Genomic DNA, 57,671 nt, shown 5'->3' with positions numbered 1-57,671 from the left:
AACTTCCTTGTTCGACAACCAAGCAAAAAAAGTACAAATTATTTAAATCAGGCAACAATTCATTAAAACGCATAAGAGCAATTGAAAAAGTTTATTGTATCCAATTATAGAACAATATTTTCCAAAAACGCTATTCAATCAATTATTGTTTTATACATATGCTTAATTGGAATATACATTTTGGGAGAATTCAATGAAATTGTTAGCGATTGATGCCAGCATCCTTGGTGAACACTCTGTCTCACGCCAATTAATGCAACATTTTCTTAAACACTGGCAACAAAAGTATCCGAAATCAGAAACGGTTTATCGTGACTTAGATGCACAACCTATCTCTCATTTGTCTCAAGAAATTTTAAATGCCAAACAAAAATCAACTCAGGAATTACCTTTAACATTACAACAGGAATTAACATTATCTGAAACTTTAATCAATGAACTCTTGGCTGCCGAGGAAATTGTTATTGGGGCGCCCATGTATAATTTCAGTATACCTACGTCCTTGAAAGCCTGGATTGATCGGGTTGTCGCTGCAGGGCGTACCTTTAGATACACTGACCAAGGAGTATTTGGTCTTGCTACAGGCAAAAAATTAAACATTATTTCCACACGTGGTAACCACTATACCAATAGCGCCTCCATGCAAGCGATGGATCATCAGGAAAGTTACCTAAAAACAATCTTTAATTTTATAGGGATTACTGAAATAAAAATCATTCGTGCTGAAGGATTGCATCTTGGAGAATCCATAAGAAAAAAAGCAATAGCTGCGGCTGAACAAAAAGTCAGAGAATTATTACTTAAAGATTCTAAAAAATGGGAAACAGAAAGTCACATGCAACCTAGTTACAGTTAAAACTAAACCTCTTGTCATTAAATAATACAGCTAAAAATAGGTATATACTCTAAATACAACTCATGTAAATTCGGGGTTGACTATGTATAAGCTCATTGAAATTGAAGGGATTGGTGAGAGGTATGCTGCGATGCTTCTAGAAAAAGCTGGCATCGAAAATCTAAAGCAATTATTAGAAGCCTGTGGCCATCGCCATGACCGGGAATCCCTAGCGTTAGAAACGGGAATTAGCTCCACGCTGCTCTTAAAATGGACTAACCGCGCCGATCTGGCTCGTATCAAAGGAGTAGCCGAAGAATACGCTGATTTACTGGAGTGCTGTGGGGTAGATTCCGTTCCTGAACTAGCCCAGCGTAAAGCAAGTCATCTATATCATTCATTGCAGGAAAAAAATGAACAACGCAAGTTAGTGCGAAAATTGCCCGGTTTGACACAAATAGAATCCTGGATAAAACAGGCCAAAAATTTACCTCGAGCAGTATTTCATTAGGCTCATCCGATATAAGTCTTAAGCATGCAGACTTATATCGGCTCGTTTCTTCACTATATAACCCTTGATTTTGCTATGGCTGATATGTCTGTTAGCTCTCTCTTGGGTAATATTGGTTCAGCCGGGGTTGGAGGAGCTATCTTAACTGCCATCGTCGGAATGATAAAAAAATCCGTATCCAAAGCATAGAGCATCTCGAATCCTTTGTTGATAACGCCCTTTATATGCTAAAGGGCAATTTCTTCTTTGAATATCTAATTTGTAGATTTTCACCCATTAAGCGTTGCTTTATCGGTTAAAAGATAATACTTAAATAATTTAACGACACGGAAAACCCCGCTGGTGTTACGGGCAATGTTAATGACTTTAGTCGCTTGATCGGTTGGAACATCCCCCATTAAATAAACAATACGATCGGAAGTTACAATCTTAAATACATTCGGATCAATGGTCGAGTCTGCAAAGATTTTGCTTCGTATTTTGGCGGTAATCCAACTATCTTGCATTGTATTACCCGGACGATTATCGACATCCAGTTGATTAAACAAACGACGATAGCCCTCTATTTTCGAAACACGCTGTATTGCCGCCTCTCGTAACTCAATTGTCGGGACATGACCTGCAAGTAAAATATCACCATTAAAAACAGCCACATCAATAGCACAGTTTTTTTGCTCAAGCAGCCTGTCTGCATAATATAGCTCATGGTGCACATTTGCAGAAAGCTCATAGTCATTTACTTTTTTGTAAACATTATGTCTATCATACACAAGCATTGCACCAGTCCATACGTTACTGATGCAACCTGTTAAAAGACCACTACTTAAGAGAAGAGCAAATACAACATTCCTTTGCTTTTTCATACTACCTTATGTCGCCTAAACGATATATTGAAAAACTTTTACAACTTTTTGCACGCCGTTAACCTGCCTTGCGACGCTCACGGCTAAATTTGCTTGTTCATGTGTAACGATACCCATTAAGTAGACTACGCCATTTTCCGTAACAATACGAATCGAACCGGATTCCAAACCTTTTTTCGTGAGCATCAAACTCCTTACTTGACTTGTAATCCAGGTATCTTTCGTCCGTTGCGACAGCGGAATAGGAAAATCAACGGTTACTTCGTCATAAACACGGCGGACATTGGGAGTATTCTGTGCAATTTTTTCCGCCATGACTCGTAAAGAAGCAGTTGGTGTTTGTCCGACCAACAAGACAACCTGATTAAAGCTGCTGACCAAAATACGGGAATCTTGAAACCCTGGATCGGTGACTATAGCTTTATGAATCAGATGAAATATGCGTGTATCACTTTCAATCATGGTGAAGCTTCGCCTGTCATAAACAACAAGACCTGCAGCAGCCCCTGCCACTACAGCGGCAACACAACCAGTCAATAACGCACTGATAAGCAAAAAAATAATTGCACGAATTTTCATGGTTACCCCAACATTTGACCAAATAAAGATTGATCTATTAAATCGCAAAAACAATGTAAAATGAATAAATGCATTTCGCGAATGCGCGCAGCTGTATCGGCTTGAACTCTGAGCTCAATATCCTCAGGACCCAAATGGTTGGCTAACAATCCACCGTCCCGACCGCTCAAAGCAATAGTATCCATCCCTCTATCATTGGCAGCATTGACCGCGTGTAGAAGATTATCGGCATTACCGGAGGTAGACAGAATAATGAGTACATCCCCCTCTTGCCCAAGGGCATGAATCTGACGAGCAAAAACCTGGTCATAGCGACTATCATTGGCAACAGACGTTAAACAGGAAACGTCTGTGGTTAAAGCAATGACCGGTAAAGAAGGGCGCTCAACTTCATAATGATTAATCATTGCTGAAGAAAAATGCAAACAATTCGCGGCGGACCCTCCATTGCCACATAAGAGAATTTTGCCATCATTTAGCAGGCAATTAACCAGACGCACCCCTGCTTTAGCAATTAATGCAGATAAGCCATCGGCAACTGCAATTTGTGCCTCAATGCTTATGCCAAATAGCTGTCTGATTCTATCTTCCATTTGTATCATCTTTTTTCCAACTTAATTTAGGGTCCATTTACAATCTACTATCTTGGCCAAAAAGCTAGCAGATTGTAAAAAGACCCTAGTAGTAACTTTTCACTAACCATCTGAAATTGCAGTGACTAGCTACTTTGCGTTTTAAAAATCAAGTCCAAATGCATTCTTCATCCAATTGACTTGTAGAGCATCTCCTTCGAAACTTAAAACATCAAAGCGAACAGGCTGTTTTTCTGTTAATTTATTGACTAACAAATAATGAGAGGCCGTCTTGATTATTTTTTGCTGCTTTCTATAAGTAACGCTTGCAGCTGCTCCGCCAAATGAGTTTGAAGAACGCGCTCGTACCTCCACAAATATCAAATAACTTCCTTCGCGCATAATTAAATCAATTTCGCCAAAACGACAATGATAATTACTCGCAACCCAGCTTAATCCCTGGGCGATTAAATAAGCTTGTGCTCGCAGCTCAGCCGCTAATCCTATACTTTTGGACATTATCTCCTTCCTTTACTGCGAGCTGTCTTCGACGACATAATTTTGCCATTCCTAGCCTATCTAGGAATGGCAAAATTATTTTTTACGTATTTGCAGTCATTGCTACGGCAACACCACCTTTAAATTGTCCCCAAACTGGAATGCGAGCAACTTGCTGGGAACGATTCAAATAAAGGACGCCACTTTTATCGTGAATACCCATCGCAGGGAATAGCATTAATTGATTTAATTGTGTCGCCAAAGCATAGCTATCCATACCTAAGGCATAAAGCCGGTTATAACTATTTAGTTGCTCCGGCCAATTTCTGCTTCCCATTTGATGCTCAAAAATCCAGGGCATATCGCAGAAAATAATGCCATCTAAATCTTTATCTTTCATTGCATTGGTGCTGCCGCTATACACCGTCGAGGTTGCATAAACTGGAACATTGCCAGCAAAATAATATTTAAGTAAGGGCATGATTTGGCGAGCCTTCGAAGGATAGGCTAACAAAAATATCATATCAAAATCCTGACGACGGCTAGGCGTGGCCTGAATATTTTGTCCTAACAACTGCTTGATTTGCTTCTCTCGTCCCTGACTTTCAGTAACACGCAATAAAGCACGGATGGCAATATTGAGATCGCTATTATTGGCATAACTAAGTTTATCTGCCACCGAACCACCTGCAGAACGCCACTGTGCTGTGAACGCAGAGACAATCTCATCTCCCCAAGGTCCTGCAGGAGCAATAATTAAAGCACGTTTATGACCACTTTTACTTGCCTTGACAGCAACTTGTCTTGCTTCATTACTAGGAGATAAACCAAATCGATACGCATTGGAACTTAACTCCGTTTCCATATCATTCAACAATAATGTCGGTACGGGATGCTCCATTGCCGCCACACTAGCAACCTCCGTTTTACTTAGAGGGCCAACGACATAATCTGCACCATCATTTAAAGCTTGTTGATATAGTTCTGAAACATTCCCTTTGGCGGTGTCATAAAGACGAATATCTGCACGACCGCCAGAATTATTAGCAGCTGCCATAAATCCATCACGGACAGCCCCTCCAGGACCGGCCAAGGGGCCACTTAGTGGTAGCAATAAAGCCATTTGTCGCGGAGAACGGTTTAAGTAAGGCTTAACCGCGGAAAGCGGCGAAGGCAAAATGCGATTAGCAGGATGCGAAGGATATTGGCCTTGCCATTCTTCAACTTGAGTCAAAACGGCAGCACTATTACCTGAACTCTGTCTGGCGATTAATGCTAACTTCATCCACCCCTGCATATCTGAACCCTCTTTAGCTTCAACAGCAAGTGTATTAAGCTCAGCGACCGGTAGTTTAGTTAATGTTAGCCACAAAATTTTACTATTATTGCCTCGGCCCGCCTCATCAGGAATTAATCGTTCTAATTTAATACGCTCAGTTACTGATTCGGTAGCATTTCCAACTGACTCATAGGCGCCAGCTAAAATCTCGTGATATTGAACTTGATAAAAAACAGGCAAGCTGTTAATGTCACGCACTCCCGAAAGTTTGGCAATCGCGGCTTTTGGCTGCTCGCGAATGACATCAGTTTTGGCAAGCAAGATATTTTTTTCAGAAGATTGTACAGGAGATAAGTCATTGCTAGTCTGCGACAGGGTATCAAGCCCTTCTCGCCATTGACCATCGTAAATTTGTCGCCCAGCAGCCATGATTAACAGATTCTGCTGCTCTTCGCCACCCTGATTTTTTGCCAAGGCAAGATAAGCTGATGCCGGCATACTATAAGGGTTAGTGACTTGCTGATTCACTCGCGGGGGTTGTGCTTGATTTTCAGCAACTTTCGTACATTGTGAAAGCAATAATGCTGCAACAAACAATGAAATTATTTTTAGTGACTTTGCTAACATGAGGATAGGTCCTAAACGCAGGAACGCAATAGGATAAACTATGGTAAAAAGTTCAGCAACCATTCATGGTACTCTTTATGTCGTTGCCACCCCCATTGGTAATCGCGATGATATTAGTTTAAGAGCACTTAACACCTTAAAAGCTGTGGATACTATCTTGGCAGAAGATACTCGCCACTCCCTGCAATTACTCAATACCTTAGGCATTCAAAAGCCTCTACACTCCCTACACGCCCACAATGAAGCCGAAAAAAGTCAACAAATCATTGATGCTTTAAAAGAGGGGCGTTCATTTGCTTTAATCAGTGATGCAGGCACACCATTAATTAGCGACCCAGGCTTTCCTTTAGTCCGGTTAGCACGTGAAGAAGAAATCCCAGTAGTGCCAATTCCTGGTCCTTGTGCCCTCATTACAGCACTCAGTGCAGCCGGTGTTCCTTGTGACAGTTTTACCTTTGGCGGCTTCTTACCTGCCAAACAGATGGCAAGAAAAAATAAACTGACTGCACTTTCCCATAGCGAACATACCTTGATCTTCTACGAATCAACACACCGTATAAATGAATGTATCGATGACATTATTGCTGTTTATGGTGCACATTATGAATTTGTTCTTGCTAAAGAGCTGACAAAAGCCTTCGAGCGTTTTCTAAATGGTTCCGGTAGTACCATAAGAGCATGGTTACAAGAGGATGCTGCCCACAGCAAAGGAGAATTTGTTCTCATTCTGCCACCTAAGCCACAAGAAACCAGTCATTTGCAGGAAGAAGAGGTCTTAACTATTTTATTGAAGGAACTACCTCTTAAGCAGGCAGTAAAATTGACTGCCTTATTAACTAAAGGCCATAAAAATGAACTTTATAAACTTGCTTTAGCGCTACAAGGAAAAAATTAAGCTTTTAGTCAAGCTCACCCATCCGGCCTTGAAATACAACCATATTTCTTTACCTTATTTTTATTGGCCAGACTGCATTGCTCTTTTTAACAGAGCAATGGTTAAAAATTTCTCAAAGCCACTCTTGCACTAAGCCTCCTCTCGCGCTTATGCTCTTAGTCAACTATATTGTATATAGAGATGGGGAATAGCATGTCTTTCTTTAAGAAGTTAAGTTTTTTATTCCTTTATTTGATAGCTCCATTACCACTAATCGGTTTTTGGGCAGGTGGATTTTACAATTTCATGACGGTGGCGATTCTCTTTGCCGGAATACCCTTAGTAGATTATTTAATCACTGACTCCCACAATCCCACACCGGCTCAAGAAAATAAATTACTACAAGATCGCTTTTTTACAGCGCTCACCCTATTTTATGTTCCTGTGCAAATGCTCTTGTTGTTAAGTAGTATCATTATCATTACTCATTACTCCTTAGCCTGGTATGAATGGCTAGGTCTTACTCTTTCAGTTGGCTTAATTACAGGTGGAGGCGGCATTAACCTGGCTCATGAATTAATGCATAAAAATACTTCTTTGCAACAAACTATGAGCAAACTTCTTTTGGCGACTGTTTGCTATGGGCATTTTTTTATCGAACATGTCCGAGGACATCACGTCAAAGTAGCAACGCCTGAAGACCCAGCCTCTGCCCGTTTTGGAGAAAACCTTTATCAGTTTTTACCACGCAGCATCGTTGGTTCCTTTAAATCAGCCTGTCGTTTAGAAAAAAAGCGTTTAGTCCAAAAAGACTATTCACTTTGGAGTTATCATAATCAATTTTGGTGGATCATTGGGATCCCCATTCTTATCGCCTTAGCCTGTTTTTTTTATGGCGGACTACCAGCGACTTTATTCTTTCTGGGGCAATCTATTGTCGCGTTCATTCTTTTAGAGATTGTTAATTACATTGAACACTATGGGCTTGAACGCAACCTATTGTCTAATGGCCATTATGAGCGCGTATCACCCCGCCATGCCTGGAATGCCCATCATTGGCTAAGTAATATTTTGCTTTTCCATCTACAACGACATTCTGACCATCATGCCCATGGCGCCCGTCCTTATCAGATTTTAAGACATCTGGAAGAAAGCCCCCAGCTACCTTCTGGTTATCTTGGCATGATGCTTTTAGCATTGATACCTCCACTTTGGTATGCAGTAATGAATAAAAGGGTCATGGCTTATAGAAAACAAAATTTAGTAAGTTCTACATAGCAAATTTCTTATTCCCTTGCACAAGTAGAATTTTGTCATATGTAGCCCTATTTTCTAATTTTGACTACATACAGAAAATTAATATTTTCAATTTATTAGTGGACTATCAGTGTAGACGCAGAACATTAGCCCCAATGTTCATCAAAATAACATAAAGCAGAAACAAATTACTTGTTTTATTTTTTTGAACATATCCCATGATATTATATTTATCATGCCTTCTCAGGAATTTAAAAACATGCCCAAGATATTAATTTATACTGATTTTGATGGTACCGTGACTGCAAAACGAGGAGGAATCCTTGTCAAAAGCCCATTTTATCAATCTTTGCTTCAGGGCTACGTAAAAGACAATCAGCAAAATTATAAGTACACCCCCTTGAAGGGACATCCCACACAAGAAGAATTAGAACGTGGAGCCGCTCAGCCAGTAAGCACAGATGAAATCCAAAATATATTTAAAGAAACATTTGGTGACCCTAAACCCGATTATACACGCCCTGGGGCAGAGATTCTAATGACGCCACAAGCGGTGACTTTCTTCAAAGAAGTACTAAATAACCCAGACATCACTATTAAAATTGTGACTAGAAACCGTGGCGACTATATTCGTGAATTATTTACTTATCAAGGATTTACTCCTGAAGAAATTAGCAGACTGACCATCTTTGACTCCAAAGCCAAATATTTTGCCATTACAGATGATCTTAAAGATAAACCAAACGATATATCTCATTTCTACGTTCTTGATGATGATGAGAGTGATTACAATGCAATGCTTAAGGCACTCAGAGACAGTGGGTATCAACCAACACAAATCAGTGGTAAACGCGAAGAGCCAGGAAATTTTAAATGGCTCGATTATCTAAAAGATATCCTTCTCAAATTGACCTCTTCTAATGAAGAAAAAAAATCCACAGAAGATCTATCCCAATCACAAACTTTCGAAGCTTCATCTAAGGTAAAAGAGGGGGAACCTTCGTCTCAAAATGCCGAGGCCTTGTTTGATATAATCAAGGAACAAATAGATCGTGTTAAAGCCTACAAAACTAGCCGAGCTCTATATAAGGCGGAGAAACTTGAAACATCACTCGCTGATGCACAAAATTATTTGCAGAAAAACCCTACCTGCACGATAAAAGAATTCCTAAATTATAGAAAAGATAATGATCCTGAAACTTTTTCTATCTCACAAGCCTTAGCCTATAAACGTAATCCCTGGGATTTCATTCATACTCCCAAGGCATTTGTGAATGTCATGAACTTGTTTAAAGGGCGTCTGAGCGAACTAGTTGGCCTCCAAGAAGAAGGAACTCGAAACAATTATAACCAAAAAACCATCCCATAAAATTCAACCGTCTTAACAAGTCAGGGAGTCCTTGCTTCCTGACCTAAGCGCTCAACCATGCAGCCTCGTTGATTTAAGTTATGATCAATTTAACCTTGACATCCCACCTACTGATTCTGGCATTATATCTTCCGCTGGAAAGAAGCAGTAATAGTCTCATACAATAAAAAAGGGAGTTGAGTAGTATGTTGAAAAAAGCCTCTTTAGTAATCTTTGCCTTAGGCTCTAATGTTGCATTTTCAGGTGCAATGGGCCCTGTGTGCACTCCAAGCAGTGTTAATGTACCCTGTCCCACTACCGCCTGGGATGTAGGAATTCAAGCACTCTATTTGGAATCACTTTATAACAATAACACCCTAAGCACCGTGAACATTGGTAGCGGCAGTGGGGTAAGAATTTTTGGCGAAATCGATAATGATTTCGAGTGGGGATTCAGGCTTGAAGGCTCCTATCATTTTAGTACAGGGAATGATTTGAATCTTAACTGGACCTACTGGCGAGATGACAATAAATTAAGATTAGGGCCGAATGTTGGAAGATTAGCTAGACAAATAACTGCCACTCTAACTGATAGGTATTATGGCAGTGCAGGACTGGATGCAGTTAATCTTGAATTTGGACAACACGTCGATTTTGGTGAATACAAAAATATTCGTTTTCATGCAGGTGTTCAGTATGCTGATCTTGATAACAAGAGACGCCAGGACTCAGTGATTGCCGGTGCAGTAGGGGATCTTGCTTTTCTAAATGGCTTGACTTCAGTCACCTCAAAATATACTTTTGAAGGAGCAGGCCCACGTGTAGGTGCCGATATGTCCTATGATATAGGCAGGGGTTTTGCTATTTACGGTAATGGTGCCGCTGCTCTATTAATCGGTGATAGTAAATACTCAAACAATGCACCGTTTAATGATGAAACTCGTCCTGTTCACTCTACTTATACTACTCTTGTACCGGAGCTAGAGGCAAAACTGGGTGGGAAATATACTTACATGACGAGTAAGGGTAGTTTGACATTTGATGTAGGTTATATGGTAGTCAATTATTTTGATCCCCTTCACCGCAGCGACTTAGATCTACTTTCTGTCGTTGAATATCGCGATAATATTAACTTTGGCCTGCAAGGCGCTTATGCAGGTGTAAAATGGGTAGGTAATGTCTATAGTTAGTTACAACTTATTCAACCAGCCAACGTTAAATCTTAATGTTGGCTGATTGCCCCTCTTCAAAAATTCATAGCTTGAATATCGTTAGCGGCCGTTCTAAGGATAACATATTCGACTAATTCCTAATCCCATTGTTTTTATTTTCTGAATTAATGCTGGTAAAGCCTTTACTGTTGACGAGCGGTCCTCAGATTCACTGGTTCCATCGTGCATGGTAATTTCACTCTGAGGTTCAATAAGACTGAGCGTATTATTGATAATCGTATTGCCATCGAGGTACTGCCAATCAGTGGAATCAATTTCTACTTTTATAATTGCCATGCCTTGTGATTCAATGTATTTTTGTACAGCTGGTGTAATTTTATTATATGCAGGTCGATAACAAATCGGGGATTTACCAATAATTTGCTTGATAATTTTTTTACAGCCAAGAACCTCTGTTTTTACCTGCTCCATCGTAGCTTTCGTTAAGTCAAGATGATTTAAGCCATGACAAGCAATCGCATTACCCTCTTGATAAGCTTGACGTACTAATTCTGGATATTGCTCAGCGTTTTTTCCTAATACGAAAAAGGTGGCCTTAACATCATTGTCCTTCAATATTTTAATAATTTCCAAGGTATAGGGTGGAGTGGGGCCATCGTCAAAAGTTAGAGCCACCGTATCTGGTTTAATTGTATAAGTGGCAATATCAGGCGGGGAAGACGAATCAGGACTATCGTCAAAGGATAGTGCGACTACATCAGGATTACTTGTACTCAGATTTTTGATTCTATCGTTCCAAATAAAATACATCGCTATGGCCCATAGAAGGAGAATAAAAAAAATAATCAGAAACATCCGACCTAACATTTTTGCCTCCTAAACTTATTCCTTTTTCGTACCCCATTTTTTTCTTCCGAGAAAAAAAGAAAAATAACCATGAATTGCTGCAGGCACCATAATAAAGGGCTGGTAGAGAAATAAAAAAATTATATAGCCCAGCATATTTCTTCTAACTGACAACTTTCTTTTGAGAAATTCTTTTCTATTTCTCCAAAAGAAAACAAAGTTATTTAGTAATATTAGCGGAATGACACTTACTGTCATTGGCCCAGCAATAAAATAATAGCCAAAAAATGCGGCAACAACGCCTGGCATAAATATAAAACCATAGCCTAAATCAACAATTGGAATCAGCAAGTTCCACCAAATGAATAATGTCGAAAATTTTTTTCGAAACAATAATTCAGGATGAGCAGAAAGGGCCTCTAACATACCCTGCGACCAACGACTCCTTTGTAAAAATAATTTTTTGTAGCTTGCTGGAACAAAGGTAAATGAAAATGCCGCTTCACAAAAACCCGTTCGATATCCTTTTTTAAGAATAGCCCATGTAAGAACAATATCCTCACCAACGCTTGTTGGCCATCCCCCCGCTTCAACGACTATATCTTTACGGTAAACAGAGAAGGCTCCCTGAGCAACTAAGGTTGCTTGGAACAAGCTTTGTATCCTTTTTTGTGAAATGAATTCGTTAAAATAATTCCATTCTTGAACTTTGGTCAGGATATTAGTGCGCGAGTTTCTTACACAAACGCTACCTGCTACTGCCGCAGTGTCAGGCAAACTCGACATCAAATGCGCTACGATGCATTTTATCGCATCAGGCAAGAGATAGGTATCGGCATCAATTGTGACAAGCAAGTTATTCTTTGCCCTATTTAAACCAGCATTCAATGCAGCTGCTTTTCCTTGATGTGGCACTTCTAAAACCACTAAATTCGGCAGTCGAATGCCGTTTAAAAGCGCCATCGTATTATCGGTAGAGCCATCATCAATGATGATAATTTCAATTTCACCCGGATATTCTTGCTTTGTTAAAGAAAATACCGTATCAACAATGCAATCTTCTTCATTATATGCCGCTACTAAAATAGATACTCCAGGGTATTCGGACTCCTTGAATTTGTTGGGCTCCGGGCGTGTATCAATGAGAAATCCTACTAACGTGAAGGCATACCAAAAACTTGGGATAATCGCAATAATAGTAATGGCAATCGCAGCAAACACCAACGCAATATGATTTGATAGTTGGATTATCCATGGCACATTGATTAAGGTAACGACAACAAGCCAACTTACTCCCAAAAAACAAGTGAGTATAAATTTTTGCTTTACTGTCAGAAGTCTTTTTTTTCTCTCGGGTTCTTGTTCTGACATATCCTCAATTTCCTGCATATTCTTCACTGCCCCTAGTCAAAGGAGAATGTCAGTGAAGCTAAAATGTCATGAAAGCGATAATCTTCTGCATCTATGAAGGCAGATGCTTGTTGATAATTACCATACTGTATATCAAAAAATACACAACGACGAATCGGCCCTCTTAATCCAAATCGATAAAACCACGATGGCGCCGTACCTGTTTCTGCCTCTGGATTAGGTTTGATTGACTGTGAGCCATATCCGCCTTCGGCAAAATATCGCCAAGTCTCACCAATCTGATTACTGATACCTAAAATATAGAGCTTATCATTATATTTATCCGGACTAAAATAAAAGGGGGATTGAAATGCGCTTGTATACCCCCTTATTCGATATCCCGCATAAACGCCCTGCGTAGGCCAAAAAGTAACGGAGCCATATACATAATAGCCATCGCGAGTATTCTGATCATTAAAATTAAATTGGTATTGGTTAGCAATTATGTTGACATAGGGCAAGGGCTGTAAAACACCACCAAGGTTATAGGAATGGAAGAAAATATCATTCTCCAACGCCGTAAAACTTTCAATTAACTCCTCTCGAGCTGATATATTAATAGTAAGAATATCGTCAGGAATATAAGAGCCGGAAAATCCCCATAACACGGGACTCCAATGATTAAGTGTGGTTGGCGCAACTTCGCCATCCAAAATAAGATGGCGTGATGGACGCCATGTTTGATTAAAAAGCAATGTTTTAGCATCAATCTTCACACCACTTTGAGCATATCTTATATAGGTTGGCGCTATCTTGGACTGCCAAGACTGAGACCAATATCGCCGAGCACGTAATGTCTCCCGTTGAATGGTAAAATCTTCTGAATCTTTAAAAGAATAAATTTCCGGCTTAAGTTGATAAGGGGCAGTTTCTAGGCATAATAGCCATTCGATATTTTTTAAATCGCGGTATAAATGCTCCCCCGGCTTAATTTGATTGAGAATCGGTCGATATTTAAGATACAGTTGATTAGCGACATCTCCTTGCCCCGTCCAAAGTGTAGCTTGTAATGCGGCAATAACCATATGAGGGGATGTAAATTGAATATCCCATGGAATTTCATCAAGGGCCGTATAGACCCTCCCACGATAAGCATAACTTTTTACCAAGCCGGCTTTTGCTAACTCATACTCCTGTAGATTTAGAGGATAGGTTAATAGAAGCCGATAAGTTATCGTTGCGCGTACATACTGGTCTAACCACATTTGCATGGTTGCAATACCCGTTAAGGCTTCACGCTGATCATCACGATTGCTATTTTGCAGTGCTAACTGGTAGGCATTTTTATAATAATTTAATGCTTGATAAGGTTGATCCATTACAATCATACTTTTTGCTGCAAGCATATAGTATAGAGGCTGGTTGAATTGCTTAATAAGTGGCAGAATTAATTGATAGGCTTTTAATCCTTCCTCACTATCAAGATGGCCATAGATTCTCTGCAATAATTTTTCATAAGCTACCTGTTTCTGTAGCTCATAGGCTTTATTTAATCCTTGTTGGGCAAGAGCTCTATCTTGTTTATTTAATTTCAAATGCAAAATTTGTAAATACGTTTTGATAGCCGCCTCAGGTTGTCGTAATACAAGCTCCATGCGAGCAATTCCAAACAAGGAAATCTGTTGCAATACCTCAATTTTCTCGTTTTTTGCTAAAGAGTAGGCTTGTTGATAATAACTCAATGCGGAATTCGGTTGCTCCGTGAGTGCCTTAGCATGGGCAGTCATAAGATAAACGATAGCTTTTTTGTGGGTCGTCAAAAGTGGCGCCAATAATTTTAACGCTTTTTGTCCCTCTTCTCTCTCAATAAGAGATTGGATACGCTCTATTTCTTGGTCAAAAGCAGTTTCGTGAGTAGATTCAGTTTGTTTTAGCCCCTCCTCTGCAACTTTTCGATCAATTTCACTTAAATTCATCAAAAGTAGTTGCTGATACATTTTTCGCGCTTCATTCGTGTCATGCAATGCTAAACGCATACGCGCAATAGCAAATAAGGCAATTCGCTGGAAGGTATTGTTGTTTTCCAATTTTGCATACTGAAAAGTTTGTTGATAATAATCAATCGCTTTTTGTGGCTGCTCCAAACTTGCCTGTATATCACCAGCAACCAGGTATACAGAGGACGAATGGTATTTCAACAAGGGCTCGATAAGTTGAGCCGCCTCTCTGTTTTTATTTTTTAGTAAAAGACCTCGAATTTCTTGTAATTTTGATTCAATTTGCAATTGCTTAATTTGCTGTAGCTCTTGGAATACTATTTGCTGATCAGCCGAATTAAGAGACATGCTCAATAGTTCTGTATAGGTTTTGTTAGCCTCATCAAACTCCCTTAACTCCCGTTGCATCCTGGCAATTGCAAATAATGCAACTCTCTCATCGGTGCTATTTTTTTCTGACCTTGCCAATTGGAGCGCTTGTTGATAATTCTGTAGTGCTTCTTTAGGTTTTCCTAATAACGCTAAACTATCACCCGCTGCTATATGAACGATCGATGACTGTTGATTTAAAAGCGGCTCTATCAGCTGATAAGCTTGCGCGCCATCACCTTGAGCGATATATCCCTGGGCTTTTGGGATTAATTCATTCAACCCTTCTTTTTTTAGTAATTGATTACTTTTGTTTAAGCCATCTTCAACAGTTTTTTGCTCACTTGCCGATAAATTAAATATTAACAAGTCTTGATAGTAGTCATGTGCAGCTTGCGCATTTTTTAAGGCTAGCTCTGCTTTCGCAAGCCCAAATAAAACCCGCTTATTGTAGTCTGCGGGAGCCCTATCTTTGGAAAGAGCATAGGCTTTTTTATAATAAGATAATGCAAGCTCCGGTTTTTGTTGGCCAAAATAAGACTCCGCAATAAGCATATAAACATTAAAATTTGGCTGTTCATTTGCTAAAGGAATAAGAATATCTAGAGCTTGTAGATAATTTTGTTGCTGTAGCAATTCCTCAGCTTTTTTATACTGCTTCCAGTAAGGCGCAGCAAGAGGTTGTGCATGAGAGCATTGCAATGTTGATAATGTCTCTAATATAACAATTAACATTATTATCAATAATTTACTTTGTTTGCTCATTCTTGTCTTTAAAATTCCGTTTAACTTAATAGGATAACTCTCTCAATTACTATAGCTATTTTCCCATAATTTACCTATAGAATTGGTAATTAAACTGAGAATCGATTTTTACAATTAGAGCGCTTTTTATCGATTGACTCATAACAAAACTGTTTAATTACCAACTCAACTTCCTGGTGATTAGTAGGTGACTTTCCACCTACCAACCAAAGATTAATATGTATCGGGAGAGGCTTTTGAGGGATACGTTCGTTAGAATCGGGAAGTGAGAATAGCCAGTTAAATATTGGGTAACGATAATCCTCATAATGCCCCAAACCACTCTGATAAAAAACTTTATCTTTCTCCCACACGAAACCATGAGTTGAATAATCCCCATTTAATTTTATGGAGGATCCTAAAACAGTTTTATTTGGAGTAAGTATTGCAGGCCAAACTGTATAAGAAATATTGGAGTCTGTCGGGTTTGTTGAAGCCCATTTCGAAAACTCGATGTCAATTTCATTTGTACCATCAGGTCCAACATCTGTAGTCGGATAATTAAATAAACCTAAAACGACATTAGGATCCAAATTATCCACCCTGCCAATGGTGTAAAACCAATATTGTCCAAAACCCAGTTTCGTGGTAGTAAAAATTTCAGCGCAATACCATTTTCCATTAACGTGAGTTACTTTTAAGTGTAACCAACCATTGGGATCCACCCATACATTCTTACTTGCCCAGTTATTTGCACCTGCACCGCCAAATCCTTCTCGAGTCTCCCAAGTTAAATTTGAAAACTTTATTGTTTTTGCATGAGTACATAAACATCCCAACAATAAAGTCAAACAAGCAAGGTATGCAGCAATACGTTTTATCATTATCAATTACCTCGGCAAGAGTAAGTAATGCGTCACTCATGCCTTATATAGCCATCCCCAATAAAGATTGTTAAAGGATAATCTAAATCACCCTTCGCTCAAAATTTTATTGAGCATGAGTTTGCGTAACTGGACTACCTCAGGAGGAATGACTAGTGCATCGTCCCTAGTAAAATGAAACTTACCTTCTTTAATGGTGACAAAATCATTAGTGGGGAGTGTGTTAAGGGCGTGGGTCGCCACCTGATGATATTCACCAGTCAGCACCTCCAGCATGGTGTCTAACTTATTAGGGATTTTAAGTTTTAAGTACTGCTGTTCCCGTTCTTGCTCACATGGTAGTTCGCCATAAACCGTATCCCAGAAATAGCGGTTATTGCAGTTTTTAGAAAGATAGAGGTCTCCCGCACTAATTTCTTTCTTAAGTGCATAGTATAAACCCATTTCCCAATGATGCGCTCTGACTTTTCCATTCTCATCAACGTCCTTCCACATTTTAGGTAGAAAGTCCGTTGGTATAGCCAACGCACAATAAAATGATTATTAGCAATGGGAGTGAAAAAGTTCATCAATGGAACAGTGATCTTGCCCCGGTAAATCCGACACATTACTAAGCGACCAATTTGACTTCAAAGTTTTCTGGTGATTGATAGCTCAACCTGGAATCAAGTCGCTTCCTATTATAATAAATTTCAATGTACTCGAATATATGATTTTTAGCAGCCGCCCTTGTTGCAAATTTTTCCCCATGAATTGCTTCAACTTTAAAGCTGTGGTTCCAGCTTTCCATAGCGGCACTATCGTAACAATCTCCTCGTTTACTCATGCTACAAACAAGCCCATGAAGGTTTAAACGCCTTTGATAATCATATGAGCAATACTGGCTGCCCCGATCGGAATGAATAATAAAGCCCCGAGAAGGCTTACGACTCCATACAGCCATCTGTAGCGCATCAATAACTAACTGTTTTGTCATGCGCTCAGACAGTGCCCATCCAACCACTTTGCGTGAGTACAAATCCATCACTACAGCAAGGTAAAGCCAACCTTTCTATGTCCAACAATAGGTAATATCACTTACCTACTTTTCATTAGCTTTATGAGCTAAGAAATTTTGCTGTAACAAATTAGGCGCAACCGGTAATTGATGATTACTATTAGTTGTTGCTTTAAACTTCTTAGCTACTTTCGCTCTCCAACCCTGTTCGCGCATGATTCGAGCAACACGATGCTTTGCCACTCGCTCTTTAAGCGTTTAGCGATTCTTGGGACTCCAGCTCGTGATTTCTCATCATCAAAATGGCTTTTATCTTTTTAGATAGCTCTTTATCTCTTTCCAAACGGGCGGAAGGTTTCCGATGAAGCCAGGCATAGTAACCACTAACAGAAACAGATAAGACACGGGACATAAGCCTTAATGAAAATTGATCCGAGCCTTCTTTTATCAGGACGTACTTTACTTGGATTCCTTCGCAAAGTACGCGGCGGCCGCCTTTTTTAAGAAAGCATTCTCTTCGGCAAGGTTTTCATTTTCTCGTTTTAAACGCGAAAGCTCTGCTTGTTGAAGTTTTTGATTTTCAAGCCTATCTCCACCACGTTGCTTCTGCGTTCTCCATGAGTACAACAATGATTCAGTTAAGCCAAGTTCTTTGGCAACCTGAGGAACGCCCTCTTTTACTACTCGCTCTGATACTTGATCTTTAAATTGAGGGCTATATCTTGTTTTGACTCTTTTTAGTACTGCTCTATTATTGTTTATTTCCTACCTCTGCTTTTGATTTTACTCTCTTAGTAGGGGGTCCGACAAATCAGGGTAGGATCACTTAATAACAAGCCATTATCTCACTGTATTAGTTATGGTTGGATAACCGGGGAATTTGCTACAGACAACCGAATTTCTTCTTCTAGCTCCTCTATTTTTTTGACGGCACTGGTTCTTCCCCATGCTCCACTAAAAACAGAGTTATTACGATGTTCTTTAAATAAGGGCATCTCTTTTGCTAATGCTAAATAATTAAGTTTCATACGATTATCAGTTATATCATTTAATTCCTGAAATAAATTTTCCAGGGCCACTGTTCTAAATTGCTCCAGAGTTTTTCGCCATGAGGTAGTATTTTTGATGCCAAAAAAACCATCTAGGTAAGGGTTTCTATGAGCATTTAAATCAGCTATTTTCTTCACCTTTTTATAGAGAGTGTTAAACTCCTCAACGGATAATTTATGACTATTGATCTCTTGAAGTAGTAATTCTTGTTTTTCATATTTGTGTTTCTTACTACCGGTTATTCTTTGGACAATCATCTCAACTTGATTGAACTTCTTTTGCTGCGTTACATTATCTTCAATTGGTGAATTAGACTGATAAGAAATATCTTCTTCTTTTTTCTCCTGGATTTCAGTTTTACTGCCCTCAACTGGTAAGTCAGACTTAAATGAAATATCTTCTTCTTTTTTCCCCTGGGTTTCAGTTTTACTGCCACCAACTGGTGAGTCAGACTTAAATGAAATATCTTCTTCTTTCTCCTGGGTTTCAGTTTTACTGCCGCCAACTGGTGAGTCAGACTTAAATGAAATATCTTCTTCTTTCTCCTGGGTTTGAGTTACACCTCCTAGAGGTATCATACCTTTAGTAGCTATTGTTAACTTAATGTCTTGTTCTACCAGTTTGTTATACAAAGTTGCCAATTCATAATTCCCTGCACTTGTAATAGGATCTTTAATTAATTCTTTCAAATAATCTGCTGCCGTTTTGCCTTTTTTATTCTGATGCGTTAAGGATAAATTCTTGCCTTTTAACTCCATCAAAAGAATTTCTAAAACAGCTAATCGTTCTTGAAATGCTTCTACCCCGTATAACACCTCCTCTTTAGTATTGAGATCCATTATCGTGAAAGGCATATGAATATGTCGAATACAAGCATGAAGTGGAGTTTCTCCCTCAATAAGCGCATTCTTTGACGTTTGAGCACATAATAATGCATCAATTGCACCGGTATTTGTCATTTGAGATAACAAGTATCTCACAATCTCTGGGCTTCCATACTTCACCATCTCATGCATCAATGTTGACTTACCCTGTTCAATAGGAGCATGAAGATTCAATTTTAAAGTCTCTACTAAATATTGGATGATATCCAGTGAGGCGCCCCGAACCAATGAATAAGCGATAGGGGATCTCTGGTGGAATAAACCCCTTGGAATTTCAATTTCATTCGCCTGTAATTCTTCACAAGCTTGTTTAAAAAGTGGAATGTTGTTTTCTTTAATACCCCGCCAAAAATTCCCTTCAATAGAATTAATTTTAGATTTTGCATTGATGGTTTCTCTTGCATGATTTATCTTTGCAGAGTCAAGTGTAGGGATGTGTTGTTGGGCGACAAAGAATTCATAAAGGTCATCGAAACCACTATTAACATAAGCTGGTTCAACCCCGTCGGCTCCCATTAAACCAGCCAACTCTTGTAATTGATCCTTAGCACCAGAAAACACTTTAGTCACTGTAGCGCCCAATTTCATATCTGGCTTATAATTCCCATAGAAGTCCATTGTAAAATGAACCCCTAATTCGACAGGCCTGTGTTCTTGCTTCTTTTTATTTGAAGCTTGTGCTTTTGTTTTAACTTCAGCTTGTACGTAAGGATAATTTTTTTTATTTTCAGGATCTGCATTCCAAACTGCGGCATATTCATAGCATCTTTTAAAATTCTCTAGCCATTTTTTTACCTTTTCTTGTTTAGGATCTAACTCGGCTATCCGCTGCATCAGTAGTTCCACATATTCTTTCTTTACCTGGACTGGAAAACGCAATTGGTCAGTTCGCTTTTTAAATATCTCCTCAAAACTCTTATCCAAAGTTTCCGTTTGCGCTTCTTTTCCTATCCCTTGAGCAAGAGGTGGTAATAGCTTCGCGTTATCAATAGGAATTATGGCTCCATGCTCTGCATTTGCTACCTGGTCTAAATATAATTGATTTAGATGTTCTGCTATGTAGTCTAACATGTCCTTATAAGCTCGTTGCTCCACATAAGGTAAATTATCCAACGTGGCAGCAAAGGTAATATCATTACCTTCACCCTTAGCCATTGTTTCTCGACCAATGACATAAACCGGATGATTATCCTGTGTAACGGTTGCATAAATCTCGATTTCACGTTTATTAGGATTAATGACCTGTAGCATGTCTCGTGAGAGACTAACAAAGGCTTGCGAAACATCAGATTGCATATCAATAGGAACCGGGTTATTCCGCTCGCCGATATCATACAAACTCTTCAAACTTGGATCAGATAAAACATCATAAATCTCTTTAATTGCTATAAAACACTCCTCTCTCTCCGCAACTTCCTCAGCCGAAGGACTTCCCTTGGCTTTGTCAGGATGATATACCAGCGCTAGTCTTTTATAAGCTTTTGTAATCTCTTCTTGTGAGGCATCGATTTTTATTTCAAAAATCTGATAATAATTTCCATTAAACGGAGCTTTTTTAAAACGATCCGGCAAATAGATAGCCATAGTAATTCTCTTCGTGATAAGAACAATAGTTTTGTTCTATAAATTTTCAATAATCCCTTATAATATACTATATGATCTATAAGGGAGCAACTATTATTTCTTCCAAAACTCATACCTCCTAGTATTTTTAAGTTTTAAAATAGAATTCAATTCTTATGAATATATTTTTAAGGCACCGTTCAATTTAACTTTTGTTGCAATCTGTTATTTATTTGCCAAGAGAAAAGAAGATTTAAGAGAAGCCGATACAATTGCAGTTTAGCGACTGGATAGATTAAGGCCTTTCTGAAGCATTTGATTGCGTTCATTAATGAGTTTGAATTTTAAAAGTTAGCTTTGAAGGTTAGCAATAATCTAAAAATACAATGAGGCTCCATCGCAAAAATATTTTTGCAACAGAACCTCTAAATCACCCTTCGCTCAAAATTTTATTGAGCAGTGCTATATAGTTTTCATCGCGCCGTTGTTTTTCTCCTAGATAAGATTCAACAAATAAGGACAGTGATGCCCTTTTTGCATCAGGTGGATTGCCTCTATGAAGTTCTAGTCCTAACGTCAAAGCCGCATTCAAGGTTGCCATATGCTCGATAATCTCCTTGATTTGCAGGCTTTGCTCATCCATGGTGAGTGTTTTCATCCGCCCAATTTTATCGGCTAAATTTTCGATATTCTCCTTAAACAACGATTTATAATGAAAATCTTGCGGTATTTCATTGAACAATTGCCAGAGATAGTGGAGAAAAATGTCATCTACATTAAACTTATGGATATCCTTTAATGTTTGCATCCACAGCGTGAAATGAGTACCTTCCCAATTCTCACAAACAATACAGTCACGTAATAAACGTGGCAGGGATGAGAAGCTTTCAATTGTGCCATTTCCTGCCAAAATATCGATGCAATGATGAATATTCTCTACTGAGCGTTTGGCTGTAAAATATTTATTTAAATTAGCCAGCGTCCGTAATAAAAGTTGTTGCTCTTTAGCTTGTTCTGCGGGCGGGGTTCTATCAAGTTGATCCTGACGATAAACCATATTAAAAATACTTGCCAGCATCGCGGTATTTTCCGCTTTAATCTGCGCCAAGGTTTCTTTTACCAATGGGTAATCAAAAATTGCATGCTGAAATGCTTGCCGGTTACGAGCATAATAATAAGCAATTTGACAAGCCCGTCTTGACATAGCAAGTACTGAAAAGGCATTAAACACTCGTGATAAATGCAACACATTTTCCATTACCAGATGAATCCCTTCATTCATCTCTCCCATGAGGTAAGCAAGTGCACCGTCAAAATCAATTTCGCCGGTTGCCATGGAGCGAGTGCCAATTTTTTGCTTTAAACGTCGCAACTTATAATTATTTTGCTGGCCATCCGCCAAGTGACTTGGGATTAAAAATAACCCTAGCCCCTTCGTTCCAGGTATTTGAGCATCATAACGTGCCGTCAGTAAAATCAAATCTGCATTGGCATTCGAACAAAACCATTTCTCTCCTACAATCCGCCATTGCTGGTACTCATCTTGATAAGCATGTGTTGCGTTAGCGCCTACGTCAGACCCTCCCTGGATTTCAGTTAAAAACTGCGCCCCTGTGTAGTTATTACTAAAAGAAGGCTCCACCAATTTCTTAAGATAATAAGGCGTTTCTTTCAATTGAGAGTAATTATTTAAAATGCGAATAATACCTGCTGAACAGGCAATAGGGCAGTTATGCCCTGCTTCACCAGCATGAGAGGACAGTAAAAATAAACTTAAGGTCTTACGCATTTGCCCGGGTCTAAGCAGATAATGCATTAAACCCGAGCCATAAATAATATCACCAGCCATTGTATAAGAAGGATGATGAACAACCCTGTCACGACGTTGCCCAATGGCATCATAGTTTTCCACTCGTGGCAGATTAGTATCCAAGTTATTTTCCATTACAATAGGCTCTAATTCATTGGCTACTTGTTTGGAAAAATTGCTTAGCTTCTGTAAAAATTCGGGCTCCGCTGAAAAATAGCTTTGATAGGTATGCATCAAACAGGAATTCGGCAATAAGATATTTTCTTGGAGCTGGTTTTGCCATGAGGTAAAATGTTCTCTGGTTTGTTGATAGGGATCTAACGCGCGCATCCTTGTCTTCCAATATTGGCTCTGTCCTTTCATGTTTTCATCATACATAATAGCGCCTTAAAAACACTAGTTTTATTTATCGAAGCAACCCCATCTAACAAAATAAATTTCATTCAGATAGAATAGTTTTGAACCTTTACCAAGGAGAGATCATGTATCGAACCATCTGTTTTTCTTTTTTGGCTTTGTCATTTACAAGTTCTGTAGCGGCAACATTGGGAAAAGTATTGATTAATGATCCACTTTTGGGTATTCGTCCCGTTATTTATGAAGAGATGAATGGTTTTGCGGTGAGCGAAGGAGACATTATTTTAGCAAAAACTGCAGATTTATCGCGTAAAAATGCCGTAATCACTTTGCAAATGGGAGGTAGCAGATGGTCAGATGGCATTATGCCTTATGAGATATCTGAAGATTTGCCTTTTAGAAACAAACTTTCTGTGATGCTGGCCATCGCTCATTGGCAAGAAAAAACAAATATCAAATTCGTTGAGTTAAACAGTAAGAACCGCTGGCAATATCGTGATTACGTTTCATTTATCCCCGCTGAAGGAACAACCTGTTCTTCTTATGTAGGAAAGCAGGGTGGTATCCAGCAAATTAATTTATCAACCCGCTGTACGACGATGAATACCGTCCATGAAATTGGTCATGCTTTAGGACTGTGGCATGAACAATCACGCGCTGATAGAGCAAGTTTTATTCGCATAATTTGGGAAAATATTGATGAAGATCATAGATATAATTTTGATCAGCACTTAACTGATGGTAAAGATTTTGGCGATTATGATTATCAGTCAATTATGCATTACGGCGCCTATGCTTTTTCCAAAAATGGTCAAAAAACTATTATCCCCTTGGTAGATGATATTGAAATTGGCCAACGCGAACGTCTGAGTGATAAGGATATTGCCGCGATTAATGACATGTATCCGCAAGCTTAGCATGCTCAATTAAGCTCTCCCCCTTGCTCTAAAAGTTAGCTGTAAGCAAGGGGAGACATTTCCAAGAAATTACACGGAGTTTTTCTTATGAATAGTCAATCATGCTATCGTTATCCTTTACTGATAACACTTGCCATTTGTTTATTAAGCCCTGCACCCTTTGTCATCGCTAAAGGAGCCACCTCATCAAAAGTTGTAGTCATGAAAGAGGATTACTTCTCACCCAAAACGCTTACCATTATCGCTGGACAAAAAGTTATTTGGGTCAATAAAGGTGAAGATGAGCATACCGTTAAAAGCAAAAGTGCAGGCTTTTTTTCAGGGGATATAGACCCTGGCGGAAGTTTTAGTTATACCTTTATCAAGCCAGGTCGATATAAATATATTTGCACGCATCACACATTATTTGGATTTGGCATGCGTGGAGAAATCATTGTTAAGTAATCCACTGAGTTCAATGAGAGCCCGTTCGCAAGAAAAAGAACTTATCGATCTCGGCTCTGACTTCTACAGTCCAGATGAATATAAAGATTGCCTCAAAAAGCTCTTTCGCATTAATCAATTTTTAGGGATTTTTCGTAGCACCCGTAAATTACTTAGCAATTACGCTAAAGAAGCAAGCTTGCTCGATATTGGCTGTGGCGGAGGTTTATTTTTATTAAATTTAAGTTGTTATTTTCCAGAGATGAAAATGCTGGGCATTGACACCAATAACGATGCCATTGTAGCAGCACAGCAGGCATTAAATGATTGGCGCAAAACAAGTGCTACACAAAATTTATCCTTTGAGGCGCAGCATCTTGATGTTACTTTAAGTAATAATAAGTTTGATATTATTCTTGCTACCTTGCTTTGTCATCATCTTAGTGATGAGGAATTGATTTGTTTCTTACATAAAGCATGTCGCCATGCCAATCAGGTGGTGATCATTAATGACTTGCATCGACATTCGCTAGCTTACTGGTTTTATGCATTAACAAGTCCATTATTCCGTAACCGCTTGATAACTCATGATGGATTGATTTCAATAAAACGTGGCTTTACGCGCAGTGAGTGGCGATCGCTGTTGGCCAAAGCCAATATCCCCAACTATCAAATCAAATGGCGTTGGCCCTTTCGCTGGCAAATCACCTTATGGAAGTAATTCTTTTGCTTTACCACTTAGATTAGCGCCTAAAGTAAGCAATCCAGGAAAGCGCTCTACTATGGGCAACAGAACTGCCATACCTTTCGGCCGCGTGGTTATTTGCGCAAAAAACGCCGCCGCATGAATGCGATTAGCAAATTGTTTTCGCCATTTCTTTGTATATTCATAACCAACACTTGCCAAATCATTTCTGCTTAATGAGGGCTGTTTCACTAAAGAAGAGGCTAATAACCAACCTGATTGCATCGCCATACTAATTCCTTCAGCAATGATTGGATGAGCCTCTCCCGCAATATTACCCACATAAAAAATGCCATTCTCATAGCATTTTCGAATGCCAGGACGTATGGGGCCTACCGAAAGCCATGATTCATCACGCTGCGCTGATGCAAGTACTTGTCGTGCACCAGCACAAGTCAACATAATATAATTTAATACGGCATCACCTGCTTGCAGCCCAGGATTTTGCAGTCTAACTTTTTGCAAAACATCACGCCGAATGCAACAAGATAAGGTCACTCGATTTGCATCGCTATGTACCAGTCCACCATAACCACCAGGAAAAGAAATTAAAGTCATTAAATCGCTATCCAATTCACTCGCACGAAAATGAGTTTTGAATGCTAATAGATCAGAGTTTTTATGCATAATATCTAATCTTTGAATAAAGGGTCTTTCCCAAGAACCTTGAGCCATCACTGCAACACGTGCCTTGATTACCGCAGTCTCTTCTTTCGCGGCCATTGTGCAGATAAAATGCGTTTCTTTATCCATCAAATGACGCACTGTCCATGGTTGCCATACTAGAACACCAGCCTGCTTTGCCTCTTGCAGTAATGCCGTATCAAGGTGTTCACGCCCTAATGCGCGCCCCCATTTACTCATCGATTTATCAACAGAAGGCATGGCTGCCATCAACATTTTCTCAGCCCCAAACCACCCAACCCTCGATACTTCAGGACCCGCATTTTTTTGGTAGAAATCCATAATACCTAGCTCACCCATAAGCGGCAAACTTGTTGCAGAGATAAATTCACCACATACTTTGGCACGGGGAAAATTTTTCTTTTCAATAAGCGCAACACGCCATCCCGAACGAGCTAATAATAAGGCTGTCGTTGCACCCGCCGGCCCCCCACCAATGACAATTGCATCAACATCATAATCCATCATGAGCTTCGAACAAGTTAAGATTCACTTAGCATACTCGCCAGCAACCCTGAATTAAATAATCCTCAGTAAAGTATTTATGCTGTAAAAATTTGCCAATGTAGTATAATTTCAAGACACATATGCTTTTTTGTTGTCATTTATGTCTGGATCTTACACTCAAATGATGCATCTATTGCCTCAGGAAAAACGCCTCAAAAGTCAGTGGTCTCAGGAAGATTTAGGACAAAAACAAGAAATTTTGCAGACATTATTTGTCAAATTAAATACGATTGCCGCTAAAGAACTCGAGCCTTTAATCGATTTTTTAGTGGATTGCTCCGAGAATAAGTCTTCCAAAAACGAGATCAGCCAATTATTTGAGTCCGCCTCAAAAAAATCAGTTTCCTCTGAAGGGTTCATCTCTTTCTTTTCATGGCTAAAACCTCTTGATGCCAAGATGATCCCTTTTAATATGCACTCCCTAGGCTTAAAACCTTGGCCAAACTTACCCACAGCACAGGTCCTGGCAACTAACAGTCAGGATTTACTCGAACAATACTTCAAAGATAGCGACATCCCTGCAGCAATCTCTTTGAGTGATAGAGAAAATAATACGATTCATATTACTTCAGACGATATTTATCCCATTCATTCTATTGCTAAAATATTTACTGGAATTGTCATTTTTAGGCTGATGGAAGAAAAACCCGATGGAGAAAATAGTATTCTTACAGAGAAAATGTTGAAAAAACCCATCAAAGAATTGCTCGCTCCAGATTCCTGGTCTCTTTTACCCCCTGTTTTGCGGCATTATTTAAAAAGCAACATGATCAATTTAACACAACTTATGACTCATCAGAGCGGTTTAGGGGATTATGGATATGATAGAGGGAAAGGCACCTATAGAGAAAGCCTTGAAAAAGGAACTGATGTAACAGTTAATGAAATAAAAGATTTTTTACAATTCGCAGAGCAAACTATTTATCCCTCACCCCATTACAGTAATTTAGGCTTTACCTTAGTTGGTCTAGCCGCGGAACACATCTACAACAGTTACCAAAAAAATCATCCTTCTCTTAAGCCATTAAATTTTTTTGGTATTTTAAAAAAATATATCCTTGATGAAGCCAAAATCGTCAATTTTTTTGCGAAAGCACCCACTAGTTCCAGTTACCATGTTCAAGTTAATCACGAGGATTCAGTTGCGCTGGCTTGGGTTGGTGGGCCTGCAGGTGGGTATTGGACCTCAACTGGCGAATTAGTAAAATTTGGAAAATGGCTCTATGAAAAATGCAAGTCTCCTGAATTTAAAGCATTAGTCGAGCAATTTGGTAAAGAATTTTATTATGAAGGCACAATTAGCCATCCAGGAACTTCCCTCTTCTCAAGCGCATTTTTCTCTGTGGACTTAACAACAGGAAAAATAGTTACTGTTGCGTCTACTCACCAAAGTGCAGTCCCTCTTGGACTAGAACTAGGTCTAGGCAATAGAATTTTCATGGGGAGCAAAATTAAGGAAGAATCAACAATAACCGCGTCAGAGAAACAGACACAACTCCAAACAACCTCTCCTAAAACGACTACCTATTGAGTGAATAGTTATTCCATTTTGGAATTTCTTTCTGACAAATTTTCGGTTGATATTATTTTTACCAAATATGACAATAAATACACACATATAACCAATAAAATCCAGCTTTTCCTTTATTATTTCTGTCATGGGACTTAAAAATGAAGATTCATCTCACACAATTTTCTCGCAAACCTGCCATTGCCTTGATAGATCCAGTAAGCAGTCTTGATAATAATATTACTTATTTAGACTTAAGCGATAATTATCTTGGATCTAAAATTACTGGAGAAATTGTTCAAGTTTTAGCGAACATTCCTCCTCAAATCTCTGGAATCAGTTTACGCTGGAACCGCCTTGCAAAAAAAAGCAGTGATGAATTAATCCAAATCCTGCAAGCTATACCGCAAACTGTGACCTCTCTTAATTTAAGAGGGAATTGTCTTCATTGCAGAACAAAGGGGTATCTTGCAGCAGTTTTGGCTTCTATTACTGAGAATATTACACATCTTGATATAAGCCTGCATGAGTTCAGTTCAAAAGACGTTGAGGAGCTCATTGAAGCGTTCTCTGCAATCCCTGCAACCGTATCATCCCTTAATTTAAGTTTAACCGGTTTAAACAAGCTCCCTGTGGATAGTATAAAAAAACTAAACAATACGTTGCCCAATGTACGTACCATCTATTTGGGATATGGTGAAATTTTATCCATGTCGCCTGCACAACGTGATGCTTTAAAAGATGTTTTTCCTAATGTGAAAAATGTGATTTTTGTTGATCCGAAAGGCAATGAAATAGGTGGTTCGGACTTACGAGCTAATGCCAATTTAGTCAGAGGCTTGGGGTTTAAAGCAAAGGAACCCTCTTTACTGAGTCTCTGTACTTTTTTTGTGAAGCATAGCCCTGATATGAACCTTGCTACCCTTCCGATAGAAGTACGAGAACGAGTTCTTGCCTGCTAATTCTCGATATAATTTGATGAAATAGAAGAATGAAGAGGATTTGAATTATTTAATGCAACTTACAATTTTATTTCGACCACTATCTTTAGCCTCATAAAGCGCTTTATCCGCTTCCTGAATCAGTAAAGATGCCTCTTCATTCTCTTTTAGATAAGAAATCCCTGCACTGAAAGTTGCATTAAACGTTCTGTTTTGCTCCTTAAAAAGGAATCTATTAAATTGCAAACGCAAATGGTTACAAATGCGCATCCCATGTGTTAGAGATGTGCCTGGTAGAATGATAAGAAACTCTTCACCACCATATCGCCCTATGATATCTTGGTTTCTTAAATTGACTAGAAAAAGATTAGCTAACTGTTTTAATACCTTATCACCCGCAGGATGCCCATAATTGTCATTGATTTTTTTAAAGTAATCGATATCAATCATGATAAGTAGTAAATCGCCTTTTTTTTGTTTTATTCGAGCGAGCTCGATATCTAATTGGGTTAAAACGCTGGAATGGTTAAGTAATCCGGTTAAACTATCTGTAATCATGTAATAGTTTAAAGCACTGGCGCGCCTCGCTCGAGAGCGTACTGCAGAGACAAGATGAGCTGGAGACACAGGTTTACATAGAAAATCATCCCCCCCTAGACTCATGGCAAATAAAATTTTGTTGCGATCGTCCTCCGTCGAAAGAAAGATGATTGGTAGCTTGGTGTAATTCTTTTCTTTACGAAGAACAGCAGCCAACTCTAATCCGGTACATTCCGGCATGTAAATGTCCATCAGTATTAAATCCGGTTGAAAGGATTTAAGCTCATTTAAAAGCTCCATAGGGTTAGTTAAAGCTCTCGTAATCATCCCTGCTTTAGTTAAAATTAACGTGTAATATTCAGCCAGTGATTCAGAATCATCAACCACCAAAATACGAAATGACTCTGTTGACGTATTGCATTTGCTTTGAAAGATTTGAGCAAAATAACTTTTATCAAAGGGTAATTGAAAAAATGCATCGCAATTTGCGCGAATGGCGAGTAACCGCGGATATAACTCACTATTAGGAATTAAACAAAACAGTGGGATAGACTGCTCCGTATGTTGTCGCTTCTTAAGAAAATCAATGACCTCATTATCTAAGTAAGAGCTATTAATTATAATAGCTATAGGAGGTTCTTCTCTGAGCGCTAACTCTAAACCCATGGTTGAATCTAAGGAGTAAGGATTATAGTCCATATTCAACAACATCTGACTCACTTCCTTGACCAAGGCTGTATTTTTTTCCAGTACGTAAACTAAATTATTACTAGCTTGATGGTGGGTTATTCCTGAGCTAATTATCGAATGAGTTTCTGTATGTATCGTTTTAAGCTGTAATAAATAAGTTGAAATTTGGTTTTTTTCAGCGTCACTTGCTTCTCCACCCTCAAGTAACTTTTTTAAAAGAATTTCCGCTTGTCGTGCTATTTGGCTCAATTGTTTATAACCATAGGTTGCAGAAGATCCACACAAACTATGAATGTCCCTATGGAGTGTAGTCAGTTTTTCAACGCTCCATTGATCAAGAAGTTCCTGCCACTGTGTCTGTATCTTATTAAGCTTCGTTGGTAAATTTTTATTGTACTTTATAAGTAAGCGATTAAGTTTTTCTTGAATATTATTCGTCATAAAACTTATTCCATATTTTTTTGATATCGTCCGCTAAAGTAATTGGATCAAAGGGTTTATGTATGACATCTATCGCGCCGATCGATTTATATTCTTCCACCTCCTTGGGTTGAATCTTAGCGGTCATGAATATAGCTGGGACATTTGCCATCTGGGGGATTTGTTTTAATTTCCGCAATGCTGATGGTCCATCCATTGTTGGCATCATGACATCAAGTAAAAAAAGGTCAGGCTGAAAATCTTTAACAGCCTCTAATACCTCATGGCCATTGAGACAATATTTAACAGTAAAAGAACCAATATCTTCGAGAGCAATCTGAGCAATAGCTCGGATGTCTTCCTCATCCTCTGCATATATAATCTTTTGTAATCCCTTACTATTCATATTTTTTTCCGATACTAATTTAGATCAAATCAATAATTGTATTTAAAAGTTTTTCATTGCTTGAATTCGATTTAACTAGAGCTTGACTGACATATTGGGCATATTGATTACTCAATTGCATATCTGAAAACACTAATACCGGAGTTTTGCATTCGGCTAACAACGGTAATATTTCAACACCATTCCCATCTGGCAGCATCAAATCCAATACAACTAAATCATAGCTCCTTTGAGTAAGCATTTCCCTGGCTTCTTGTAAATTGGCTGCTAAATAGAGTTTTGCATGCTTTTCAAGCAGTAGCCTAACCACATGTTGAGTATCTGGGTTATCTTCTATATGCAAAATAGAAGGTAATTGCGTTATTTCATGAGCTTTTATATCGTTGATGGCCTTTAACAATCGCCTCAAATCTATCGGTTTATCAAACCAATCGACTACCGAAACTGCGTCGCCATTTAGTAATGTTTTACCAGTTTGAGAAATAATCGATAAAACAACTATTGGGAGATTACTTGTTTTTTTATCAGCCCGGAGCTCTCTAATTAATGAAATACCATCTTGATCGGGAAGTATTAAATCAAGTAATAAAGCCTGATAATTATTATTATGAAGTTTTTCCTTAGCTTGCATCGCTGTAACAGCTATATCCACTTCAAAACCGGCACTTTCTAAAAGTGCCTCTAAATAATCGGCTTGCTCTTGATCGTCCTCACAAATTAATAAACGCTTTTTGGATGGCGAGGGCTGGTGTAGCCGGATAGTCTCACTTTCTTGTAAATTTCCCGAGAAAGGTAAGTCAAAATAAAAAGTAGTACCCTCGTTTGGCTTACTCATGAAATCGAGCTTTCCTCCCATTTTTTCAATAATACTTTTACTAATATTGAGTCCAAGCCCGGTTCCCCCTTTTCTTCGGCTATCCGAAGAATCTGCTTGCGAAAATTTTTGGAAAATTCTTGCTTGAAATTCCAGCGGTATACCAGGCCCTCTATCAATTACTGCGACACGCACCATGCCATTTATTTTAGTAACCTCAATAGTGACTACTTTATTTTGCGGCGAATACTTACAAGCATTCGATAAAAGATTGGCTAAGACTTGCATTAACCTACCAGTATCGACATTAACGATTAATTCTTCTGACGGCTGAATGACTTCCAAAGAAACGTTATATTTCTCGGCATACATTTTATTGGCATCTATAGCCTCATTAATGATTTGCGACAGATTGCTATTTTTAAACTGAAACTCCATCTTTCCTGCTTCGATTTTTTCAATATCTAAAATATCATTTATCAAGAGAAGTAAGCGCTCGCAGTTATTATTTGCAATATCCAACAAATTAATCGCTTTTTCAGAAAAAGCCCCCATTACCCCACTGACCAATAATCCTAATGAGCCACGTATAGAGGTCAGCGGTGTTCGCAATTCATGACTAACAATAGAAACAAATTCATTTTTAAGTTTCTCAGTATGTTTTAATTCAGTCACATCATGGACAACAATAACGGCACCCAGGGAAGTACCATCTTTATTAATTATCGGTTGCCCATCCACAATAACATCTGTTCTTTCATCATCTTTAAATTTTACAACCAATGGCAATCGTTGTATTAACTCACCGTTAAGCGCTTGTTTGATAGGATAATTGTTTGGAGGTAGAGGACAATTATCCTCAGTGTACAGTTGATAATACTGCGGAAGATCATCGATATGCTTAACAACCTTGCTTATACTAAAATTTTTTTGTATCGCTTTATTTAATACTGTAATTTCGCCTTTTTCATTACAAGCGATAATGCCATCCTCCAAGTTATCTAGCATGGCATTGAGGAATTCTTTTTCATTTTGTACCGCATCAACCATTCTTTTATAGTAGCTTGAGACAGTTAACGCGAGACTAATGATTAAAGCTGTAATACCAGCAATAAAATATGCTAAATAGTTTGGTTGTATAGCTTGGCTTTCCGCCATTGAGTGAAAAGGTTTCACTGTAAATACAGAGGCGGACATACCCGTATAATGCATGCCACAGATGGCAAGCCCCATAATAAGAGCACTACCTACTTTAAGTGTGGTTTGTCGACTACTTACGACTTTGAGGCTTTCTAAAGCGAGCCAAAGTGCCGCCTCAGCTGCGGCAATACCAATAACTATCGAGAGAAAAAAGAGACCAGGCCAATAATGAATAGCCACATGGGATTTCATGCCTTCCATACCCATATAATGCATAGATGAGATAGCAAGGCCGATAAAAAGCCCACCTAATGCTAAATGCAATCTAGAGTAATTCGGTTTCTTCAGAATGTATAATGCAAAACCTGAAGCCAACATGGCCATAAATAAGGAGGCAACTGTCCAGGTTAACTCATACTCCATAGGCATAGGAAGTACAAACGCTAGCATGCCTATAAAGTGCATAGACCAAATACCAGCCCCCATAGTAAAAGCACCACCGATGAGCCAATAAAACACGGCTTGTTGGTTCTTTTCTTCCCGCAAGCGAGCAACAAGAGTTAGTGCCACATAAGACGCCAAAACAGCAACAACATAAGATAAAATAACTAAGCTAGGGCTGTAGTACCCTTGTAATAACTGTGAGGGAGCCGGAGACCCAATTTGAAACCAGTCCGTTAGAAAACTCATTAATACATCCTGTATTCACATAGAACTCTCCATATAGTATATGTCAATATTTTTTTAAAAATACAGCTTAAATAAGATAAGAAAATTTAAAGAATCATCGACTTTATAGTGGCAATATAATTACCTAGGCAGGCTTCAAGTGCTGTGGCTTAGAGCATCCTTGCTCTACCATCTTAATAGATAGGGGTATAATTAAAGGAATTGTCCTCTTCTACCGCATTGATTTGAGCTTCAGTATGTTTACTATGAGAACGATAAAACTCATAGCCAAGATACGCCACTGCCAGTACTAGCGCTGCCTGCCAGCAAACAGCAAAGGTAGCGATGAATAAAGCGGGCATCACGGCGTTTTTAGTCAATGTAAACGCAAATTCATTACGAGCTGTTTGATACTCTTGCAAGATGGCTTTTTCCTCGTCGCTAGCGAGTTGTTTCGCATCCGCAAGCAAAAGACTCTGCTTTTTATATTCTTTATAGGCACCATCCGATAAATACATTGCAACTGCAAAAGTACAAACCATATAACAGCCAAGTACCATCACTGGCGAGGTAAGTAGCATTGAGACAGAAAAACCAGCCATTAGTAAGAAAGCTGCCGTGGCATTAAATAAATAAGTTGCATTGTTTGTCTTCCAACTTAGCTCAAGCTGGTCGATTTGCTCTGTAAGCATCACAAAGCGCTTATCAAGTATGGTTCTTTCTGCTGGAGTAAGCTCACCCAATAATTTAAATTTAACCGCTTCCAATTCTTTGCGATATTGCGAGCGCTTGGTCAGATATTCTTGTTCTTCTAAATGGCGCCGCCACATAATCAGGCAAACGTCAAAGAATAAAAATCCAGCAACAACCCACCCAGCTACGGGGGCTGAGATACCAAAAGCTTCATTGTAATTCGTTACACAGTTAACCGTACCCCAAACAACATCATTTAAGAAGGTAGCATGCCTTTTGTAGATTTCATTAGAAAAGCGTTTTTTCCAATCCAATCGGCGTTCTTCTTCAGAGGGGAAGCAAGTATGTTTTAAGACCATTCCCGCGTTCATAATAAAACGAACAGCAAAAAATCCCACACTTAAGAATCGCATCACGCCATTGGGTGCTTCTAAGGTATGAACGATATCATCAACATTAACCTCTTTACCTAAAATGTTGCCCAATTTTTCCAACAGTTTTAGATCACGTGCCAATAACAAGGAATTTTTGATGGTAGTACGGCAGAAAAACCAATAAATCCGGTTTAAATTAGAAGTGGCCACTCTATCTCTTAGTTTTGACAATCTTCTAGGGGTATTGAGTAAGTCTTTTATATCTGCAGCTATTTTATTTTGTAAAGCTGTAAAGAAACTTTCTTTTTTAACAACAGGAACAGGAAGTTTTCCCTGTATACATAAGGCTCTTAAGTCCCTTAGCAACCTATTATAATCTTCAACTTTGTCTTGGTTCTCATAAGCTTCATAATATTGTTTTAACATTAAACAGCAGTAATAACAGTAGAAAGCAAACTCATCACTGTTAGCTCCGCGTTTCTTAAGAGTCATAAAAAGTTGATTAAACTCTTGTTCAATTAACAATCGGTTGGTCGCCACAAAACCATAATCATGCGTTGAAGCTTTTTGCTGAGCTAACGTGAGTTGTGCCTGACGCTTAGTTTCCGGTGCTGCCTCAGCATCCAACTTTTCCTTGGTTTCTCCTAATGCCAAGAAAAAAGCATTCTTGTCGTCTAAAAAATTTTTATAGTGCTTTTGGTATCCCGTTTCAACCATGATTTAATTTTTCCATCAAAAAAATGCGCAGAAAGACAAAAAAATACAAAGTTACCATTGTCTTTCTAAACAAAGCAAGAGCTTTTGTATTTATTTTTTTCATTTTGCAACAGTAATGACAATTAATTCGGGGTATAGTTGTATATTTGCTTTTTTAAAAACAAGACAAATCGTTGATCCGAGAATAGGTCCGATATAACTAGACCAACAATAAGATTGTTTGCAATATCTAAGTCATAGCAAACAAGTCTGACTTGTTGATCTAATTCTCTTTTTTAACTCTTTATCCTGAGACTGCAAGTAAAGTTTTCCTGGTTGCTCGTGACGTTCTTTCTTGACTGTAATTTTAAATACAAAATCCTGATTGTAATCATAAGCCTTGGGGGCTAATTAATAGCTGGGTTATGCTTGCTCAAGTAGGTGTAGTAATTATTGGTCTTGCGAAATTCTGCTTGTTGACATCCATCGCACCCGATTTTTTATTTAAATTTACTCTGCCAACTACGCCACGATGAATTCCTTCAACAACTGCTTCAATAAGGGTGCTGCAGTTAAATGCCTCGCGAATATTTTTTAAATATCTCTCTACCGTATAAGGACTTATTTTAAGCACTTGTGCAATCTGTTTTGCCGTTTTTCCTTGAGCTGAAAGCCACAAACACTCCTGTTCACGAACAGAAATGGATTCTGTTTCTGCATAACCACCCTTTATGATTGCATGACGATAAGTTGGGTTTGTTAAAATAAACGAGTACTTATACTTGGGATTGCAATAGACAATTAAATCAAGAAATGAATCAACAAAATGAGCACAAAAACTCTCAAAAGCGCTAATTGTTTTCCTGTAAAAAAGAGCAGACGAATCTACTGGAGCATTGCGTATGGCACTAAAAACAAAGGTGCATTCCGCACAACGTCTAACTATATTGTATAAGGGATAAATGCTATATTTTTCTGCCAGTAAGTTCTTAAAGTTACTAGAAGTAAACTCCACTTCGTCACACAAATAATATCCTTTTTGGGCAGCATCGATCAGCCTGGGGGTGTAACTGTAGTCTTCTTTGTATAGCTCATCTTGATAATAGGAATTAATCACAGGATACACATTGGACAGAACTAACAAACTCCCATCATTAAAAATAAGATACATCACAAAATGTTTTAAACCCATGTTTACTAGCGGCTTACATACCTCCTCTATTTGCTTCTTGTATGCCAAACTTAAAATATACGGAACATCTTTCATAAATCCATTTTCCTTAGATATAGATAATTGGTAAGAAAAAATATTTTCTATTACATTTAAAATTTGTTATAGATGAAGTCACATGATATATTGGCCTCAATTATTCGTTTTCAGAACATTAAAATCTATTTATTGAATAGTTCTATTCAATAAAGGTTAATTTATCGCCTATTCAGTGAATGTGTCAATCTATTTTGAATAATTATATTCATAATGTGAATTACTAATGAATGAGTCAATTTTAAGTAATAACTTACAACAACTAATGCGAATCCATGGCAATCTATCCGTTAGCGAGCTTGCTAGATTAATTAATATGCCGCAACCAACAATTCATCATATACTTTCAGGTTCTACTAAAAACCCAAGAAAAAAAGCATTAGAGGCTTTGTCTGAATTTTTTTCTATATCTATCGAGCAATTACTAGGGAAAGATGCACTCCCTCATGTAATTCCTGAAATGATTAAAGAGGATTTGCAATTAAAAACCATTCCGATTATTGAGTGGGATATCCTAAAGCATTGGCCACCAGCTACCATTAAAAATTTACGCAGAGAAGAAGTTTTATTGGACAAAATGGTTGGTCATAATTCTTTTGCATTAATAGTGCAAGATTCATCAATGGAGCCATTATTCCCTCTTAATACTCTTTTAATTTTTGATTCTGATAGAAATCCAAAAGATAGAGACTTTGTGATCATTCACTCAAAGAGAGATGACAATATTTTATTCAATAGGCTATTTATTGACCATAATGATAAATATCTTAAGCATAATTTGTCAGATGGCAACGTTAAGCTTATAAAACTTGATAGGACTGATCGAATAATAGCAGCACTTACTGAGGTGAGGATTCAATATTAACTGAATAATGAATCATTGACTCTTCACTATTATTCAAGCTGATTATGAAAGGGTTAAAATTGGTGTGTACATCATAGTAATCTATATTTTCAATCCTTTTTAAATACCTTACTAATAACCATGCAGGGAAAACTATAATAAGCGCGCAACACATTTTCCAAAGATAGCCACAAAACATCATCCACCCCAGACTGTGAGGAGTTAATTTTCCAAAATAATTTAAGGCATCTACTATAATTGTCAGACATGCTTGACCAAAAGCAGTTGATAGTAAACTTCTAAATACAAAGAATCTTCCCTTCAAAAAGATTTTCCATTTTGCAAGTAGATACACATTCATAAACTCACCTACCAACAAACCTGCAAGCCCTGAACCAACATATCTCAATGTAGGATCAAACACTATTTGATAAGCTTCAGCTTGGCTAAAAAACTGTGGGACAGGTAGATGCGAAACCAAAATAACAATAGAAGAAAAAATAAATTCCGCTAAAACGCCAACCCAAATAAATAATCTTGGATAAGCATAACCATAAACTTCACCAACAATATCACAAATACAAAAAGTAATTGGAAAAATAAAAATTCCACCTGGTTCCAACATCGGACCAATTTGTGTAATTCTGCTTGCAAGACAAACTGTTGCCAACAAAAACGTTAAGTAAAACCCCAGAAAAAACAAAGGATATCTGTATTGTTTTTTTCGGGATAACGACTCCAAAACCAAATTTTGCAAAATAATGTCTTCCTAGTTTTTATTGTAAATTATCTGGTACTCTTTTACTGTCTCACGCACACCTGCCATATACCCAATTCTGTTTGCTTCCACTGGGTTTAATCTAGAAATTAAAGCTGCATCTTTTGATATTTCAGATGGCGATTTCTTTATTGTCGTACAACCATTTTTAGATTTAATCTCCAAGATATACTCGTCTACCTCGCTAGTCATTTGTTGCACGACTATAGAATAATCCGGCTTTAAACGTTCGACCGTTGCAATATATGTTAGTGTGCGTATAGTTTTTTTATCTAAGCCCTCTATAAATTCATTATCTACAATAATGTCACTGATGTTTTTCTCTATCGCATGTCTCTCAGATAACTTGATTACAGCTTTTGTGAAACCCGTTTTTTTGCACTCATAAATATTTACCACTTCATATAGAGATTTGTTTGTGGTTTCAACCATAAACTCTTTGAACATCTGAGTTAACCAATTATACCAACTTGCTTTTTGTGTCATAATCCATATCTCTCATTTTAATACCTATTACTCCAACACTTTCTTTACCGTATTCGGGTAATAATAAATCCTCTGGGAATTGTCCAATTCTATTAATATATTCTGAATACTCTATGGTTAGCTCGGCTCGTAATAAACTACGCTCAAGCACTTCCTTTGTTATCCAGTGAACAAATGGAGGTAATGATTTAGCCCTACCGCTACTTTCATAATCGGCCGGACTACTAATTTCACCAGGCCATTCCACATTACGTTCTATTCTGCTATTAAATTCAGGAATAAAGCGTTGCCAATTTTTTAAATAAGGTGTTTCACAAACGATGTATATTTTTCCATTTGGCACTAGCAGTTTTACTATTAACGCTAACGATTCTTCTATTTTTTTGCCGCTAAAAAAATGTAAAACTCGGCATATCAAAATAGCGTCAAAAAAATTTTCCGGTAATCCAGCCAACTCATTGGGGAACTCTCCTGGTATAAGAACTAGCTCATTACTATCCCCTGTTAAAGAGTTTTTTTGATCCCGCGCTGCTTCTAAAAAGCGCTGTTGGACAACTGCAAGATTTTCTGGGCTAATATCATTGCAAAAAGTGGTAGCTCCTTGCGCAATGACCTCTAAAGTTGCTGCACCAAATGCAGCACCAATTTCTAATATCCTACCTCCATTTTTTGCTATTAGAGAGGCATGTGCTATGAATTGTTGAGAAACTGGATCGCAAGGCGCTGTCGTAAAGCCACCAAAAGGGTTATGGGTTTGTGTAAACATACCAATAGCTTCTCTACAATGAGGAACATCTATATAGGAAATACTTTCAGGATTAATAAACACCGTATTCTCTGGGTCCGCTACAAAATTGCCCTTATTTACGAACCATGGAAAATCGAGCATTAGCTCCTTTAAGTAGTTAGATTCATGGAAGAGTTGTTGCGTTGCATCAATTTCCCTTTTATAGGAGAGAAGGAATAAAACTGTCGGCGAGCCAAAATGTTGCTTCCATCTTTTAATCTTGACCTCGAGAAGATCCTGTTTAAGATCCCCTATTCCCAAATGCCGATAAAAGCCTTCAAACAGGATTGACAGCCATGTCATTTTCAAAGTCGAATCAGCTTCGTCGATTGCGATAAGTCTATCTAGTTCGCTTAAAAAATAATTATTTATATTTATTTGTTGCTCAGAATAATCAATTAATCTTTGCTTTTTAAAAATATTTCTAATGGCTTGATAAAACTCTAAAAAATCCATCAAGTTAATTCCACACTGTACGAGCTCAAAACTAGCGGACTATATAATTAGCAAAAGTAAATTTCAATAAATTTATTCAAATATATACTACATCTTAAATAAGATTTTAATCTAATTATCTCGGTAATCGAACCTATTAATCATCGATGATCATTCTTAATAATTACAAAATTAATTCTGGCTGTTGTCCAAATAAATTTGCTTTTTAGCGACATGATTAGCGACTTTTGCCAATGTTTTAGTACGTCTATGCCAACAGATAGGAATACTTGATATCTACCTATTAACCATCAAGAGATTGGGTAAAATTCTACCTATGCAAAAATAAAGATCTTTGAAACAAAAAATTTAGTTGCTTGCACGACCCATCCTAATGTTGCAGCCTATTTCCCATTAGAAGAGAAAAATCAAGAAAATATCTACGTTATAGATATGGAGAAAGGTTCCACACACACATGGTTATTCATGTACTTAATACAAGTAGAACACAAGTAAGAGAGGGTATTTCAATCTGTCTTCACACAAGAAATACCCAGCACACGTGTTATTGCCACTATAAAATTACACGAACCGACCAACGAAATTCAGATCATTTTGGGGCTATAATCACAGAACGCTTGATTCCGTGGAGGCAAGAAAGGCTGTTGGCGAATTTAAATGATCGGAAATTACTTGCAATCCGGCGGGCATTAAACATTAGAAAGTGCTGGTTATCCAGTAGACTTAGAAAATCCAGCTTAGAGTCTCATTTTTGCGAAAAGGTCCACTCAGAAGATACCTAATAGTGGGACGATGGTACGAACCTTTAACTATTGAAACCTATCTCAAGTCTTAAAAAGATGGTTAGGTCTTGCAGCGGTTCATTCACTAAGTGGATGTCACCAAAAACACATTAGGTTTCTTGTCATGGCTCAAGCTTACTCACAGTGCTTTCTTTAGACTTCCTATAAGTCATATTAGCCGTGCAAGATTTCTAACCAACAATTATAGGATATCAACTGCACCTCCTGATAACAATTTAAAAAATAGCATTTTCTGTAAAGGAAATGAAAATTTGAAAGTATTGTATAAATATCTTTACCATTCCACATTTGATTACTGATTCTCTTGAGGAGTCTTTTTAAGGGAATAACGCCATTTTCTCTCGCAATGCAACCATACTATAGTCATTGAATATACAAGCCTAGGTTCAGAAATAACTCAACAACTTACGGTATTAACTGTGAAGTAATAGAATTCTCACCTTCAGGCATTTTTCGAGTAAAAAAGCCATAAGGCTGATAACTTTGATCTTCATAGCTTTTTATTAAATCAATAATATCTTGACGCTCCATCATTTGGGCAATATCTGTAGGTAGAACAGAAATTGCATCCTCATGGATTCCCTGACGATCTATGAATTCACTAATCTTTGATGAAGCAGCATTAGCAGCATCATCCTTTTCTTTAGCCCAAAGTTGGAAAAATGCTACTAAGTCGCTTTTAGTAACTTCCCAGGAAGTCTTGAAACTAATGTTTTTCTTTAAGAGCCATTGAATAATATCAATATTCCCCTTTTTAACTGCATAATGAGCGAGCGTAGAATTATTACTAAGCTTTTGATTTAAATCAGCTCCAAGCGAGTGTAATGCGATGCTTCTAACTTCTCTGCAATTTGAATATCAATCGGCGTGGTATCAAGCTTGTTCAAAAGGTCTTTAACAAACCAGGATTTCTGAGGTATTCTTATGGCAATCGTGATTATATACAGCATCCAGCAAACATAACTTCCCCTTATGCGTCGTCAACAATAAACGCGTCTCTCGATTAACTCGTATGCTGTATAGAGAAACTCCTGAAACACCATGCAGCTGTTCCAAATGAAGACTTTTATAATCACCTGCTAACAACTGCTCTATTTCTTGCTTGAAAGTGGTTAATAAATCCTCTTCACCTATATTTTCCCGCCAATAATAAATGTCACTCATGATAATTAAATACAAGCCAAATTGGATTATTTTAATTCAACATGGAAGATGCTTGTATGGGTATATCTACCCATTAATTAATCATTTATTAAATACTATCCTGTGCTAAATCTTTAGATAAGCTTTAATAACATGTTGCGGAATAATCAAGATATCATCCTCACAATATTTAATTTTTTTCCAAAAAAAGAAGTTATAAAAAATTTGACTGTTTGTAAAAGTTGGAAAGAAGTAGGGGAAGATAAACGTTTGTGGGATAACTTGCCTTATGCCAAATTTCGGGAAGAAATTAAATCCTTGAGACCCTATCTGAAAGAGTTTGTTCTAAGCGATGTGATTGACCTAAAATTAGCCACACAAATCTAAGACCTAATAAGTCTCTCTTATAATGAGCGTGTGCAAAAGTTACCAACACTTCTTCCAGATCTCTGGCCAGCTCATTCTCCTTTTCAGTACTATTTGTCTACACCATATGGGATAGTTCTATTTTTAGGGCGTTTTGTTTCTACAGTTGATTTGGAAGCCCTATGGAAAAGACGTACACAGCTGTTTAAAGAACTTAAATATGTTTTCATGTTTGGCTCGTTTAAAAATGAAGTGGGCGAGTTGAGAAATGTAGATCCGATACTTTCGCTATTGTGCACTGACTCAGGAATAAGATCTTTAAAAAATAGGAACTGTAAAATTGATGAGCTTTTCAAATTAGATTATATCAACTTAAAAATTTGAAGTCTGAAGAAGGATTAAAGGCGCTCGCAGAAGGTTATTTAACAACAGAATTAGCATCCACATTTAAGTCAGAAGAGGAATTTAAGAACTTCTTTAAAGAGTTGCAATGTAGTACTGAAACCTCTGCACCTCGAATTTAAAATCAGGAATAGAGAAAGGTACGATACAAAATAGATTATGGGATGAGTTGATGACAAATTAATCGCATAAAGATTATTATGCAATTAATTTATTTTTGAGAAGACTATGGAAAATTCGTTTCATCCCATAAGATTACAAGGTGATCACTGCACTCTGGTGCCGCTATCCTTTGAGCATCACGACGAACTGATTGAAGCAGTCACCGATGGAGAGTTGGATAAACTTTGGTATGCCCTCGTTCCAGAACCAACGAAAATGAAGGAAAACATTCGCATGCGATTAAATAGGCAGCAGCAGGGGATAATGATACCTTTTGCTGTTATCGATAGATTAACAAAAAAAGCTATTGGTATGACTTCCTATTGGAATATTGATCGAGAAAATCGCCGAGTTGAGATAGGTGGAACCTGGTATCGTAAAAGCGCTCAACGCACAGGCATTAATACAGAATGCAAGCTGCTCTTATTAACCCATGCTTTTGAAATGATGAATTGCATAGCAGTTGAATTTCGTACACATGCATTTAATTATCGAAGCCGCCAAGGTATTGAACGGCTGGGCGCTAAACTTGATGGGATAATACGAAATCATATGATAATGCCAAACGGGACTCTACGTGATACTTTTGTATACAGCATCATTTCGAATGAATGGGCAACAGTAAAAGCACATTTAGAGTTTTTAAAAAATAAATATTTAACAAATGGCTAATTTCGGACATAAGCTTAATGCTTGTAATGCTGTTTTATCCAATTTTAAGCTATCAAATATAGAAATCAAAGATTCCGATGTTATTGCAAGTGGTAAAAATATACACCCAAAATCACCAATACAGGAAATCCTGATTATTTGAAATTCGGCGTGTTTGCATGACCTTATGTAAATAACTACAGATAGAAAGCTTAAAACTTTTGTCACATTAGGATAACTAATAATGAATTTATTTGTAGTATATATTGGTGGCAGCCACCCTAATTCTTTAATCGAACTCCATGATATTCGTTTCATAGTAGCTAACTCTATAGAAGATACCTATGATGCACTCCGAAAAAGCTGGTGGGGGATACCAACAAGCTTACATATAGACGCCTGGGGAATTTTAAAGTATGCGGATGGATATGACATTCAAATTTCTGAAGTGCAATCACAGAATAATAAGAATAAATTATTCTTCATTAACTTGGGTGGTTATGATCAAAAACAATTTACTGAATTACATAAAAATATTTTTGTAGTGGCTGCTGATGAGATTGAAGCAAAACAAAAAGCACTAATGCAAATTTCTGATTGGGAATCCCCGCATCGTGATTATTTATATGAGGTAGACAATTTACTTAATTTAAATTTGTTACTTAAAAAAGAAGGTTACTATTTACAATTAAACGGGCAATCTGAGTCTAAGTTGTTTGAGTTTACCTGTTGTTACAATCCAATTGGCAGGATTTAACCATTTAGTTGAATGAGCCTAAATTTTTTCATCAGGGCGCAAGTTCCAGAGCACCAGGAGACAGGACTCTTTTATTTGCTATTAGGCACAGGTCTTCATGAATCAGAAGCCTTTCTCTAAACATTGGCCAGTATCGACAAAAAGGTCTTTATGATGTGCTGCGCCATAAATCCAAACAAACCAGTCAAAAAATTCCTTATCCCAAGAGAGTAGAGCGTAGAAATGCAAATGAGGAAGAACCATTATTTATAATGCGCTATGGGACACGCTTGCGAACTTTGGATGTCTACCGAATTTGCTAATAATTATTAAAAACAGGCTTTAGGGTTTTTACCAGATCATGAGAGATTTGATTTTACTTCACATAAACTCAGACATACTTTTTTGAAGAAGGTCACAGACAAGTATGGGATTCATTTCGCACAAGAATTAAGTGGTAACGTCATTGGTCTTGATTTTTGTAGATAAAACTCAAGGCTTATCCGGGAAATCCCCACATTGGTGTATGCCAGATCAGCATTTTGGTAATGCTGACAAAAATAATATCTTTTTGACCTATAATTATACTTGTTAGGTAGTTATGGGAATAGGATATGTCTAGTCAACAGCCTGATCTTAATCAGGATAAAATTTTGACCGATATTAAAGATAAGTTAATTGATATATATCAACAACTTTATCGATCGTTTAAGAATGATGCGGTTATGACTCAAGTGTTAAGTGTTTGGGACGAGAGATTAATAGAGTTAGTAAATTGGATTGAAAATACTTATGGATTAGATAGAAATTCTGAATATTTTAAATCAGTTATGGGAAATGCTTTACACAAAGTATTGATAGAGCTCAAATCCTCTCATCAAGGGAAGGATTTTGAATTACTAGTCCTTCTCCCAAAATCATCTCATGATGACCCACCATTAGCAGAAGATGAGGATATTGCCAATGTAATAAAAAAGAGGTTCTCTAATTCTCAGGAAAAGAAATTTATTTTTTTTCCATTAAATTCGTATTTTATGAATGTGTTAGCCAACTCAAAAGATAATATTTCTTATGATGATGTTTCTAAACTAAGCTTCTTGCAACATTGGAGTGTCGATGTTTGTAGTAAAGAAATTTGGGAGAATAATGAGATAGTTAAAAATGTTAACGCTATCGCAAAAAAGATGCCAAAGCTTGAAGAAATTGTATTAAGAGGCTGTTGTTCAGCAAGTATATCTGCTTTTCAAAGGCCTTTTTTTAACGAGAAAAAAATCCAAATTGTGGCTTCGAGTAAACAAATAAGTGAGGAGAAATTAGATCAGAACCAAATTTTATTTCAACAAATTAAAGTAGATAATGAAGTAGTGACTAGAGTGCGCTTTTTTAATTTATCTGGAAAGAGCATGACCAAAGAAATTAAAAATATTCCACTTAATCCCCGAGGAAATAAATTGTCAAAAGAGGTTGAAGAAGCACTTGCTACTGTAGCATATAAAGAAGGATTACCACCGTTAGCATTAGAAACTCAACGAGAAGCTGCTATTGAATCAAGAAATGCATGGAAAAATAAAAAAATACTAGAAAGCCAAAGACTATTTGCCAAGAGTATGTTTAAAAACCTTAGGACGTTTGAAGATGTTGCTTCATTTAATCCCGGAACATTGGCTTTTAAAGTAAAAGAGGAGTTAAATAAAATTGGAAAGGATTATATTAGAATAAAAGGTTATGTGCATGCTTATGAGGCGACTGAAAATGGAGCAATTGGATATGAGAATAGCCCAAAAGCTATACGTATCTGATTGTCGATGTTGGCCGCAAAGGGTTTGATTTTGCAGGCAAACCTCAGAGGGGCATCCGAAAAGTCCCAACCAGAAACAAACCCACTATGGGGCACAGTGCATCATTTCCATAAAAGGCTCACTAACCGAGCCGAGAATGCCCACCAACCAACACGCAGTCTTTCTTGCGCAAGCAAAAGTTAACTTGACGGTGCCGACAGAACCCATTAGAACCAACTGGATTATTGGTGGAGCAACAAAATCCTACCGCTTCGAACCCAAATTAAAATCTAGGTTGTGTATTTAAATTCCACAAACGCTTGATTCGCTTTTAAGCGTCCTTCCCAAGGAGAGAGACCCACAAAACCATCAGCATTACCGAATACCCTAGACGAACCCTCAAATTTACCACCGTCATAATAGCGATAGCCGACGTCGACACTAAAATGACTTTGTTGCGGTTTCAAGCTCACTCCAGCTGATGCTTGCCAAGCGAAACTGCTCCTACTTGCTGGGTTACCAATGCTTGTGATAGATCCAATAGGAACACCAGCCGCAACTAACCTGGCAACAGTATGAAAATCGCGAACTTCATTGTAGGCATAACCGATCCCACCACCTATAAATGGTGTGAATGCGACATTGGCGAAATTGCTCCACGCTTTCATGGGGTGCAAAAAACCATTCACAAGAATTGCACGATTATCCAGATCAAAGTACCGCGTGCGTATGTCTCCAGTAGCGGGGCCACTAATGCCTGGAGGAGCTGTTTGAAATTTTTGATAATTAAAAACTTCATGAACAAGATAACTTATACTCACATCAATATAATCATGAACTTGTTTACCGAGTGCGAAACTGTAAAAACCTCTGTTACCTAAATCAGCGTCATAACCCTCTGCAGAAAAAGCCCACTGCGCTGGATTTGGATTGACTATGCCTGGTTTTTCGGTCCAGGAATAGCCTGTTCCAATGGAACCAAACCATGGATAAACAAGAACATCTTCCCCCAAGGTTCCTGCGTATGATGGAAATGATAAAATCGAAAAAATTATTAAACTTAATCTTTTACTCACTATAACATCCTTATTTTTTGGGAAAAAGAACAGAATCTGTTGACATTTCATCTCAGAGCCTAGCTGTCGCGACTTTTTATCGGGGTCGATGGACATCGCCTGGCCTGATGAGGATTAAGTCAGGGAACGGCTCGTTGGGCGTTGCGGAGAAATTATTAACAGCCTTAGGATTCTGCAATTAAACCTCATTATTGCAAATTTAATTCCATGATTCAACGGCTCTGGTAGATTTAGTGGTCCAGACTGGTTCTGTCGCACAAGTTATCGGTGAAGTTAAGATCTGTCGTTTTTTATAGGAATGGTCAACGATGATTAGTTCTCAGTAACGCTAATAAAGCAGACATAAAATACTATCAATGTCCAGTTGGCACTTTTGTTTATGCTGGGAGACATATCCTGAATAATATCGTTGAGCAAAATCATCGCTTTATCAAAAAAATTACCAACTCTATGAGGGGATTTAAAGCCTTTCATTCTGCACATGCAAAGTTAGCAGGAATAGAATTGCATCATATGTCACGCAAAGGGCGAGCATAAACTCGCCCCAAATAACTCCCGCGGTCTAAAAATATTTTGTCACAGAACCCGGAATTATTCTTGAAGTTTCCGAGGTAAGGTAATTATATAAAGAACAGACTTTTCTTTGTTAAACTTTGCCCTGCCAGTCTTTTGATCTAGCACCCCTGCCAAACCAAAATCATTATCAGTAATCACTGCAATGTGTTTTTGTCCTACTAAGGTAATCCCTTCAATCTTCTTTGCATTTATCCCTAGACTAGTTAGATTAATCAACTCTTGTTTATACACTAATTTATTCTTCCTAACATGGTTCAGATGGATTAAAAAAATTTTTTTGCTTTTTTTATTTTGTTCGATCACCAAAAAGCGTTTTGAACCGACTGCTACCATATCTCCAATTCGGGCATCTTGCCCGTCGAGCTGGTAAGAATATTGTGCCGTTGTTTTTTTATTATCCATATCAAATTCAACAATCGGTAAAACTTTGGAGTTCCTTATAGGACTTTGCAAAATAGCGAATACCTTGCGATTTTCTAAGGCAATGCCTTCAAATCCTCGATTAAGTTTCCTTCGCTTTATATATACAGGTAATCCTTCACCAGGCTGGAATAAGTTGATTAATTTACCTTGTGAAGAAAAATGAACAATAGAAGGTCCATACTCTTCAACCATCCAATAGCTTCCGTCTTTTGCAATATCAATCCCCTCAAGATCCATTCCCCATTTATCAAATGCCAACACTTTGCCATGAAGATTAACAGGATGCTCATGCAATCTTTCTCGTGGCAATCCTGTAAGCAATTTGCCTTTTGGATCCTTTAGTTGAATTTGTTTCTTAATCGTCATTGTTTTTGTAATTACATCTGCCTCCAAAAAAACCAAACGCGGAGTAAAATTCGGAAGCATAAAAGGTCTGTGAACTATCTTATCTCTTATGTATGGCTCTGTGTTAGGCCCTCTATCCGTATGGGTTAAAAATAACAATTTCCCTTTAGAGTCTTGTTGTAAAAATCTCAGACCGGAAAAACCACCTATGGCTATTGACTGTTGTACTTGGGTTTTATCGAGAATATCGGGATTTTTTAATGGGATTTTGATGACTTTATCAGCTGATAACTTCAACTCGGTACTTGCATTACAAAGAGATGAGTTAATAATCTGTAACAGCACAGAGCAAAGTAAAACCGAAATCACTTTGTTGATCTTCATTATCATATCCATATTTTTTTACAGCGATTTAATCAAAATCATTTTGCATGACTTTTTATGAAAATAGCATTTCAAATGGATTGCGAATATATCAGAACTTAGAGGCCTGGTGTAAGTAGTCCCTATTTTTGGGCAACATTAGTTACCATTTCAGATTGTGGGGAGGTGTAACTACACCAAATACTGTATTGAAAATCATGAGTGGGTTTATAGATAGATAAATCTATTATTAAATACTAAATAATATCCAGCAAAAAGAGAGGGTTTAGTTGTTAATAAAACACAAAAAACGTCCGGCCCAGGTGTTTATTCAAAAGAAAATTATTAATTTCGCCAAATACAATATCATTATATGCACCTGTATCTGTCATTATACGATAGGTTCTAACTCTGTTTGTTGTTCTAACACCACTCCTAATAAAATCAAACTGTCTCGCAATTATCCAGGCACCATACCATCATTCAAAACCTAGAAACTTGGTTGTCGCGAATGCCAAAGAAATTCCTGTTAATGAATAGAAAAGCTGGTTTTCACTCTGCGTCAAACCTAGCTACGCTTGCTTAACATGATCAAATATTTAGTATTTAACTTATTTAATTAATAATTTGTTAATATTTTTAGCGTAAAGTACAAACATATGACTTTCATAGATTGATCCTCTTATAAAATAGGTAACTAATGAGTAAAAGCTTTAAGAAAATTATTAATCAGCTTCTGGAATTGAAAGTATTTCGCTCCAATCCTTCATTAAGTCAAATAGATTTAGAATATGCAGGAGAAGAAGTTCTCACTCAAGGAAAGCCATCACAACAAGAACCCTGTCAGTATTTAGATGAAAAAGAGCGACAAAATTATTTATTAGTGGGAAAGATGGATCATAATAATGATTATAAATTATATTATAAATCCAATGGAAAACTTGCTGATACTAGTAATTTTAATGGGAAAATGGGGTTATCTTATGCAGCTTATGCAATTGATAAATTCGGAAGAATGTATATTAATGAGCATATAAGTAGTCATAATAAAAATGATAAAAACAATTTTTTCTTCCATAGTAGTTTTCTTTCTGGGCAGGCTGGTGTGTGTTTTGGAATGTGTGTTATTAAAAATGGAAAAATTGAATTTATTGACAATCGAAGTGGACACTATAAGCCTACTACGCAACATTTGAAGAATGCTATCGAAAGATTAATGCCATATTTTTCCCCTAGTGCAAAAGTCTATTGTCAGCAGGAAGCCCCTAAAGAGGATAGTAGTGAGGAAATATTCTTAGGAGATTTTTTCCATGAAGAATCTGAAGATTACTCAATTTCGGAATTTCTCGCTCGGTTTTAGGACATCGTCGAGTTAACTAATTGGTTCTTCTCTCCTCTCATAGATTCTCCTGGATTCATGGTAAGAAAGACTCTTAGGCTTCGAAATACAATTGTTGAGCTTCAAACAAATCATTGGTATTTTTTCTTTCTTTAGCCTGTTCAATTTTAATTCATATAAAGATAAGGTATTGTATTGCCTTATACTTCCATAAGATGAATAGAGCTGTCGGACTAGAGGTCCCAAACTTAGCTCTTGCTATGATACTGATTTTAAATTCTCGTGTTCTTCTTCTCCTGATACAATTCGATTTTTTTCAATTTAAGATTTCAAATGAAATTAAAAGCTAATGCAAAAAATTCAAATACATTCTTTTATAAAAAAGAAACAGGTAATGAGGAACTTTCTACTCATTTTCCCTTTCCCAATAATGAGCTGATACGAAATGAGAAAAACGAAATTATAGGGGTTATTTCACGCGAGTTACCCACATTCAAACGATTCTCACCAATGAAAATTGAACCAGAAGTTGATCCATGCTTTAACGTATTAATGTAAGAAGATGATTTTCTCAAATTGGCATCTAACTATGAATCCGGCCTAGTAAACAATTCTTATGCTAATATTTTATAAATACAAGTTAAACTATCGTTAGTAAATGGAAAAAATTTTACATGTCGCTTTTTTTGACAAAGTGACTGTAGATTCCCTTCATTGTTACTCGAAAAAAATAAGCCTCAATAAATGATCAGAAACAAATCTTAGTGGTATAATTTAAAGCACAAGACCCGCCATTAAGAGTTTTAAATGTTCAGAAAAAGCTTAACACTCCTATTCTTATACTTAATCACCTCTTCAGCTTTTTCTACCCCAGCCTCAATAAGCAATGTTGTTGTCTTTGGTGATAGTTTTTCTGATCGAGGATTTATCGCAGGACAGGGGGGATTTAATCGTTATTCCAATGGTCCTGTATGGCCTGAATACCTAACCAATACATTGAGTAAAACCTGCTTACAGGATTATGCTTGGGGTGGTGCAAAATCCGATCAAACCAATTTCAATCACCTTAATTGGTCAGGTCTTTTGTGGCAGATTGATCGTTATCAAATGACGAGTAATCCTGAGAAAACCTTGCATATTATTTGGGTAGGGGTAAATGATCTGCTTTTAGGAGATACCGATGGTAAAATTCCTGCCGCAAATGTTATGGTCGCCATTGATAAATTGATAAATAAAGGCGTAAAACACATTGCTATTTTTAATTTACCCGATTTTTCATTAGCTCCTGCCTATAATGATTCTCAACTCCCTGAATATAAGGAATATTCCCCTCTCAAAAATCAAGTTAAACAAGATTTAAAGTCTTATAATGAAACTTTAAAAATCTTGTTGGAGCAAAAGAAAAAGGATTATTCATCAAGCGCCCTTGAGGTAAATATTTACTTCGTAGATTTATCTAATTTTTTTACTAACTTAATAAAAGAGTACAACAACAAACAATCCCCTTGGCAAGGTACTTATACCTACCCTAAACCGAATAACTATTTCTGGTGGGATCACTGGCACCCAACGACTAGTGTTCATCAACGAATTGCCCAATATGTTAAGAAATCGCTGGAGAAACAACAGGTGACACTAGAAAACTCCGCTCCGTGAGTTTACTTACAAAGCATCCCCTGGGCTTTCGTGTGTAATTACCACGTTGATGGATAATAAAACAAGACCACCTTAATCTATAATTACACAAAAAAAACCACTGGTTAGGACTTAAATGACTAGAGCTTCTACAGATGAAAATTGTTGGTTATTCTCTTTGTCGCAAGATGAGCCTAATACCGTAGCTTCAGCACTCAGTGATCTAACTAAAGAAGGATGTTTGACACAAAAAACAAAAACCTTCCTTACACAATATTTGGTATATGTTGATAAATTAAGTAAAAAGGTCGACCCAACGAATGAAGAAAGCAACGAAGTTGCCTGTTTACGTCATACTATACCCTCTTTAAGCAAGGCTTTTATCTTTCTGGAAAAGGAAGACATATTAACAGACGAAGCATGGCAATTGCTTAAAGATAACCCCTTTTATGCATCGCAAATAAGCCAAGGACTGTGTGTTTTAAAGAAAAAGTGGGCTCAGTAAAGAGCTGGCCTTTTCCTTAATTCAAACTCCGGATGATGCCCTGGAAATTAGCGGATTGGATAAGTTATTAAAATTTAATGTGCTTAACGAAGCGGATATAAAATTGTTTAAAGCTCATGCCCATAATGCTGATAATTTAGAGCTTATCCTATCAAATTTAGCCAGTGCCGGAATCTTAACTGATAAGACAGGGTTATTTTTAGCGCAAAACGGGGAAAAAGCGCCACTTATTGGGAAGACAATACATAAGATACAAGAAGCCAACTTGCTAAACAGTAAAACATTTGCATTATTCATGCAGGTCGAACTCACTGCAGATAACGTTAATAATATTGAACAAATTATTAAAACCAAACTACAATCCAGCAACAAAATCCATCAATTGAAAGAAATCATTCAACGAACACTAGAGAAAATCCCAAACCATCACTCAGGATTTTTTAATACTACAACGAAAAAAGATGCTATCGAAGCTGGCTTATCACGTCTAGCGAAAGCGACTCCCAATATCTCTTCAGCGGCAATGTTAGATTGGAAAGAAGGCGAACACCCCAGTTTACATGAAATTATAAGTGGCCTTGCTTCTGATAAAAATCCAGCCCTGCAAACGCTTCACCAAGAAATCGCGGAAATTGATGAACAGCAAATGGAGTTCAAACCTTAACGCTTGATAGTCACCTTACCCCATCGAGTATGGTTCCTAATCATAGAAAACATAAAAAAATAACCTAACTGTAAATTCAAATAACAAATAGATCATTATTTTAATATTCCTTTAAGATTTAATCATTAAAATGGGTTATTATTTTTTACTTGATGACTATTATGCTCAAAAGAACTATCGCATTTTTCCCAGTTAGTACTCAGAATAACTATGTAGCTACACAAGACACTTCACTAGATAAAGTCAAAAAATATATTGATGCCCAAATAGAGTACAATAAATTTTTAATGGAAAGACTACTTAGAGGTAATAAAGAGGAAATATTTGAAATTGTTACTTCCTTGTTCCTGGATTTAACTGATATCCCTCGTTCAATTAAGTTGCCTCCCAGTAAAATTCTTGATGAATTTAAGCAAGAATTTATAGATCATATAATGACTGATTTAAAGGAATACATCCGTCTTAAGGAGTGTGCGAATAATAATAATAATAATAATACAAATATGGATTACCTTTATTTAAATATTCAGTTTGTTTATCAAATCTGGCTTTTAGGGGTACAAAGTATAACCGCAAAAAAAGTGGAACTAATATTAAGTCATATATATGACGGAAAGGATTTAAAGAAAAAAACTAAAGAAGTTTTATATAGAATTACTACCAAAAGCATACAATCTCCCTTAATGGCTGAAATTCTTGGACTTTCTGAAATGCTTAGCTTTATAGAATCCGAAGTCAGTCCTTATTGTCTTAAATTAAAAGATGATGTTCAAATCTTTCAGGAAAAAGGCCTAACGTATATTTCCATAACCAATGAAGCCATGAGTGGAAAAAATAAAAAAATACTTCAATTTTTAAAACAAAATCCAACGGATCAAGCGTTTTTATCTTTGGTTGACAAATGGATTAAAACTAATAACGCACTTAAAACTGCTAAACCAAGTAGTGACATCAATGATAGCTACTTGGTTACCTTCGAAAAAATGAAAGCTAAGTATCAACTAGAGGATGAAATAGATAGAGTTATAGAAGAGATAAATGCGCGAAAACAAGCTTCTAAAACAGCAGAAACTTTAGAAAAAACTAAGGTTGTCAGTGAAAATCAATCTGAAATTGGGTTGCCACCTCAATCTCGTTCAAAAGTAAGCAAGAGAGGAAATCGTCCTGCAAAAATTGTCAGACAGGAAGAGAACTTACAAAGCCTCCAAACCTCTGTTGAAGCACTAGAAGAGACTGAAAAACCTTTAAACTCTTCTACTAATGTGAAAGAAGCTGTTACAGAATCCTCTAGAGATCAATTAGAAAAAGATATGTCACCCCAGTTGTCTAGTTGCTCATCCTACGTAGAAACAACTAACTATAATTCAACTACAGAGCAAACAGCTGACATCTCTGAATCGAGTACGTATGAAGAGGATGAAGAAAAACTAAACGAAGATGAGAATATAGAAGCTTATTCTTATGTACAAGATTATTCACTATTTGCTAAAAAGAATAATAACGCTCGACCACAGCAGCATGATGAAAAACCTAAACGCAATGTATTAAATCTTAATAAAGAGCAACAAGAAACATACTTAAAAGTTTTTGATTTAATGCCGTATGAGTCAATTAATCTAAGAGCGCTAGTAAACCTTACTCAAGCACTTGGTGGAACTTTAAAGACAACTGGGGCAAATCGCTGTCGAATTGAATTAAAAAATATTTATGCCCACATATTGGTTCCTAAAGAAGCACTAACCAAAGCTTGCAATAAAGCCACTGTGACTATGCACGGTGGTGGACATCGCAGTACCAGCAGTCAAAATAATGATAGAGAAGAAGCTCCTAACTATCTAATTAGCCAATTTAAGGCTGCATTTATTCGAGCAGGCTATACCCCAATCAACTTAGGCTTAGATCCTGAGAATACTGATGCTCCTAAAATAGAAACCTAGTGAAACTCTAATTAGGAAATCTGGTTAACATCCAGCGACAACCAGATTTCCTAGTCAATAAATAATCATTTGTGACACAGCATGATGTCAAGATTTCATAGCTAACTCGATTTATGCTCTCTGGTTGCTACCAACTACTTGCTGCGCTATTCTCGTAAATAACAGATGGGCATTATAAGGAGATAAAATGCCTGAGATTATTACCAAATACCCGCTTGAACTCTGCCGCAGTGTGGATCTCATCATGACTTTTATTGGCTCATTGCTCGTAGTGTTGCCTTAGGTATACTCGCAGGCGTAAAAATAAGTCCTCACAACAAGAAAAATACCTAAGTCGACTCTTTTTTAATAAGTAATACAATTATTTATCTTTTATCGAGTTCCCCGATGCTTGATGAACCTGATTTCGTAGTCTTTAATAAAAATACCTTAGCTTGTTAGCTCGCATTTAGGATTGAAATGAACAATGCAACGCCTCAAAAACTAATTCCTTTAGTTCAGGAACTCAGAGCATTAAAAATTTTGGAACATGATGATACTTCTAACATTGCTCGTGTTTCAGCGATTTTAAGTTCCTGGGTGAGTAGAGATGATTGGCTTGAAGAGCACTATTTTGAAGTAGATACCGTGCAAGGTTTTACCTCTTGGCTACTTCATGAAGAGCCAGATCACTCTTTAGCGATTAATTTGCTCACCTGGGAGCCTAAACGCGAAATTACGCCGCATGATCACAACACTTGGGGGGTTGTGGGTTGTATCAGAGGAATTGAAGAAAATTATTTTTGGACACGTTTGGATGATGGTTCAAAACCAGGTTATGCAAAAATTAAACGGGAAAATAACTTCCTGCGCTGTTTTCCTGGAGATATCATTAGATTAGCTGCAGATGATATTCATAGTGTTATCAATATTTCTGATTCAGTTGGAATTTCACTCCACGTTTATGGAAAAAATTTAAATTACACTAATCGTAGCAAGTATGATCCTATCAACAATAAATTCGAACCTTTTATTATCGATTTTAGTTAATTTTCAAGTCTCAACTCTTTTGCTAAGCAGACCCTCGTTTTTATAAGTACGATGTCTTCCTCATGTTAAATATTTTTTTCTCTCCAAAAAATTAAAATACTGAATGAGGTACTTTGCGATTGTAACCAACTAATTCGTTTAAAATACCGTCTTACCTTTCTATTTAAAAGTTTGTATCTGAGCCTGATGAGCTCTAAATTGAAGTTCCTCTTCACAATTACCCCCAATCATCTGGTTAGGTTAATTATGAGTCAACTCGGTATAAAACAATAGATTGTTATTTTAATATTTTCTTAATACTTAACCATTAAAATGGTTATTATTTATACTTAGTGACCATTATGCTTAAAAGAAATATCGCGTTTTTCCAAGATAACACCCAGAATGCCAATCAAGAGACACAAGAGTCTTCACTAGATAAAGTCAAAAAACATCTTGATGCTCAAATAGAATACAATAGGTTTTTAATGGAAAGACTGCTAAGAGGTAAAAGCGAAGATATATTTGAAATTGTTGCCTCAATGTTCCTGGATCTATCTGAAGTCCCACGTTCAATCAAGTTGCCTCCAAGTAACATTCTTGAGGAACTTAAAAAAGAATTTATAACTCATATAGTAGCTGATTTAAAAGAGTATCAACGCCTTAAGGATTGTGCCAATAAGGGTACTAATTTGGATTACCTTTATTTAAGTATTCACTTTACCTGTAAAAACTGGCTTTTGGGGGTCCAAAATACCCAACCCAAAAAATTGGAACTATTATTATCTCATCTATATAGCGGAAATGATTTAAAGAAAAAAGTTAAAGAAATTTTATATAGAATTCATACTAAAAGCTTAAAATCCCCCTTAATGGCTGAAATTTTTAACCTCTCGGAAATACTTAGTATTTTAGAACCTGAAGTTAGTCATGATTGCCTTAGATTTAAAGATGATATCCAAATCATTCAGGACAAGGACATGACAGTTATTTCAATTACTGAAGAAGCAATGAGCGGAAAAAGTAAAAAAATAATTCAATTTTTAGATAAAAATCCGTCTAATCTAGAGTTTTTATCTCTTGTAGAAAAATGGATTGAAGCAAATAATAAACTTAAGACTGCTGAAGTAAGCAGCAACCTCAATGATAGCTACCTGGTTACCTTTGAAAGGATGAAAATTAAGTATCAAGTAGAGGATGAAATAAATAGATTTTTACAAGAGGCAGCTGCGCGTCAAAAAGATTCCAAAATTGCAGAAACTTTAGAAGCACCTAAGGATGTCGGTGAAAATCAGTCTGAAATTGGGTTGTCATCGCAGCCCTCTAAATCTCGTAAAAAAGTGCGAGAGAGAGGAAATCATCCTGTAAAAATGGGCAAACAGGAAGCAATTTTGCAAAGCGAGAAAACCTCTGTTGAACGACTAGAAGAGATTGAGAAACCTTTAAAATCTTCTTATAGTATGAAAGAGGCTGTTATTGAGCCCCCTAAAGATCAATTAGAACAGGATATGCTGCCCCAATTGCCTAGTTCGTCACACGTAGAGACCATTCATTTTAATTCAACTACAGTGCAGGAAGCCGATATCTCTATAACGAGCTTAAAGCATGAAGAAGATGAAGAGAAACTAAACGAAAATGTTGAGACTTATACTTACGTACAAGACTATACGCTATTTGCTAAAAAGAATGATGCTCGGCAGCAGCAA

51 protein-coding genes and 4 pseudogenes (2 of these 55 cut by a window edge) are annotated in these 57,671 nt (G+C 37.3%); 26 read left to right on the top strand and 29 right to left on the bottom strand.

Annotation, left to right across the window (positions count from 1 at the left end; translation table 11 throughout):
* On the bottom strand, positions 1–73 hold the beginning of the coding sequence (locus tag Lbru_RS06045; protein ID WP_131793493.1) for a LysR substrate-binding domain-containing protein. 869 nt of this gene lie to the left of the window's left edge; the window shows 73 of its 942 coding nt (coding positions 1–73); its start codon is at positions 71–73; its stop codon lies off the left edge, out of view.
* Positions 74–193: 120 nt separating this feature from the next.
* On the opposite strand from Lbru_RS06045, the gene Lbru_RS06040 reads away from it, so the two are divergent.
* The 3 genes from Lbru_RS06040 (at position 194) to Lbru_RS17125 (ending at position 1,535) form a co-directional block, all read left to right on the top strand.
* The gene (locus Lbru_RS06040; RefSeq protein WP_058441280.1) at positions 194–856 is read left to right on the top strand and encodes an FMN-dependent NADH-azoreductase; all 663 of its coding nucleotides are present in this window, start codon (positions 194–196) and stop codon (positions 854–856) included.
* Positions 857–938: 82 nt separating this feature from the next.
* Positions 939–1,346: a DUF4332 domain-containing protein gene (locus Lbru_RS06035; RefSeq protein ID WP_058441279.1), complete on the top strand. Its 408-nt coding sequence runs from the start codon at positions 939–941 to the stop codon at positions 1,344–1,346.
* A 24-nt stretch (positions 1,347–1,370) separates the two neighbouring features.
* On the top strand, positions 1,371–1,535 hold the full coding sequence (locus Lbru_RS17125) for a hypothetical protein (protein WP_157061492.1): 165 nt from the start codon (positions 1,371–1,373) through the stop codon (positions 1,533–1,535).
* Positions 1,536–1,615: 80 nt separating this feature from the next.
* Here the strand turns inward: Lbru_RS17125 and Lbru_RS06030 are convergent, their stop codons facing one another.
* From Lbru_RS06030 to Lbru_RS06010, 5 genes are all read right to left on the bottom strand, one after another.
* Complete coding sequence (locus Lbru_RS06030; protein ID WP_058441278.1) at positions 1,616–2,209, bottom strand: BON domain-containing protein; 594 nt, start codon at positions 2,207–2,209, stop codon at positions 1,616–1,618.
* Positions 2,210–2,224: 15 nt separating this feature from the next.
* Positions 2,225–2,788: a BON domain-containing protein gene (locus Lbru_RS06025; protein WP_058441277.1), complete on the bottom strand. Its 564-nt coding sequence runs from the start codon at positions 2,786–2,788 to the stop codon at positions 2,225–2,227.
* 2 nt (positions 2,789–2,790) lie between these two features.
* A complete protein-coding gene (locus Lbru_RS06020) occupies positions 2,791–3,390 on the bottom strand; it encodes a D-sedoheptulose-7-phosphate isomerase (RefSeq protein ID WP_058441276.1) in 600 nt (199 codons plus the stop codon).
* 132 nt (positions 3,391–3,522) lie between these two features.
* Complete coding sequence (locus Lbru_RS06015) at positions 3,523–3,879, bottom strand: YraN family protein (protein WP_058441275.1); 357 nt, start codon at positions 3,877–3,879, stop codon at positions 3,523–3,525.
* Between the two features lie 82 nt (positions 3,880–3,961).
* Entirely contained in the window at positions 3,962–5,827 is a 1,866-nt protein-coding gene (locus Lbru_RS06010) for a penicillin-binding protein activator (RefSeq protein ID WP_238583830.1), read from the bottom strand.
* Here Lbru_RS06010 and rsmI point away from each other — a divergent pair.
* The 4 genes from rsmI to Lbru_RS05990 all read left to right on the top strand — a co-directional run bounded on the left by rsmI (position 5,805) and on the right by Lbru_RS05990 (position 10,433).
* A complete protein-coding gene (gene rsmI / locus Lbru_RS06005; protein WP_058441274.1) occupies positions 5,805–6,659 on the top strand; it encodes a 16S rRNA (cytidine(1402)-2'-O)-methyltransferase in 855 nt (284 codons plus the stop codon). The two genes, Lbru_RS06010 and rsmI, sit on opposite strands and share 23 nt — an antisense overlap.
* Positions 6,660–6,851: 192 nt before the next feature.
* Positions 6,852–7,916, top strand: coding sequence for an alkane 1-monooxygenase (locus tag Lbru_RS06000; protein ID WP_058441273.1), 1,065 nt, complete (start codon positions 6,852–6,854; stop codon positions 7,914–7,916).
* Between the two features lie 238 nt (positions 7,917–8,154).
* A complete protein-coding gene (locus Lbru_RS05995; RefSeq protein ID WP_058441272.1) occupies positions 8,155–9,264 on the top strand; it encodes a hypothetical protein in 1,110 nt (369 codons plus the stop codon).
* Between the two features lie 185 nt (positions 9,265–9,449).
* Positions 9,450–10,433, top strand: coding sequence for an Lpg1974 family pore-forming outer membrane protein (locus Lbru_RS05990; RefSeq protein WP_058441271.1), 984 nt, complete (start codon positions 9,450–9,452; stop codon positions 10,431–10,433).
* Between the two features lie 93 nt (positions 10,434–10,526).
* On the opposite strand, the gene Lbru_RS05985 is transcribed toward Lbru_RS05990, so the two are convergent.
* The 8 genes and pseudogenes from Lbru_RS05985 to Lbru_RS05945 all read right to left on the bottom strand — a co-directional run bounded on the left by Lbru_RS05985 (position 10,527) and on the right by Lbru_RS05945 (position 23,287).
* Positions 10,527–11,282, bottom strand: a complete 756-nt coding sequence (locus Lbru_RS05985; protein WP_058441270.1) for a polysaccharide deacetylase family protein — start codon at positions 11,280–11,282, stop codon at positions 10,527–10,529.
* A gap of 15 nt (positions 11,283–11,297) precedes the next feature.
* On the bottom strand, positions 11,298–12,632 hold the full coding sequence (locus Lbru_RS05980; RefSeq protein ID WP_065235433.1) for a glycosyltransferase family 2 protein: 1,335 nt from the start codon (positions 12,630–12,632) through the stop codon (positions 11,298–11,300).
* Between the two features lie 32 nt (positions 12,633–12,664).
* A complete protein-coding gene (locus tag Lbru_RS05975; protein WP_162262391.1) occupies positions 12,665–15,712 on the bottom strand; it encodes a tetratricopeptide repeat protein in 3,048 nt (1,015 codons plus the stop codon).
* A 119-nt stretch (positions 15,713–15,831) separates the two neighbouring features.
* Positions 15,832–16,605 carry a glycoside hydrolase family 16 protein gene (locus Lbru_RS05970; protein ID WP_058441267.1) on the bottom strand — a complete coding sequence of 258 codons (774 nt, stop codon included), beginning with the start codon at positions 16,603–16,605 and terminating at the stop codon, positions 15,832–15,834.
* A gap of 87 nt (positions 16,606–16,692) precedes the next feature.
* Positions 16,693–17,100, bottom strand: a complete 408-nt coding sequence (locus Lbru_RS05965; RefSeq protein ID WP_058441266.1) for a hypothetical protein — start codon at positions 17,098–17,100, stop codon at positions 16,693–16,695.
* A 115-nt stretch (positions 17,101–17,215) separates the two neighbouring features.
* Positions 17,216–18,364, bottom strand: a pseudogene (locus Lbru_RS18045) (IS3 family transposase).
* A 95-nt stretch (positions 18,365–18,459) separates the two neighbouring features.
* On the bottom strand, positions 18,460–21,120 hold the full coding sequence (locus Lbru_RS05950; protein WP_058441264.1) for a DnaJ domain-containing protein: 2,661 nt from the start codon (positions 21,118–21,120) through the stop codon (positions 18,460–18,462).
* A 409-nt stretch (positions 21,121–21,529) separates the two neighbouring features.
* Entirely contained in the window at positions 21,530–23,287 is a 1,758-nt protein-coding gene (locus Lbru_RS05945) for an acyl-CoA dehydrogenase family protein (RefSeq protein ID WP_238583829.1), read from the bottom strand.
* A gap of 104 nt (positions 23,288–23,391) precedes the next feature.
* On the opposite strand from Lbru_RS05945, the gene legP reads away from it, so the two are divergent.
* The 3 genes from legP (at position 23,392) to Lbru_RS05930 (ending at position 25,327) form a co-directional block, all read left to right on the top strand.
* A complete protein-coding gene (gene legP / locus Lbru_RS05940; RefSeq protein ID WP_058441262.1) occupies positions 23,392–24,183 on the top strand; it encodes a Dot/Icm T4SS effector Zinc-dependent metalloprotease LegP in 792 nt (263 codons plus the stop codon).
* 87 nt (positions 24,184–24,270) lie between these two features.
* Complete coding sequence (locus Lbru_RS05935; RefSeq protein WP_058441261.1) at positions 24,271–24,627, top strand: cupredoxin domain-containing protein; 357 nt, start codon at positions 24,271–24,273, stop codon at positions 24,625–24,627.
* 13 nt (positions 24,628–24,640) lie between these two features.
* On the top strand, positions 24,641–25,327 hold the full coding sequence (locus tag Lbru_RS05930) for a methyltransferase (protein ID WP_058441386.1): 687 nt from the start codon (positions 24,641–24,643) through the stop codon (positions 25,325–25,327).
* Here Lbru_RS05930 and Lbru_RS05925 read toward each other — a convergent pair.
* Positions 25,316–26,503 (bottom strand): NAD(P)/FAD-dependent oxidoreductase, encoded by a 1,188-nt coding sequence (locus Lbru_RS05925; RefSeq protein WP_420795313.1) that lies wholly within the window; start codon positions 26,501–26,503, stop codon positions 25,316–25,318. The genes Lbru_RS05930 and Lbru_RS05925 overlap by 12 nt on opposite strands.
* A gap of 139 nt (positions 26,504–26,642) precedes the next feature.
* On the opposite strand from Lbru_RS05925, the gene Lbru_RS05920 reads away from it, so the two are divergent.
* Both Lbru_RS05920 and Lbru_RS05915 read left to right on the top strand, forming a co-directional pair.
* Complete coding sequence (locus Lbru_RS05920) at positions 26,643–28,073, top strand: serine hydrolase domain-containing protein (RefSeq protein WP_083500838.1); 1,431 nt, start codon at positions 26,643–26,645, stop codon at positions 28,071–28,073.
* Positions 28,074–28,213: 140 nt separating this feature from the next.
* On the top strand, positions 28,214–29,014 hold the full coding sequence (locus tag Lbru_RS05915) for a leucine-rich repeat domain-containing protein (protein ID WP_058441259.1): 801 nt from the start codon (positions 28,214–28,216) through the stop codon (positions 29,012–29,014).
* Between the two features lie 45 nt (positions 29,015–29,059).
* Here Lbru_RS05915 and Lbru_RS05910 read toward each other — a convergent pair whose 3' ends face one another.
* The 5 genes from Lbru_RS05910 to Lbru_RS05890 all read right to left on the bottom strand — a co-directional run bounded on the left by Lbru_RS05910 (position 29,060) and on the right by Lbru_RS05890 (position 36,702).
* Entirely contained in the window at positions 29,060–30,664 is a 1,605-nt protein-coding gene (locus tag Lbru_RS05910) for a diguanylate cyclase (protein WP_058441258.1), read from the bottom strand.
* Entirely contained in the window at positions 30,654–31,049 is a 396-nt protein-coding gene (locus Lbru_RS05905) for a response regulator (protein ID WP_058441257.1), read from the bottom strand. The genes Lbru_RS05910 and Lbru_RS05905 overlap by 11 nt, the downstream gene beginning before the upstream one ends.
* A 19-nt stretch (positions 31,050–31,068) precedes the next feature.
* A complete protein-coding gene (locus Lbru_RS05900) occupies positions 31,069–33,693 on the bottom strand; it encodes an MHYT domain-containing protein (protein ID WP_058441256.1) in 2,625 nt (874 codons plus the stop codon).
* A 173-nt stretch (positions 33,694–33,866) separates the two neighbouring features.
* The gene (locus Lbru_RS05895) at positions 33,867–35,456 is read right to left on the bottom strand and encodes a hypothetical protein (protein ID WP_058441255.1); all 1,590 of its coding nucleotides are present in this window, start codon (positions 35,454–35,456) and stop codon (positions 33,867–33,869) included.
* A gap of 412 nt (positions 35,457–35,868) precedes the next feature.
* Entirely contained in the window at positions 35,869–36,702 is an 834-nt protein-coding gene (locus tag Lbru_RS05890; RefSeq protein ID WP_058441254.1) for a helix-turn-helix transcriptional regulator, read from the bottom strand.
* A 226-nt stretch (positions 36,703–36,928) separates the two neighbouring features.
* On the opposite strand from Lbru_RS05890, the gene Lbru_RS05885 reads away from it, so the two are divergent.
* The gene (locus Lbru_RS05885; RefSeq protein ID WP_058441253.1) at positions 36,929–37,567 is read left to right on the top strand and encodes a LexA family transcriptional regulator; all 639 of its coding nucleotides are present in this window, start codon (positions 36,929–36,931) and stop codon (positions 37,565–37,567) included.
* Here Lbru_RS05885 and Lbru_RS05880 read toward each other — a convergent pair.
* The 6 genes and pseudogenes from Lbru_RS05880 to Lbru_RS05865 form a co-directional block, all read right to left on the bottom strand.
* Positions 37,542–38,303, bottom strand: coding sequence for a queuosine precursor transporter (locus Lbru_RS05880; RefSeq protein ID WP_058441252.1), 762 nt, complete (start codon positions 38,301–38,303; stop codon positions 37,542–37,544). The two genes, Lbru_RS05885 and Lbru_RS05880, sit on opposite strands and share 26 nt — an antisense overlap.
* Before the next feature lie 12 nt (positions 38,304–38,315).
* On the bottom strand, positions 38,316–38,810 hold the full coding sequence (locus Lbru_RS05875; RefSeq protein ID WP_058441251.1) for a hypothetical protein: 495 nt from the start codon (positions 38,808–38,810) through the stop codon (positions 38,316–38,318).
* Complete coding sequence (locus Lbru_RS05870) at positions 38,785–40,053, bottom strand: class I SAM-dependent methyltransferase (RefSeq protein ID WP_058441250.1); 1,269 nt, start codon at positions 40,051–40,053, stop codon at positions 38,785–38,787. Before Lbru_RS05870 ends, Lbru_RS05875 begins: the two co-directional genes overlap by 26 nt.
* Before the next feature lie 1,208 nt (positions 40,054–41,261).
* Positions 41,262–41,390 (bottom strand): hypothetical protein, encoded by a 129-nt coding sequence (locus Lbru_RS17915; protein ID WP_274519599.1) that lies wholly within the window; start codon positions 41,388–41,390, stop codon positions 41,262–41,264.
* Between the two features lie 198 nt (positions 41,391–41,588).
* Positions 41,589–41,687 (bottom strand): annotated as a pseudogene (locus Lbru_RS18040) (hypothetical protein); the annotation flags it as partial.
* Positions 41,688–41,750: 63 nt separating this feature from the next.
* A complete protein-coding gene (locus Lbru_RS05865) occupies positions 41,751–42,020 on the bottom strand; it encodes a hypothetical protein (protein ID WP_058441249.1) in 270 nt (89 codons plus the stop codon).
* Between the two features lie 132 nt (positions 42,021–42,152).
* Between Lbru_RS05865 and Lbru_RS05860 the strand changes: the two genes are divergently transcribed.
* From Lbru_RS05860 to Lbru_RS05840, 4 genes are all read left to right on the top strand, one after another.
* Positions 42,153–42,386 (top strand): F-box-like domain-containing protein, encoded by a 234-nt coding sequence (locus Lbru_RS05860; protein WP_058441248.1) that lies wholly within the window; start codon positions 42,153–42,155, stop codon positions 42,384–42,386.
* Between the two features lie 609 nt (positions 42,387–42,995).
* The gene (locus Lbru_RS05850) at positions 42,996–43,601 is read left to right on the top strand and encodes a GNAT family N-acetyltransferase (protein WP_058441246.1); all 606 of its coding nucleotides are present in this window, start codon (positions 42,996–42,998) and stop codon (positions 43,599–43,601) included.
* A 223-nt stretch (positions 43,602–43,824) separates the two neighbouring features.
* Positions 43,825–44,337, top strand: coding sequence for a DUF1543 domain-containing protein (locus tag Lbru_RS05845; protein ID WP_058441245.1), 513 nt, complete (start codon positions 43,825–43,827; stop codon positions 44,335–44,337).
* Between the two features lie 593 nt (positions 44,338–44,930).
* Positions 44,931–46,115: a hypothetical protein gene (locus Lbru_RS05840; protein ID WP_058441244.1), complete on the top strand. Its 1,185-nt coding sequence runs from the start codon at positions 44,931–44,933 to the stop codon at positions 46,113–46,115.
* A 269-nt stretch (positions 46,116–46,384) separates the two neighbouring features.
* On the opposite strand, the gene Lbru_RS05835 is transcribed toward Lbru_RS05840, so the two are convergent.
* Positions 46,385–47,170, bottom strand: a complete 786-nt coding sequence (locus Lbru_RS05835; RefSeq protein ID WP_058441243.1) for an outer membrane protein — start codon at positions 47,168–47,170, stop codon at positions 46,385–46,387.
* 396 nt (positions 47,171–47,566) lie between these two features.
* Here Lbru_RS05835 and Lbru_RS16790 point away from each other — a divergent pair.
* Positions 47,567–47,707 (top strand): annotated as a pseudogene (locus Lbru_RS16790) (DDE-type integrase/transposase/recombinase); the annotation flags it as partial.
* Between the two features lie 54 nt (positions 47,708–47,761).
* On the opposite strand, the gene Lbru_RS05830 reads toward Lbru_RS16790, so the two are convergent.
* Both Lbru_RS05830 and Lbru_RS18035 read right to left on the bottom strand, forming a co-directional pair.
* Positions 47,762–48,898, bottom strand: a complete 1,137-nt coding sequence (locus Lbru_RS05830) for an esterase-like activity of phytase family protein (protein WP_058441242.1) — start codon at positions 48,896–48,898, stop codon at positions 47,762–47,764.
* A gap of 332 nt (positions 48,899–49,230) precedes the next feature.
* Positions 49,231–49,337, bottom strand: a pseudogene (locus Lbru_RS18035) (Tn3 family transposase); the annotation flags it as partial.
* Between the two features lie 240 nt (positions 49,338–49,577).
* On the opposite strand from Lbru_RS18035, the gene Lbru_RS05825 reads away from it, so the two are divergent.
* The 8 genes from Lbru_RS05825 to Lbru_RS05790 form a co-directional block, all read left to right on the top strand.
* Positions 49,578–50,237 carry a hypothetical protein gene (locus tag Lbru_RS05825; protein ID WP_058441241.1) on the top strand — a complete coding sequence of 220 codons (660 nt, stop codon included), beginning with the start codon at positions 49,578–49,580 and terminating at the stop codon, positions 50,235–50,237.
* Positions 50,238–50,549: 312 nt separating this feature from the next.
* Positions 50,550–50,774, top strand: coding sequence for a hypothetical protein (locus Lbru_RS05820; protein WP_058441240.1), 225 nt, complete (start codon positions 50,550–50,552; stop codon positions 50,772–50,774).
* 249 nt (positions 50,775–51,023) lie between these two features.
* Positions 51,024–51,872, top strand: a complete 849-nt coding sequence (locus Lbru_RS05815) for an SGNH/GDSL hydrolase family protein (RefSeq protein WP_058441239.1) — start codon at positions 51,024–51,026, stop codon at positions 51,870–51,872.
* Positions 51,873–51,987: 115 nt separating this feature from the next.
* Positions 51,988–52,356, top strand: coding sequence for a hypothetical protein (locus tag Lbru_RS05810; protein ID WP_058441238.1), 369 nt, complete (start codon positions 51,988–51,990; stop codon positions 52,354–52,356).
* 55 nt (positions 52,357–52,411) lie between these two features.
* On the top strand, positions 52,412–53,020 hold the full coding sequence (locus Lbru_RS05805) for a hypothetical protein (protein WP_058441237.1): 609 nt from the start codon (positions 52,412–52,414) through the stop codon (positions 53,018–53,020).
* A gap of 161 nt (positions 53,021–53,181) precedes the next feature.
* The gene (locus Lbru_RS05800) at positions 53,182–54,957 is read left to right on the top strand and encodes a hypothetical protein (RefSeq protein WP_058441236.1); all 1,776 of its coding nucleotides are present in this window, start codon (positions 53,182–53,184) and stop codon (positions 54,955–54,957) included.
* Between the two features lie 459 nt (positions 54,958–55,416).
* Positions 55,417–55,986: a cysteine dioxygenase family protein gene (locus tag Lbru_RS05795; protein ID WP_058441235.1), complete on the top strand. Its 570-nt coding sequence runs from the start codon at positions 55,417–55,419 to the stop codon at positions 55,984–55,986.
* A 341-nt stretch (positions 55,987–56,327) separates the two neighbouring features.
* On the top strand, positions 56,328–57,671 hold the 5' portion of the coding sequence (locus Lbru_RS05790; RefSeq protein WP_058441234.1) for a hypothetical protein. Its footprint extends 432 nt past the window's final position; the window shows 1,344 of its 1,776 coding nt (coding positions 1–1,344); its start codon is at positions 56,328–56,330; its stop codon lies beyond the right edge, outside the window.

The sequence above is a fragment of the Legionella brunensis genome (assembly GCF_001467025.1).
In the GTDB taxonomy this organism is placed as follows: domain Bacteria; phylum Pseudomonadota; class Gammaproteobacteria; order Legionellales; family Legionellaceae; genus Tatlockia; species Tatlockia brunensis.
This window is presented reverse-complemented; position numbering and strand designations above follow the sequence as displayed.

What these genes read in the sequence shown, in the direction of transcription:
- Lbru_RS06040 (WP_058441280.1), top strand. Translation starts at nt 194, where the DNA reads ATGAAATTGTTAGCGATTGATGCCAGCATCCTTGGTGAACACTCTGTC.
- Lbru_RS06035 (WP_058441279.1), top strand. Translation starts at nt 939, where the DNA reads ATGTATAAGCTCATTGAAATTGAAGGGATTGGTGAGAGGTATGCTGCG.
- Lbru_RS17125 (WP_157061492.1), top strand. Translation starts at nt 1,371, where the DNA reads ATGCAGACTTATATCGGCTCGTTTCTTCACTATATAACCCTTGATTTT.
- Lbru_RS06030 (WP_058441278.1), bottom strand. Translation starts at nt 2,209, where the DNA reads ATGAAAAAGCAAAGGAATGTTGTATTTGCTCTTCTCTTAAGTAGTGGT.
- Lbru_RS06025 (WP_058441277.1), bottom strand. Translation starts at nt 2,788, where the DNA reads ATGAAAATTCGTGCAATTATTTTTTTGCTTATCAGTGCGTTATTGACT.
- Lbru_RS06020 (WP_058441276.1), bottom strand. Translation starts at nt 3,390, where the DNA reads ATGATACAAATGGAAGATAGAATCAGACAGCTATTTGGCATAAGCATT.
- Lbru_RS06015 (WP_058441275.1), bottom strand. Translation starts at nt 3,879, where the DNA reads ATGTCCAAAAGTATAGGATTAGCGGCTGAGCTGCGAGCACAAGCTTAT.
- rsmI (WP_058441274.1), top strand. Translation starts at nt 5,805, where the DNA reads ATGGTAAAAAGTTCAGCAACCATTCATGGTACTCTTTATGTCGTTGCC.
- Lbru_RS06010 (WP_238583830.1), bottom strand. Translation starts at nt 5,827, where the DNA reads ATGGTTGCTGAACTTTTTACCATAGTTTATCCTATTGCGTTCCTGCGT.
- Lbru_RS06000 (WP_058441273.1), top strand. Translation starts at nt 6,852, where the DNA reads ATGTCTTTCTTTAAGAAGTTAAGTTTTTTATTCCTTTATTTGATAGCT.
- Lbru_RS05995 (WP_058441272.1), top strand. Translation starts at nt 8,155, where the DNA reads ATGCCCAAGATATTAATTTATACTGATTTTGATGGTACCGTGACTGCA.
- Lbru_RS05990 (WP_058441271.1), top strand. Translation starts at nt 9,450, where the DNA reads ATGTTGAAAAAAGCCTCTTTAGTAATCTTTGCCTTAGGCTCTAATGTT.
- Lbru_RS05985 (WP_058441270.1), bottom strand. Translation starts at nt 11,282, where the DNA reads ATGTTAGGTCGGATGTTTCTGATTATTTTTTTTATTCTCCTTCTATGG.
- Lbru_RS05980 (WP_065235433.1), bottom strand. Translation starts at nt 12,632, where the DNA reads ATGTCAGAACAAGAACCCGAGAGAAAAAAAAGACTTCTGACAGTAAAG.
- Lbru_RS05975 (WP_162262391.1), bottom strand. Translation starts at nt 15,712, where the DNA reads ATGTTAATTGTTATATTAGAGACATTATCAACATTGCAATGCTCTCAT.
- Lbru_RS05970 (WP_058441267.1), bottom strand. Translation starts at nt 16,605, where the DNA reads ATGATAAAACGTATTGCTGCATACCTTGCTTGTTTGACTTTATTGTTG.
- Lbru_RS05965 (WP_058441266.1), bottom strand. Translation starts at nt 17,100, where the DNA reads ATGTGGAAGGACGTTGATGAGAATGGAAAAGTCAGAGCGCATCATTGG.
- Lbru_RS05950 (WP_058441264.1), bottom strand. Translation starts at nt 21,120, where the DNA reads ATGGCTATCTATTTGCCGGATCGTTTTAAAAAAGCTCCGTTTAATGGA.
- Lbru_RS05945 (WP_238583829.1), bottom strand. Translation starts at nt 23,287, where the DNA reads ATGTATGATGAAAACATGAAAGGACAGAGCCAATATTGGAAGACAAGG.
- legP (WP_058441262.1), top strand. Translation starts at nt 23,392, where the DNA reads ATGTATCGAACCATCTGTTTTTCTTTTTTGGCTTTGTCATTTACAAGT.
- Lbru_RS05935 (WP_058441261.1), top strand. Translation starts at nt 24,271, where the DNA reads ATGAATAGTCAATCATGCTATCGTTATCCTTTACTGATAACACTTGCC.
- Lbru_RS05930 (WP_058441386.1), top strand. Translation starts at nt 24,641, where the DNA reads ATGAGAGCCCGTTCGCAAGAAAAAGAACTTATCGATCTCGGCTCTGAC.
- Lbru_RS05925 (WP_420795313.1), bottom strand. Translation starts at nt 26,503, where the DNA reads ATGATGGATTATGATGTTGATGCAATTGTCATTGGTGGGGGGCCGGCG.
- Lbru_RS05920 (WP_083500838.1), top strand. Translation starts at nt 26,643, where the DNA reads ATGTCTGGATCTTACACTCAAATGATGCATCTATTGCCTCAGGAAAAA.
- Lbru_RS05915 (WP_058441259.1), top strand. Translation starts at nt 28,214, where the DNA reads ATGAAGATTCATCTCACACAATTTTCTCGCAAACCTGCCATTGCCTTG.
- Lbru_RS05910 (WP_058441258.1), bottom strand. Translation starts at nt 30,664, where the DNA reads ATGACGAATAATATTCAAGAAAAACTTAATCGCTTACTTATAAAGTAC.
- Lbru_RS05905 (WP_058441257.1), bottom strand. Translation starts at nt 31,049, where the DNA reads ATGAATAGTAAGGGATTACAAAAGATTATATATGCAGAGGATGAGGAA.
- Lbru_RS05900 (WP_058441256.1), bottom strand. Translation starts at nt 33,693, where the DNA reads ATGAGTTTTCTAACGGACTGGTTTCAAATTGGGTCTCCGGCTCCCTCA.
- Lbru_RS05895 (WP_058441255.1), bottom strand. Translation starts at nt 35,456, where the DNA reads ATGGTTGAAACGGGATACCAAAAGCACTATAAAAATTTTTTAGACGAC.
- Lbru_RS05890 (WP_058441254.1), bottom strand. Translation starts at nt 36,702, where the DNA reads ATGAAAGATGTTCCGTATATTTTAAGTTTGGCATACAAGAAGCAAATA.
- Lbru_RS05885 (WP_058441253.1), top strand. Translation starts at nt 36,929, where the DNA reads ATGAATGAGTCAATTTTAAGTAATAACTTACAACAACTAATGCGAATC.
- Lbru_RS05875 (WP_058441251.1), bottom strand. Translation starts at nt 38,810, where the DNA reads ATGACACAAAAAGCAAGTTGGTATAATTGGTTAACTCAGATGTTCAAA.
- Lbru_RS05870 (WP_058441250.1), bottom strand. Translation starts at nt 40,053, where the DNA reads ATGGATTTTTTAGAGTTTTATCAAGCCATTAGAAATATTTTTAAAAAG.
- Lbru_RS17915 (WP_274519599.1), bottom strand. Translation starts at nt 41,390, where the DNA reads ATGATGGAGCGTCAAGATATTATTGATTTAATAAAAAGCTATGAAGAT.
- Lbru_RS05865 (WP_058441249.1), bottom strand. Translation starts at nt 42,020, where the DNA reads ATGAGTGACATTTATTATTGGCGGGAAAATATAGGTGAAGAGGATTTA.
- Lbru_RS05860 (WP_058441248.1), top strand. Translation starts at nt 42,153, where the DNA reads ATGTTGCGGAATAATCAAGATATCATCCTCACAATATTTAATTTTTTT.
- Lbru_RS05850 (WP_058441246.1), top strand. Translation starts at nt 42,996, where the DNA reads ATGGAAAATTCGTTTCATCCCATAAGATTACAAGGTGATCACTGCACT.
- Lbru_RS05845 (WP_058441245.1), top strand. Translation starts at nt 43,825, where the DNA reads ATGAATTTATTTGTAGTATATATTGGTGGCAGCCACCCTAATTCTTTA.
- Lbru_RS05840 (WP_058441244.1), top strand. Translation starts at nt 44,931, where the DNA reads ATGTCTAGTCAACAGCCTGATCTTAATCAGGATAAAATTTTGACCGAT.
- Lbru_RS05830 (WP_058441242.1), bottom strand. Translation starts at nt 48,898, where the DNA reads ATGAAGATCAACAAAGTGATTTCGGTTTTACTTTGCTCTGTGCTGTTA.
- Lbru_RS05825 (WP_058441241.1), top strand. Translation starts at nt 49,578, where the DNA reads ATGAGTAAAAGCTTTAAGAAAATTATTAATCAGCTTCTGGAATTGAAA.
- Lbru_RS05820 (WP_058441240.1), top strand. Translation starts at nt 50,550, where the DNA reads ATGAAATTAAAAGCTAATGCAAAAAATTCAAATACATTCTTTTATAAA.
- Lbru_RS05815 (WP_058441239.1), top strand. Translation starts at nt 51,024, where the DNA reads ATGTTCAGAAAAAGCTTAACACTCCTATTCTTATACTTAATCACCTCT.
- Lbru_RS05810 (WP_058441238.1), top strand. Translation starts at nt 51,988, where the DNA reads ATGACTAGAGCTTCTACAGATGAAAATTGTTGGTTATTCTCTTTGTCG.
- Lbru_RS05800 (WP_058441236.1), top strand. Translation starts at nt 53,182, where the DNA reads ATGCTCAAAAGAACTATCGCATTTTTCCCAGTTAGTACTCAGAATAAC.
- Lbru_RS05795 (WP_058441235.1), top strand. Translation starts at nt 55,417, where the DNA reads ATGAACAATGCAACGCCTCAAAAACTAATTCCTTTAGTTCAGGAACTC.